This is a genomic window from Pseudomonas sp. xss_2 (genome assembly GCF_043104195.1).
In the GTDB taxonomy this organism is placed as follows: Bacteria; Pseudomonadota; Gammaproteobacteria; order Pseudomonadales; family Pseudomonadaceae; genus Aquipseudomonas; species Aquipseudomonas urmiensis.
Genome location: NZ_JBICKL010000070.1, coordinates 1 through 56,072, shown reverse-complemented (window position 1 = coordinate 56,072; position 56,072 = coordinate 1). Strand labels below are relative to the sequence as shown.

At 63.1% G+C, this 56,072-nt stretch carries 51 protein-coding genes and 2 pseudogenes (1 of these 53 running past the window's edge); 31 read left to right on the top strand and 22 right to left on the bottom strand.

The genetic code is table 11. The features are described from left to right. From ACF8K2_RS17520 to ACF8K2_RS17480, 9 genes are all read left to right on the top strand, one after another. Nucleotides 1-1,316, top strand: partial view of a sigma-54-dependent Fis family transcriptional regulator gene (locus ACF8K2_RS17520; protein ID WP_392466391.1) — the 3' portion only. 469 nt of this gene lie to the left of the window's left edge; 1,316 of the gene's 1,785 nt are visible here — the last part of the coding sequence; the start codon falls outside the window, past its left edge; the stop codon is at nt 1,314-1,316. A 91-nt stretch (nt 1,317-1,407) separates the two neighbouring features. Next, nucleotides 1,408-6,249, top strand: a complete 4,842-nt coding sequence (locus ACF8K2_RS17515; protein WP_392466388.1) for a dermonecrotic toxin domain-containing protein — start codon at nt 1,408-1,410, stop codon at nt 6,247-6,249. Nucleotides 6,250-6,398: 149 nt separating this feature from the next. Next, on the top strand, nt 6,399-7,316 hold the full coding sequence (gene ctlX / locus ACF8K2_RS17510; RefSeq protein WP_264235481.1) for a citrulline utilization hydrolase CtlX: 918 nt from the start codon (nt 6,399-6,401) through the stop codon (nt 7,314-7,316). A gap of 18 nt (nt 7,317-7,334) precedes the next feature. After that, the gene (locus ACF8K2_RS17505; RefSeq protein ID WP_392466386.1) at nt 7,335-8,378 is read left to right on the top strand and encodes an ornithine cyclodeaminase; all 1,044 of its coding nucleotides are present in this window, start codon (nt 7,335-7,337) and stop codon (nt 8,376-8,378) included. Nucleotides 8,379-8,649: 271 nt separating this feature from the next. Continuing rightward, nucleotides 8,650-9,429, top strand: a complete 780-nt coding sequence (locus ACF8K2_RS17500; RefSeq protein ID WP_392466383.1) for an ABC transporter substrate-binding protein — start codon at nt 8,650-8,652, stop codon at nt 9,427-9,429. 85 nt (nt 9,430-9,514) lie between these two features. After that, complete coding sequence (locus ACF8K2_RS17495; RefSeq protein WP_392466381.1) at nt 9,515-10,222, top strand: ABC transporter permease; 708 nt, start codon at nt 9,515-9,517, stop codon at nt 10,220-10,222. Continuing rightward, nucleotides 10,219-10,932, top strand: coding sequence for an ABC transporter permease (locus ACF8K2_RS17490; protein ID WP_392466379.1), 714 nt, complete (start codon nt 10,219-10,221; stop codon nt 10,930-10,932). Before ACF8K2_RS17495 ends, ACF8K2_RS17490 begins: the two co-directional genes overlap by 4 nt. 4 nt (nt 10,933-10,936) lie before the next feature. Then, nucleotides 10,937-11,755, top strand: a complete 819-nt coding sequence (locus ACF8K2_RS17485; RefSeq protein WP_368971370.1) for an ABC transporter ATP-binding protein — start codon at nt 10,937-10,939, stop codon at nt 11,753-11,755. A gap of 13 nt (nt 11,756-11,768) precedes the next feature. Next, entirely contained in the window at nt 11,769-12,263 is a 495-nt protein-coding gene (locus tag ACF8K2_RS17480; RefSeq protein WP_186555026.1) for an Lrp/AsnC family transcriptional regulator, read from the top strand. Here ACF8K2_RS17480 and ACF8K2_RS17475 read toward each other — a convergent pair. From ACF8K2_RS17475 to ACF8K2_RS17465, 3 genes and pseudogenes are all read right to left on the bottom strand, one after another. Next, nucleotides 12,238-13,941 (bottom strand): putative bifunctional diguanylate cyclase/phosphodiesterase, encoded by a 1,704-nt coding sequence (locus tag ACF8K2_RS17475; protein WP_392466374.1) that lies wholly within the window; start codon nt 13,939-13,941, stop codon nt 12,238-12,240. The genes ACF8K2_RS17480 and ACF8K2_RS17475 overlap by 26 nt on opposite strands. A 12-nt stretch (nt 13,942-13,953) precedes the next feature. Further along, nucleotides 13,954-15,063, bottom strand: coding sequence for a methyl-accepting chemotaxis protein (locus ACF8K2_RS17470; protein ID WP_392466476.1), 1,110 nt, complete (start codon nt 15,061-15,063; stop codon nt 13,954-13,956). A gap of 174 nt (nt 15,064-15,237) precedes the next feature. Then, a pseudogene (locus tag ACF8K2_RS17465) lies at nt 15,238-15,519 on the bottom strand (PAS domain-containing protein); the annotation flags it as partial. Nucleotides 15,520-15,792: 273 nt separating this feature from the next. On the opposite strand from ACF8K2_RS17465, the gene ACF8K2_RS17460 reads away from it, so the two are divergent. The 5 genes from ACF8K2_RS17460 (at nt 15,793) to ACF8K2_RS17440 (ending at nt 20,329) form a co-directional block, all read left to right on the top strand. Then, a complete protein-coding gene (locus ACF8K2_RS17460; RefSeq protein ID WP_186555029.1) occupies nt 15,793-16,107 on the top strand; it encodes a helix-turn-helix domain-containing protein in 315 nt (104 codons plus the stop codon). Between the two features lie 206 nt (nt 16,108-16,313). Further along, nucleotides 16,314-17,624, top strand: coding sequence for a C4-dicarboxylate transporter DctA (locus ACF8K2_RS17455; RefSeq protein ID WP_186555030.1), 1,311 nt, complete (start codon nt 16,314-16,316; stop codon nt 17,622-17,624). A gap of 70 nt (nt 17,625-17,694) precedes the next feature. Beyond that, nucleotides 17,695-18,399: a FadR/GntR family transcriptional regulator gene (locus tag ACF8K2_RS17450; RefSeq protein ID WP_368971364.1), complete on the top strand. Its 705-nt coding sequence runs from the start codon at nt 17,695-17,697 to the stop codon at nt 18,397-18,399. A gap of 16 nt (nt 18,400-18,415) precedes the next feature. Next, complete coding sequence (locus ACF8K2_RS17445) at nt 18,416-19,111, top strand: GntR family transcriptional regulator (protein WP_264235471.1); 696 nt, start codon at nt 18,416-18,418, stop codon at nt 19,109-19,111. A 120-nt stretch (nt 19,112-19,231) separates the two neighbouring features. Next, nucleotides 19,232-20,329 (top strand): hypothetical protein, encoded by a 1,098-nt coding sequence (locus tag ACF8K2_RS17440; protein WP_392466369.1) that lies wholly within the window; start codon nt 19,232-19,234, stop codon nt 20,327-20,329. On the opposite strand, the gene ACF8K2_RS17435 is transcribed toward ACF8K2_RS17440, so the two are convergent. Then, on the bottom strand, nt 20,313-20,741 hold the full coding sequence (locus tag ACF8K2_RS17435; protein ID WP_264235469.1) for a PACE efflux transporter: 429 nt from the start codon (nt 20,739-20,741) through the stop codon (nt 20,313-20,315). The genes ACF8K2_RS17440 and ACF8K2_RS17435 overlap by 17 nt on opposite strands. Before the next feature lie 104 nt (nt 20,742-20,845). Between ACF8K2_RS17435 and ACF8K2_RS17430 the strand changes: the two genes are divergently transcribed. The 3 genes and pseudogenes from ACF8K2_RS17430 to ACF8K2_RS17420 all read left to right on the top strand — a co-directional run bounded on the left by ACF8K2_RS17430 (nt 20,846) and on the right by ACF8K2_RS17420 (nt 23,748). Continuing rightward, the gene (locus ACF8K2_RS17430) at nt 20,846-21,718 is read left to right on the top strand and encodes a LysR family transcriptional regulator (RefSeq protein WP_392466365.1); all 873 of its coding nucleotides are present in this window, start codon (nt 20,846-20,848) and stop codon (nt 21,716-21,718) included. A 143-nt stretch (nt 21,719-21,861) separates the two neighbouring features. Then, nucleotides 21,862-22,893 (top strand): annotated as a pseudogene (gene mcpA, locus ACF8K2_RS17425) (methyl-accepting chemotaxis protein McpA); the annotation flags it as partial. Nucleotides 22,894-23,007: 114 nt separating this feature from the next. Then, nucleotides 23,008-23,748: a methyl-accepting chemotaxis protein gene (locus tag ACF8K2_RS17420; protein WP_372353318.1), complete on the top strand. Its 741-nt coding sequence runs from the start codon at nt 23,008-23,010 to the stop codon at nt 23,746-23,748. A 71-nt stretch (nt 23,749-23,819) separates the two neighbouring features. Here the strand turns inward: ACF8K2_RS17420 and ACF8K2_RS17415 are convergent, their stop codons facing one another. The 3 genes from ACF8K2_RS17415 to ACF8K2_RS17405 form a co-directional block, all read right to left on the bottom strand. Further along, nucleotides 23,820-24,884 carry a hypothetical protein gene (locus ACF8K2_RS17415; RefSeq protein ID WP_392466364.1) on the bottom strand — a complete coding sequence of 355 codons (1,065 nt, stop codon included), beginning with the start codon at nt 24,882-24,884 and terminating at the stop codon, nt 23,820-23,822. A 66-nt stretch (nt 24,885-24,950) separates the two neighbouring features. After that, nucleotides 24,951-25,328, bottom strand: a complete 378-nt coding sequence (locus ACF8K2_RS17410) for a RidA family protein (RefSeq protein WP_186555036.1) — start codon at nt 25,326-25,328, stop codon at nt 24,951-24,953. Between the two features lie 13 nt (nt 25,329-25,341). Continuing rightward, nucleotides 25,342-26,478: an NAD(P)/FAD-dependent oxidoreductase gene (locus ACF8K2_RS17405; RefSeq protein ID WP_392466362.1), complete on the bottom strand. Its 1,137-nt coding sequence runs from the start codon at nt 26,476-26,478 to the stop codon at nt 25,342-25,344. A gap of 113 nt (nt 26,479-26,591) precedes the next feature. On the opposite strand from ACF8K2_RS17405, the gene ACF8K2_RS17400 reads away from it, so the two are divergent. Beyond that, nucleotides 26,592-27,215, top strand: a complete 624-nt coding sequence (locus ACF8K2_RS17400) for a helix-turn-helix domain-containing protein (RefSeq protein ID WP_392466359.1) — start codon at nt 26,592-26,594, stop codon at nt 27,213-27,215. Nucleotides 27,216-27,326: 111 nt separating this feature from the next. Continuing rightward, nucleotides 27,327-28,112 (top strand): sulfite exporter TauE/SafE family protein, encoded by a 786-nt coding sequence (locus tag ACF8K2_RS17395; protein WP_186555039.1) that lies wholly within the window; start codon nt 27,327-27,329, stop codon nt 28,110-28,112. A gap of 12 nt (nt 28,113-28,124) precedes the next feature. Here the strand turns inward: ACF8K2_RS17395 and ACF8K2_RS17390 are convergent, their stop codons facing one another. Next, on the bottom strand, nt 28,125-28,664 hold the full coding sequence (locus tag ACF8K2_RS17390; protein ID WP_392466355.1) for a histidine phosphatase family protein: 540 nt from the start codon (nt 28,662-28,664) through the stop codon (nt 28,125-28,127). A 129-nt stretch (nt 28,665-28,793) separates the two neighbouring features. On the opposite strand from ACF8K2_RS17390, the gene ACF8K2_RS17385 reads away from it, so the two are divergent. Continuing rightward, nucleotides 28,794-29,384, top strand: coding sequence for a biliverdin-producing heme oxygenase (locus ACF8K2_RS17385; protein WP_392466352.1), 591 nt, complete (start codon nt 28,794-28,796; stop codon nt 29,382-29,384). An 84-nt stretch (nt 29,385-29,468) separates the two neighbouring features. Then, nucleotides 29,469-30,560, top strand: a complete 1,092-nt coding sequence (locus ACF8K2_RS17380) for a pyridoxal phosphate-dependent aminotransferase (protein ID WP_392466349.1) — start codon at nt 29,469-29,471, stop codon at nt 30,558-30,560. Between the two features lie 114 nt (nt 30,561-30,674). On the opposite strand, the gene ACF8K2_RS17375 is transcribed toward ACF8K2_RS17380, so the two are convergent. The 4 genes from ACF8K2_RS17375 to ACF8K2_RS17360 all read right to left on the bottom strand — a co-directional run bounded on the left by ACF8K2_RS17375 (nt 30,675) and on the right by ACF8K2_RS17360 (nt 35,195). Beyond that, nucleotides 30,675-31,004, bottom strand: a complete 330-nt coding sequence (locus ACF8K2_RS17375; protein WP_392466347.1) for a DUF3325 domain-containing protein — start codon at nt 31,002-31,004, stop codon at nt 30,675-30,677. Further along, nucleotides 31,001-32,524: a PepSY-associated TM helix domain-containing protein gene (locus tag ACF8K2_RS17370; RefSeq protein WP_392466344.1), complete on the bottom strand. Its 1,524-nt coding sequence runs from the start codon at nt 32,522-32,524 to the stop codon at nt 31,001-31,003. Before ACF8K2_RS17370 ends, ACF8K2_RS17375 begins: the two co-directional genes overlap by 4 nt. Next, nucleotides 32,521-32,808 (bottom strand): iron transporter, encoded by a 288-nt coding sequence (locus ACF8K2_RS17365; protein WP_392466341.1) that lies wholly within the window; start codon nt 32,806-32,808, stop codon nt 32,521-32,523. Before ACF8K2_RS17365 ends, ACF8K2_RS17370 begins: the two co-directional genes overlap by 4 nt. Before the next feature lie 146 nt (nt 32,809-32,954). Continuing rightward, on the bottom strand, nt 32,955-35,195 hold the full coding sequence (locus tag ACF8K2_RS17360) for a TonB-dependent siderophore receptor (protein ID WP_392466339.1): 2,241 nt from the start codon (nt 35,193-35,195) through the stop codon (nt 32,955-32,957). 276 nt (nt 35,196-35,471) lie between these two features. Here ACF8K2_RS17360 and ACF8K2_RS17355 point away from each other — a divergent pair, with 276 nt between their 5' ends. From ACF8K2_RS17355 to arsH, 4 genes are read left to right on the top strand one after another with little or no spacing between them, the layout of a single operon-like run. Continuing rightward, on the top strand, nt 35,472-35,822 hold the full coding sequence (locus ACF8K2_RS17355; RefSeq protein ID WP_392466471.1) for a metalloregulator ArsR/SmtB family transcription factor: 351 nt from the start codon (nt 35,472-35,474) through the stop codon (nt 35,820-35,822). Nucleotides 35,823-35,843: 21 nt separating this feature from the next. Continuing rightward, on the top strand, nt 35,844-37,127 hold the full coding sequence (locus ACF8K2_RS17350) for an arsenic transporter (protein WP_392466338.1): 1,284 nt from the start codon (nt 35,844-35,846) through the stop codon (nt 37,125-37,127). Between the two features lie 15 nt (nt 37,128-37,142). Continuing rightward, a complete protein-coding gene (locus ACF8K2_RS17345) occupies nt 37,143-37,613 on the top strand; it encodes an arsenate reductase ArsC (RefSeq protein WP_392466335.1) in 471 nt (156 codons plus the stop codon). A gap of 12 nt (nt 37,614-37,625) precedes the next feature. Continuing rightward, on the top strand, nt 37,626-38,327 hold the full coding sequence (gene arsH, locus ACF8K2_RS17340; protein WP_392466333.1) for an arsenical resistance protein ArsH: 702 nt from the start codon (nt 37,626-37,628) through the stop codon (nt 38,325-38,327). Between the two features lie 143 nt (nt 38,328-38,470). Here the strand turns inward: arsH and ACF8K2_RS17335 are convergent, their stop codons facing one another. Together ACF8K2_RS17335 and ACF8K2_RS17330 are read right to left on the bottom strand one after the other, a co-directional pair. After that, nucleotides 38,471-39,748, bottom strand: coding sequence for a Y-family DNA polymerase (locus ACF8K2_RS17335; RefSeq protein ID WP_392466330.1), 1,278 nt, complete (start codon nt 39,746-39,748; stop codon nt 38,471-38,473). Then, nucleotides 39,732-40,163, bottom strand: a complete 432-nt coding sequence (locus ACF8K2_RS17330) for a LexA family protein (protein WP_392466326.1) — start codon at nt 40,161-40,163, stop codon at nt 39,732-39,734. The genes ACF8K2_RS17335 and ACF8K2_RS17330 overlap by 17 nt, the downstream gene beginning before the upstream one ends. A gap of 101 nt (nt 40,164-40,264) precedes the next feature. Here ACF8K2_RS17330 and ACF8K2_RS17325 point away from each other — a divergent pair, with 101 nt between their 5' ends. After that, nucleotides 40,265-40,972, top strand: coding sequence for an SOS response-associated peptidase family protein (locus ACF8K2_RS17325; RefSeq protein WP_392466324.1), 708 nt, complete (start codon nt 40,265-40,267; stop codon nt 40,970-40,972). Nucleotides 40,973-41,038: 66 nt separating this feature from the next. Here ACF8K2_RS17325 and ACF8K2_RS17320 read toward each other — a convergent pair whose 3' ends face one another. From ACF8K2_RS17320 to ACF8K2_RS17295, 6 genes are all read right to left on the bottom strand, one after another. Beyond that, nucleotides 41,039-41,260: a formate dehydrogenase subunit delta gene (locus tag ACF8K2_RS17320; protein ID WP_186555053.1), complete on the bottom strand. Its 222-nt coding sequence runs from the start codon at nt 41,258-41,260 to the stop codon at nt 41,039-41,041. Then, a complete protein-coding gene (fdhF, locus tag ACF8K2_RS17315; RefSeq protein ID WP_392466320.1) occupies nt 41,257-44,142 on the bottom strand; it encodes a formate dehydrogenase subunit alpha in 2,886 nt (961 codons plus the stop codon). The genes ACF8K2_RS17320 and fdhF overlap by 4 nt, the downstream gene beginning before the upstream one ends. Continuing rightward, nucleotides 44,139-45,692: a formate dehydrogenase beta subunit gene (locus ACF8K2_RS17310; protein ID WP_392466318.1), complete on the bottom strand. Its 1,554-nt coding sequence runs from the start codon at nt 45,690-45,692 to the stop codon at nt 44,139-44,141. The genes fdhF and ACF8K2_RS17310 overlap by 4 nt, the downstream gene beginning before the upstream one ends. Continuing rightward, on the bottom strand, nt 45,686-46,171 hold the full coding sequence (locus tag ACF8K2_RS17305; RefSeq protein ID WP_392466469.1) for a formate dehydrogenase subunit gamma: 486 nt from the start codon (nt 46,169-46,171) through the stop codon (nt 45,686-45,688). The genes ACF8K2_RS17310 and ACF8K2_RS17305 overlap by 7 nt, the downstream gene beginning before the upstream one ends. A gap of 268 nt (nt 46,172-46,439) precedes the next feature. Next, nucleotides 46,440-47,072 carry a hypothetical protein gene (locus tag ACF8K2_RS17300; protein WP_392466316.1) on the bottom strand — a complete coding sequence of 211 codons (633 nt, stop codon included), beginning with the start codon at nt 47,070-47,072 and terminating at the stop codon, nt 46,440-46,442. A gap of 10 nt (nt 47,073-47,082) precedes the next feature. Beyond that, nucleotides 47,083-47,373, bottom strand: a complete 291-nt coding sequence (locus tag ACF8K2_RS17295) for a hypothetical protein (protein ID WP_392466314.1) — start codon at nt 47,371-47,373, stop codon at nt 47,083-47,085. Between the two features lie 342 nt (nt 47,374-47,715). On the opposite strand from ACF8K2_RS17295, the gene ACF8K2_RS17290 reads away from it, so the two are divergent. From ACF8K2_RS17290 to ACF8K2_RS17275, 4 genes are all read left to right on the top strand, one after another. Beyond that, nucleotides 47,716-49,182, top strand: a complete 1,467-nt coding sequence (locus tag ACF8K2_RS17290) for a sensor histidine kinase (protein WP_392466313.1) — start codon at nt 47,716-47,718, stop codon at nt 49,180-49,182. A gap of 223 nt (nt 49,183-49,405) precedes the next feature. Then, a complete protein-coding gene (dusA, locus tag ACF8K2_RS17285) occupies nt 49,406-50,383 on the top strand; it encodes a tRNA dihydrouridine(20/20a) synthase DusA (protein ID WP_186555075.1) in 978 nt (325 codons plus the stop codon). 304 nt (nt 50,384-50,687) lie between these two features. Next, nucleotides 50,688-51,614, top strand: coding sequence for a transaldolase (tal, locus tag ACF8K2_RS17280; RefSeq protein ID WP_392466311.1), 927 nt, complete (start codon nt 50,688-50,690; stop codon nt 51,612-51,614). 175 nt (nt 51,615-51,789) lie between these two features. Continuing rightward, on the top strand, nt 51,790-53,679 hold the full coding sequence (locus ACF8K2_RS17275) for an alkaline phosphatase D family protein (RefSeq protein WP_392466308.1): 1,890 nt from the start codon (nt 51,790-51,792) through the stop codon (nt 53,677-53,679). Nucleotides 53,680-53,795: 116 nt separating this feature from the next. Here the strand turns inward: ACF8K2_RS17275 and rssC are convergent, their stop codons facing one another. Both rssC and rssB read right to left on the bottom strand, forming a co-directional pair. Next, entirely contained in the window at nt 53,796-54,278 is a 483-nt protein-coding gene (rssC, locus tag ACF8K2_RS17270; protein ID WP_186555062.1) for an anti-sigma factor antagonist RssC, read from the bottom strand. Beyond that, nucleotides 54,275-55,459, bottom strand: a complete 1,185-nt coding sequence (rssB, locus tag ACF8K2_RS17265) for a two-component system response regulator RssB (protein WP_186555076.1) — start codon at nt 55,457-55,459, stop codon at nt 54,275-54,277. Before rssB ends, rssC begins: the two co-directional genes overlap by 4 nt. Nucleotides 55,460-55,728: 269 nt before the next feature. On the opposite strand from rssB, the gene ACF8K2_RS17260 reads away from it, so the two are divergent. After that, nucleotides 55,729-56,028: a PilZ domain-containing protein gene (locus tag ACF8K2_RS17260; protein WP_186555063.1), complete on the top strand. Its 300-nt coding sequence runs from the start codon at nt 55,729-55,731 to the stop codon at nt 56,026-56,028. Nucleotides 56,029-56,072 lie beyond the last annotated feature (44 nt).

Sequence of the window (56,072 nt, the reverse complement as noted above, 5' to 3'; positions counted from 1 at the left end):
GCGTGCTCGATGTGGCCAGCGATGGTTATCTGCCCGCCGCTCAAACCCTAGGCCTGGTGCGCATGATGAGCCAGAGCCTGGAGAACCGGCTGATCCTCGCCCAGCATGCCGATCAATTGCACCAGCTGCTGTTCAACAGTGGTCCGGATAACCTCGACAGTTCATGGGCCGGCTTGCTGCTGTTCGACGAACACGGCCGGGTACTGGCCGCCAACCACCGGGCCGATAGCCTACTGGGACGGGTGCCGCTGCAGCACAATCTGGAACAACTCTTTCAGATCCCACTACGCCAGATACTGGCGCAAGCCGAAGGTCAGCCGTTTGCCCTGCAAGCGACCGGGCGCAACCGCTTGCATTGCCAATGGCACGCCCCACGCAAGCCGCGCACTCATCAGCGCAGCGGCAACTGCGACCCGCGAGTGGAGAAGGCCCTGGCCCAGGCTGGGCTACTGCTGGAAAAGGACATCCCGGTGCTGGTTCAGGGCGAAACGGGCGTCGGCAAAGAAGTCTTCGTGCAAGCCCTGCACCGCGCCAGCAGCCGTGCCCAGCAACCACTGGTGGCGGTCAACTGTGCAGCGATCCCGGCCGATCTGGTGGAGTCGGAACTGTTCGGTTATGACAAAGGCGCCTTTACCGGTGCCCACCACAAAGGCAACCCTGGGCTGATCCGCAAGGCCCACCTGGGCATCCTGTTTCTCGATGAGATCGGCGACATGCCACTGGCCACCCAAGCTCGTCTTCTGCGGGTGCTGCAATCGCGCAGCATTCAACCGCTGGGCAGCGCTGAGCCAGTGGCGGTGGACATCAGGGTGGTTTCGGCGAGTAATCGCGACCTGGCCGCGCAAGTGCGCGACGGCTCATTTCGCCAAGACCTTTACTACCGCATCGCCGGGCTGAGCCTAACCCTGCCAGCGCTGCGCGAGCGCAGCGACCGCCGCCAGTTGATCGAACAACTGCATGCCCGCTATCGCGAGCCTGGACAACCCCAGCAACTGAGCGACGAGGTCCTGCAACTGCTGCTCAGTCATCCCTGGCCGGGCAATCTGCGCCAATTGAGCAGCGTGCTGCAGGTTGCGCTTGCCCTGGCCGGTTGCGCGGCGATCGGCCTGGAACACCTGCCGCAAGACATGCTTGGGCAAGGCTCGACGCCCTCGGCGCAGTGCGCCTCGTTACCCACTGAGCGCAACTCTGCCAACGACCTCGCCGGCCTGCTGAAGGCGTGCAACGGCAACCTGTCATCGCTGGCGCGCAGCTTGGGCATCAGTCGCACGACCTTGTACAAACGCCTGCGGGCGCAGGGTATGGATCCTACCTAGGACGGCTCCCCCAAAAAAGGTGTTAGCCGAATACACACCCCAGGCCAGGCGTGCTGATTAGCCTCGCTGCTCCACCTACCAGGAGCAGCACATGCCCCCTCCACTGCCGCATCATCTCACCTCGATCCATCAGCGCATGCCCTACTGGCTGCGCCAGGCCACCGCCGAGCAACGCCACACGCTCAAGTGCCGTGTGCAACGCAGTCACGCCGCTACCGGCAAGCTTGCAAAGGCCATGGCAGCCATACAATCAGTAGAACGTTTTTGCCGCCCACTGCTGCAAGACGCACTCAAACACTGGTACCCCAGCCTCAATGCGCCCCAGGTGGACGTCGCCCAGTTTCAGGACAGAACGGCGGGGCACTATCGTTCGATGTCCTGGCTGGAAGCTGCCCTGCAGAACCTGGAAGCGAATACGCCGATTCGGCTCTATGCATCGCTGCACGCTGCGCAGACCTGGACCGATGACAGCGCCAGGTTCGTCAGCGGGGTGCGTAACCTTGATCTGGGGGAGCGCTACCTGAATCATCTGCGCGAGCATGTCGACTCCGATGACTTTCTTGGCTTGCTGCGCGCCCAGGACCACGCCGCCTTTGCCGCTGAACTGAGCGCAGCACACTTGCAAGGGCGCATCGACAGCCGCGGGCTGGCCTTGGGCGAAGCGGCGCTGGCAGGTGCGAACCAAGTACCGACGCTACAAGGTTCGACGAAATTGCAGTGTGGCTACCTGAGCGTGCTCGGTACTCCACTCAACGGCCCGCTGCTGGTGCGGCGACGCCCACAGGGCCAGAGCGAACCGTGCCTGCTCTATTTGCCAGGCGATCGCGACGGCGCGATACGCCAGTATCCATCGCTGCAGGCAGCTGGAATCGCCCTGACCCGGCGACTGTGGAACGATGACTTTCGCCTGTTTTTCCAGCATTTCGTCAGCCACGCGCAGCAACCCGCCTTCGTCGCACGCTTGCGCCAGACTCTCTACCCGCGCTACCCCTACTCAACGCTCCATCCAACAGCACCAGTGCTTGAACCGGGCCAATCGTTCAGCTGGATCAAACGCGCGTTTCCTTCCCCGCGTGATCTGTGGCACGAAACCCTGGACAAGAATGCCCGCCTGCCCCTGGAATTTACCCAATGGTCAGGCAACTGCTTCACTGCCCGGGCCAGCAACCAGGTTCAAGTCACACTTGCCGATGCCGTGACGTTAGCCGTGCCTACCGCGCAAGTAGACGCAAACAGGCAACGCGAACGAATCCTGGGCTGGCTCGGCGTGGGTCTGGGTGTGCTGAACGTGGCGAGTTTGTTCATCCCGGCCCTTGGCCAAGTAATGCTGGTAATCGGTGGAGCTCAAATCGTCGATGAGTTCCTCGAAGGGGTGCACGCACTCAACGACAGCGACACCGAGGCAGCCATCGGCCATCTGTTCGAGCTGTTCGATAACCTGCTGCAGGTGAGCGTGCTGGGGGCGGCACATGCCGCAATCGAGCTGGCCGGCCCTCTGGATGCCTGGCTTAGCATTCCCGGAAAGGCCGGCCCACGCTTGTGGCATGGTGATCTCGCGCCATTCACACGTGAAGCGCCGTGGCCGGCGGCCACCCCTATCAATGGCGATGGCCTGCACCGATGGCAGGGGAAACAATGGCTCAATCTCGAGGGCAAGGCCCTGGCGCTGGAGCAAAGCGGTGACGGTCAGTGGCAATTGGCGCCGGCCAAGGGGCAACAGCACCAACCGCGCCTGCTCGGCAATGGCCAGATCCCGTGGCAACTTGAACATGAACAACCGTTGAACTGGGATACCGTGAAACTGCTTAGGCGCATCGCCAACAGCGACCCTACGGTGAGCAACCAGTCCCTGCTGCGCGCACTGCGCTGCACAGGCTACAGCGAAGCGGCCGTTCGCCGCGTAATGGCTGACCAGCAAGCCGCGCCCGCCCTGCTGCTCGACAGCTTGCAGGCGCTGGACGCCACCACCCTCCCTGCTAGCGCGACCTGGGCTGATGACAGCGTGCTCGCTCGGCAGTTTCCTTCGCTCAGCGCCAGGGCTCGCGCTGAGATTCTTGCCAAAGCCAGCCCCAAGGACGTTGCACAAATGCGCCAGAGCGGCCGGCTCCCCCTTGCACTTGGCGAAACGGCCCGCGTCTACCTGCGCGAAGCGCGCATCAACCATGCCCTGCAGCGCTTCTATCAACAGATCGGCCCGGTCCAGGACCGTGATGCGCTGATCGTCGGAACACTCGATCGATTGCCTGGCTGGACTGCACAGGTTCGTATCGAACTGCGCCAAGGCAGCATGCGCGGCGCGCTGCTCAAAGCGTCCGGTGCAGCCGGGCGTCCGGTCAAAACGTTGGTGCGTAACGAGCAGGGCTACCAGCCACATGATGAACAAGGTCAGCCTTTAGCCAGCCACATGGATGTCTACCAGGCCATCCTCAATGCCCTTCCCGATAGCGAGCGCAATGCCCTGGGCTTGGACATTCACCAACCCTTGCAGCTGCGCGATGCGCTCTTCGAGAAAGCCGCCAGCGACCGCCCCCACAGCGCCAGGCAGCTGGGCATGGCGCCGCTGCGCGTGCTCTATCGCCTGCCAACCCGCGTTGGGCAGGACGGTCGCATCGGTTACCCGCTCAGTGGACGTGGCCAAGGCTGGGCCGGTGATGATGAAGTGTTCGACGCGCTGTTTCCCAGCCGCGAACCTGGAGATCGTGAATGGTTACGCCAACGCTTGCGCCAGCAAGCAGGCAGTACCCCTGGCGCCTTCGGCAGATTGCTCGAGGGCCTGCGCGCCGATCTGCAAAGCCTCAACCGTACCCTAGACATCTGGGTCAACGATCCGGATGGCATCGCCATGGAGGCCATCGAGCAACGACGGGGCGCGCGCACCGAGGCCGCGCAAAGAATACGCCAGGCGTGGCGCAGAGAAGGCCAGCCAGGGGATGTCGGACTGACCTTACAGGCAGAGCATCTGGGCCCCCTACCCAGCCTGCCAACCCCGCTCGAGCACGTAAGGATGCTCATGGTCACCGGCTCACGCAGCGGCGAGGCAACTAACCTGGAGGGATTCCTGCAAGCCTTCCCAGGCGTTCAATTGCTGGATATTTCCTCCAACATGCTGCGCTGGCTGCCTGAGCCCATCGCCCAGATGCGCGAATTGCAAGCATTGGATGTCGCGGAAAACTTCCTCCCGCTCGATGGCGAACAAAACCTCAATGTGCTGACTCGCCTGACGCGGCTACAGCGCCTGAACCTGACCGATGCTGCTGAAAATCTTCCGGTTGCAGCGCTGCAACGCCTGGCGCAGTTGCCACACCTGGAAGCGCTGCAACTCGACCTCAACAACCTGACCCTGCAAACCGGGCATTTCCAAGCCTTGCACGACTGGCCTGCACTGACCGAACTCAGCCTCGGCTCCAACTACATCACCTTGACCGCCGAGAGCCGCGCAGCACTCGCTCAACTCACTCGCCTGCGCTCGCTGCGCTTGGGTGAAAACCCATTGCAGCTGGCACCCGATGTCAGCGCCTGGCAACACCTGGAGTCGTTGGACCTGGGTCAGTGCGAACTCACCCAGTGGCCCCAGGGCCTGGCTGACCTGATGAACCAGCGGCCACTGGTGTTACGCTCACTGGACCTGAGCGACAACAGCCTGGTCGATGCACCGGCGTTACACAACACTGCATTCGCCGAAGCGATCCGTGCCGAAGAAGACGCAACCTTCTACGACTTCGACGGCAATCCATTCGCCGAACCCGCCCAACGTGCCCTGCGTGATGCTGGCTTGGCAGCGATTCCCGACATGGACGCGCTCGAGGCGCCCGCCCAAGTGTGGAATATCGAGCTTCCCGCCGACCTCCAAGCGCAACGTCAAGCCAACGCCGAGGACCCCATGTGGGCCCCGCTGTACCAGCTGTTCGAGCGCATGGTCGATACCCCGCAATACATTGCCAGTCCATCCCGGATGCGCCAACGGATCGTCCACATCCTGCGTGCGCTAACCTCGCAAGCCATTGCCGACGATGACGGCGGTTGGGGCTTGGCGCAGTTGCATCAGCAGTTGATCACCCAGATAGAAGCCGCCGCCCAAGCGTGCGTCGACCAAGCCAGCTTGTTGTTCCAACAGGTCGAGACAGATGTCTCGATTTGGCGCGCGGTCGCTACCGCCCAAGCGGATGCTGGCGACGAGGTCGTTGCGGTATCCGTGGCCACCGCCATGGCGCGTCAGAGCCGACTGGATGCCCAAGTGACCGCCGTGTACGACGCCCGCGTCGCTCGGCGTAACGCATTGGCAGCCGCAGAAGACGACGCAGCGCGCCAGGCGGCTCCCGCCTTGCACCCTGATGACGATCTGAGCGACGCGCTGTTGAGCAACCCGCAAAGCCCGCTGGATGAAATCGAAATGGCGCTGGTTGCGCGGATCTACCTCGCTGACCGGCTGGGCTTGCCCGAGCAGCCCGGACAGATCGCCTTTGGCTATTTGGCCAACCTCAGCGAGGCGACGCTAGAACGCCTGGCAGTAGCGGTTGAGCGCGAGACAGATGCTCGTTACCTGGCGCACTGGGCCAGCGAGCAACGCTTCTGGCAGGCCTGGACCCGGCGCTTGCGTCCGGCCTCGTTCGAGGCGTTGGCGCGAGACTGGGAAGCGGCTTCGGAATACTTCAATGAACTCAGCGAGGCAACTTCCAGCCCCGGCCCCTACAGTGGTCCCGCTGTGCCCGAACGCTTTGTCGCTGCACTAGAGCGACAAACCCAGGCGGTGCCTGGCCTGATCTGGCGGATCGACGGCGTGTTGCAACGCATCGATCTGGTTTCCAATCGCTACCCTGGCGAGAGTGCCTTGTATGAGCTGGCAGGCAGGTTGCTGCTAAGCACCCGTCGCCAAGCAGAACAAGCGCTTTATGCTCAGCTGGCTGAAGAATTGTTCCACGTCAGCCAAGCCTGATCAGGGCGGCTTTGACAACGTGCAGCCGATTCGGCTGCACACCCCACCTTTTCAGCTGGACCTGCTGAACTCCAGCCGCGCTTCAGCCGGGATTTCATCACCCTTGAGCGGACAATGGACACACAGCCCACCTGTGGATGCGTGCCCTAATGCAAACAACAAATACCGTCCTCATGATTCGCCCGGCGCGGTTCGCCTTCAACCCCGATACCGCCAGCAACAACCGTTTCCAGCAGGCCCCGCTGGATCCAGAAAGCGCCAGCCGCAAAGCACTGGAAGAGTTCGATGGCTACGTCGACACCTTGCGCCAGCACGGGGTCGAGGTACTGGTGGTGCAAGACACCCCTGAGCCGCACACCCCAGACTCGATCTTTCCCAACAACTGGTGGAGCAGCCATGCCGACGGCAGCCTGGTGCTCTACCCCATGGAGGGCCACAACCGCCGCCTGGAGCGCGACAAGGGCGTTTTGCAGGTTATCCGCGAGCGTTTCAGCATCGGCCAGACCATCGATCTGAGCCCGCTGGAGCAGCAGAATCTGTTCCTCGAGGGCACTGGCAGCATGGTTTTGGACCGCGAACACCGGATCAGCTACGCCTGCCACTCCGACCGCACCCATGAGACCGCGCTGCGCCAATTCGCCGAACAGCTGGACTATCGCCTGTGCCTGTTCCATGCCGTTGATCGCCAGCAGGCGCCGATCTACCACAGCAACGTAATGATGAATGTAGGCCGCCAGCTCGCCGTCGCCTGTCTCGATGCCCTGCCCCACGCCCATGAACGCAAGGCCTTGGAACACTCGCTGCGCGATACCGGCAAAGACATCCTTGCCCTGGGTTTCGAGCAGCTGGAGAACTTCGCCGGCAACATGCTCGAAGTCCACGACAAACAAGGCCAACCACTGCTGGTGATGTCGCGCAGTGCCTGGCGCTCGCTCGACAGCCGCCAGCGCAGCCAGGTCGAGCGGCACAACCGGCCGGTGGTGGTGAACATCGACCATATCGAACGCATCGGCGGCGGCAGCGCCCGCTGCATGCTCGCCGAAGTGCACCTGCCCGTGCGCCATTGACCCTTGAAGGAGACCATCATGACCCGCTACATCGACGTGCAAGACCTCGCCCGCCTGGTCAATCGCAAGGGCCTGCCCAGCTGCCTTGGCGAAATGGCCGAGTACATCCGCCAGGACTATCTGCGCTGGCACGACTTCGAGAAATGCCCACGCCTGGCCAACCACTCGCCTGACGGGGTGATCGAGTTGATGCCGGTATCGGACGCCAACCTGTATGCCTTCAAGTACGTCAACGGCCATCCGAAGAACACCCACAATGGCCTGCTCACGGTCATGGCCTTTGGCGCCCTGGGCGACGTCGACACCGGCGCACCGGTGCTGCTCAGCGAAATGACCCTGACCACTGCCATCCGTACTGCCGCCACATCAGCCCTGGCCGCCCGCTACCTGGCCCGCTCTGGCAGCCGCAGCATGGCACTGATCGGCAATGGCTCGCAGAGCGAATTCCAAGCCATTGCCTTCCATACGATGCTGGGGATCGAGGAGATCCGTCTGTATGACATCGACCCCGACGCATCGGCCAAGCTGCTGGCCAACCTGGCCGGCTACCCTGGCTTGAAATTGACTATTGCAGGCTCCGTGGCCGAGGCGGTACGCGGCGCCGACATCGTCACCACGGTGACTGCCGACAAGGCTTACGCGACCATTCTCACCCCGCAGATGATTGAACCGGGCATGCATCTGAATGCCGTGGGCGGCGACTGCCCCGGCAAGACCGAGTTACACCGGGAGATCGTCGAGCGAGCGCGGGTGATCGTCGAGTACGAGCCGCAGAGCCGCATCGAGGGGGAGATTCAGCAGATGCCGGCGGACTCGCCGACCACTGAATTCTGGCAGGTGGTCCAGGGGCTGGTCGCCGGGCGCGAGAGTGAGGTGCAGGTCACCCTGTTCGACTCGGTCGGGTTTGCCATCGAGGATTACTCGGCGCTGCGTTATGTGCTGGATGAGGCCAAGGCGTTGGAGATTGGCAGTGACATCGCGCTGGTGCCGACGCTTGAGAATCCGAAGGATCTGTACGCGCTGTTGCAGCCGAAGGTGGCCAGCGTCAAACGCATTGCCTGAACGGTTTTTGGGGTCTGCATTGCAGGCCCCAAAACGCCAAAACCCACGCTAAAACCGCTGTCGCACTTCTATAAACCTGTGTCGCCACAGCCGATTCTGCTGCCAACACGAACCTAACAACCGAATCGGTCAGCCCAGCACACACCAAACGACACAAAAAAACCCTCTAGCTCGCGCATCCTGAGCCCTGACCGATGAGTCACCCATAACAACAGCAACCGACCGTTCTGAACTGCCCCTACTTCAAATAACAACACCCAGGGACCTTCATATGATCCGCATGCGAAAACGCCTCGGCGTCCTTCTGCTTTCCTTGTGCGCCAGCGCCGTCCAGGCCAAGGAGTGGACTGAAATCCGCTTCGGCGTGTTCCCCGAATACCCCCCGTTTGAATCAGTCGCCGCAGACGGCAGCCTGCAAGGCTTCGACATCGAGCTGGGCAATGCCATCTGCGCCAAGCTGCAAGTCAAATGCACCTGGGTGCACAACGAGTTCGACGGCATGATCCCGGCTCTGCGCGCACGCAAGTTCGACGCCATCATGTCGTCGATGGCCGTCACCCCGGCGCGGCTCAAGCAGATCGCTTTCACCGAGCGCCTGTTCCTCAGCCCCACCTCAGTCATCGTGCGCAACGGGGCTGACTTCGGCGAAACCGCAGAATCGCTCGAGGGCAAACTGGTCGGCGTGCTGCAAGGCTCGCTGCAAGAAGCCTATGCCCGCGCCAAGCTGGCGCCGTTGGGTGCCCAGGTCAAGGCTTACCAGTCCCAAGACCAGAACTACGCCGACCTGATCAACGGCCGCCTCGACGCCACCGTCACCGACAAGCTCGAAGCCCAGCTCAATTTCCTCTCCAAGCCCGAAGGGGCAGGCTTCAAGTCAGGCCCGGCGATCAAGGATCCGACCTTGCCGCTGGACATCGCCATGGGCCTGCGCAAGACCGATCCCGAGCTCAAGGCCCTGCTCGACAGGGGCATTGCCGCGATCCATGCCGATGGCACCTATGCCGCGATCCAGAAGAAGTACGTCGGCGAACTGGATATCTACAACGAATGACCTGACCGGTAGCTCACCTCGCTGTCCACACCATTGTGTGGCAGCGGGCTTGCCGGCGAAGTGGCCTCCACGAGATCCCTACCCCATGAACGACTTGCTCACGAGCGGCCTGCAAGGCTTCGGCCCGTTGCTGGCCGAAGGCACCTGGATGACGGTCAAACTGGCCCTGCTGGCGCTGGCCCTGAGCCTGCTGCTGGGCCTGATCGGCGCCTGCGCCAAGCTTTCGCGCTCAGCCCTGCTGCGCATCCCCGCCACCCTCTACACCACCTTGATCCGCAGCGTGCCTGACCTGGTGCTGATCCTGCTGCTGTTCTACAGCCTGCAGATCTGGCTCAACGACCTGACCGAAGCGCTGGGCTGGGACTACGTTGAAATCGACCCGTTCAGCGCCGGCGTGCTGACCTTGGGCTTCATCTACGGCGCCTACTTCACCGAGAACTTTCGCGGCGCCATCCTCAGCGTGCCCGCAGGCCAATTGGAAGCGGCCACCGCCTATGGCCTGAGCCGGGCACAACGATTTGCGTTGGTGCTGTTCCCGCAACTGATGCGCTTCGCCCTACCGGGCCTGGGCAATAACTGGCTGGTGCTGCTCAAGTCCACCGCGCTGGTCTCGATCATCGGCCTGGCCGACCTGGTCAAGGCCGCGCAGAACGCCGGCAAGACCACCAACGACATGCTGTTCTTCCTGTGCATCGCAGGCTTGGTCTATCTGTTGATCACCACCCTCTCCAATCGCCTGCTCAACTACCTGCAGCGGCGTTACAACACCGGGATCAAGGAGCTGGCGCGATGATCGAACTGCTTCAGGAATACGGCCTGGCCTACCTTTATAGCGACGGCAGTGGGTTGTCCGGCCTGGCCATGACCCTCTGGTTGTTCGTGGTCAGCATGCTCCTGGGCTTGCTGCTCTCGTTGCCGCTGGCCCTGGCCCGGGTCTCACGCCGCGCCTGGCTGCGCCTGCCGGTGCAGTTGTACACCTTCGTGTTTCGCGGCACCCCCCTGTATATCCAGCTGCTGATTTGCTACACCGGCTTGTACAGCCTGGAGGTGGTGCGCGATTACGCCCTGCTCGACCAGTTCTTTCGCAACGCCTTGAACTGCACCCTGCTGGCCTTGGTGCTCAACACCTGCGCCTACACCGTGGAGATCTTCGCCGGGGCTATCCGCAACATCCCCCACGGCGAGATGGAAGCGGCCCAAGCCTATGGCCTGAGCGGCTGGAGGCTGAACCTGTTCCTGGTGCTGCCAGCAGCCTTGCGCCGTTCGCTACCGGCCTACAGCAACGAACTGATCCTGATGCTGCACGCCACTTCGCTGGCTTTCACCGCCACTGTCGCCGACATCCTCAAGGTGGCCCGCGACGCCAATGCCGCGACCTTCCTGACCTTCCAGGCCTTCGGCGTCGCGGCGATCTTGTACATGCTGTTGTCCTTCGCCCTGGTCGGCTTGTTCCGACTGGCCGAGCGCCGTTGGATGCGTTTTCTGAACCCTACCCGAGGCTGAACCGATGCCCCTGTCTGCCCTGTCCCTGCCCATCACCGAACTCGCCCCTGGCGCCCACAGCCTCAGCGGCACCCGCAAACTCAGCGTCGACGGCCTGCACAAGCATTACGGCGAGCACCAGGTGCTCAAGGGTGTTTCGCTACAAGCGCGCAAGGGCGATGTGATCAGCCTGATCGGCGCCAGCGGCTCGGGCAAGAGCACCTTCCTGCGTTGCATCAACTTCCTTGAACAACCCGACGCCGGCAGTATCACCCTGGACGGCCAGACCCTTGAGATCCGCCCCGGCACCCGCACCCCGCCGCCGGCTCAATTGCAGAACCTGCGCACGCGCCTGGCGATGGTATTCCAGCACTTCAACCTGTGGAGCCACCTGACCGTGCTGGAGAACATTTGCCTGGCGCCACGCAAGGTGCTGGGCATCAGTGCCAGCGAAGCCGAGGCCCGCGCCCGCACCTACCTGGACAAGGTCGGCCTGCCCGCGCGCGCAGCCGAGCAGTACCCAGCGTTTCTCTCTGGCGGCCAACAGCAGCGGGTGGCCATCGCCCGCGCGCTGGCGATGGAGCCGGAGATCATTTTGTTCGACGAGCCGACCTCAGCCCTCGACCCCGAACTGGTCGGGGAAGTGCTCAAGGTGATACAGACGCTCGCCGAGGAAGGACGTACCATGCTGATGGTTACCCACGAGATGGGATTCGCCCGCCAGGTGTCGAGCCAGGTGCTGTTCCTGCACCAGGGCCTGGTCGAGGAGCACGGCAGCGCCGAGATCCTCGATCGCCCCCAGAGCGATCGCCTGCGGCAGTTCCTTTCCAACCGTCTTAAGTGAAGTCACGCCGCATATGGATACCAAGGCCAACACCGCTCACGCCCCTGCCGCACTGGACCGCATCGATGAAGCCATCATCGATGTGCTGCGGCACAACGGGCGCATCACCTATGAGAAGCTTTCGACCCTCGTGCACCTGACTCCCAGGCCTTGCCTGGAGCGGGTGCGCAAGCTGGAGCGACGCGGTGTGATCCGCGGCTATGGCGCAATCATCGACCTGCAAACGGTCTCGCCGGGCTTGTCATTGCTGGTGCTGGTGGCCTTGTCCAACCAGAGCGGGCGCGCCGCGCAGAAAGCCTTCGAGGCCACCGTGCGTGCCTGCCCGCAGGTGTATGAATGCCAGCTGATCAGCGGCCACTTCGACTACAGCTTGCGCATGCGCTGCCGCGACATGGAGCACTACCGGGTGCTGACCGAGACCTGGATGAACAACGACGAGTTGCACATCGACAAACTGGTCGCGCACCCGGAACTGGCCTCGGTCAAGAGCACGGCGCCACAGGTGTGAGCCACTGCGCCGGCTGCAGGTAGTCGGCCACCCAACCCACCACTTCGCCCGCCGGCATGGGCCGGGCGATGCAATAGCCCTGGGCCAGTTCACAACCCAGCTCCATCAGCAGCCGGCCATGCTCGACACTCTCCACGCCCTCGGCGATCACCTCACGATCGAACGCACGGGCCAGGCCGATGACCGCGCCGGTCAAGGCCAGGTCGTCGTGGTCATGGAGGATGTCGCGCACAAATGATTTGTCGATCTTGATGGTCTGGGTCGGTAGGCGCTTGAGGTAATTGAGCGACGAATAGCCAGTGCCAAAGTCATCCAGCGAGAAGCGCACACCCAGGGCTTGGCAAGCCTCCAGGCAACGGCTGACATGGTGGATGTTCTCGATGGCGACGGACTCGACGATTTCCAGGTCCAGCTGCTTGGGGTAGACCTCGGCGTGGCGGGAAAGTGCGTCTTGCAGGCGTTGGACGAAGTCGCTGCGTTGCAGGTGGCGGGCGGCGATGTTGACGCTGACTGACCAGCGATGGCCCTGGCGTTGCCAGCCTTGCAGTTGGGCCAAGGCCTGGTCGATGACCCATTCGCCGATCTCGACGATCAGGTCGGTTTGCTCCACTAAAGGCAAGAATGCTCCGGGTGGCACCGGCCCCTTGGCCGGGTGCATCCAGCGCAGCAACGCCTCGAACCCCAACACCTGGCCCGTACGCATGTTGACCTTCGGCTGATAGTGCAGGCACAGCTCGCCCTGATGCAGGGCCTGGCGCACCCGCGCCACGGTCTGGTGGGTGGCCTTCTGCTCCTGCTCCTGGGACACATCGAACAGGTGATACCGGTTGCGCCCTCGCTGCTTGGCCACATACATGGCCTGGTCGGCATGGCGCACCAGGGTATCGGCGTCCTCGTCGTCCTGTGGGAACAGGGTGACGCCGATGCTGGCGCTCAGCGACAGGCTGCGCTCACGAATCAGATACGGCGCGGCCAACGTGTGGAGGATGCGCTGCAACGCCGCATGCAGCGGCGCACTGCCATCGATGTGACGCAAGATCAGCACGAACTCATCGCCCGATAGCCGCGCCACCGAGTCACCTGCGCGCAAAATGCCCTGCAAGCGCTGGGCGACCTCCATCAGCAGCAGGTCACCGGCGGCATGCCCGTAGCCATCGTTAACCGCCTTGAAGCCATCCAAGTCGAGCATGCATACCGCCAGCGGGATTTCCTCGCGGCGGGAAAAGGCCAAGGCCTGGTTGAGCAGGTCGGAGAGATAAGCGCGGTTGGGCAGGCCGGTCAGCACATCGTGGCCGACCCGCCACTGCAAGGTGTGCAGCAACTGACGCTTCTCGGTGACGTCGAAGCGGATCGACACATATTTGTGCACCTTGCCCGACTGCGGATCGATCAGCGGCACCATGGTGCTGTCGACCCAATACAACGAGCCGTCCTTGGCGCGGTTGCAGATTTCGCCTTTCCACACCCGGCCAGCGACCAGCGCTCGCCACATTTCGAGGAAGAACTCCGGTTCGTGCAAGCCCGAGTTGAGGATGCGGTGGTTGGCGCCCAGCAGCTCCTCGCGGCTATAGCCGGAGATGCTGCAGAACTGCTCGTTGACGTAGGTAATCCGCCCGCGCAGGTCGGTTTCGGAAAAGATCGCGGCCGCGTCCACAGCCGCGCGATAGATATCATCCATGTACATCATGCCTTAGCGGTTGAAGCGCTCAACCAGGGCGCGCAGCCCGGCACACACCTGTTCCAGTTCGGCGCCGCGCGACGCCGCGGCATTGGCACTGAGCGCGCTCTGCTGGGCAATGCCCGCCACGCCGTTGATCTGCCGCGAGACATCCTCGGCCACCGCCGATTGCTGTTGCGAAGCCGTGGCCATTTGCTGGCCCATGTCGCTGATGCGCTGCACCGCCTGGCGAATGCCGTCGAGGGCATGTTGCGCCTCGAGCACCCGCGCCACGCCCTGCTCAGCACCGGCGATACCGCGACTGGCAATGGCCACGGCCTGCTCGGCACCGCCGCGCAAACCGTCGATGATGGTCTGGATATGCAAGGTGGACTGGCGGGTTTTATCGGCCAGCGCCCGCACCTCGTCGGCGACCACGGCAAAGCCTCGGCCCTGTTCACCCGCACGCGCCGCCTCGATGGCGGCGTTGAGCGCCAGTAGGTTGGTCTGTTCGGCAATGGCGCGGATCATCCCCGCCGCTTCGGCGATGTTATCGGTCTGCCCGGCAAGCTCGGTGACCGCCTGGTTGATCTGATCGACCGTGCCGGCCAAGTCACGGATCGCCGTGCCACTGGCATCGGCCACCTGGCTGCCCTGCTCCGCTAACTGATGCGCGGTGTGCGCCTCGCCTGCGGTCAGTTGCACATGATTGGCCACTTCAGCGATGGAGGCGGCCATCTGGGTCATGGCCGTGGCACTCAGGTCGGTTTCGGCGCGCTGTTCGAGCAGCGCCTCTTCGGTGCTGCGCGACAGCCGACCGGCATCACCGGCGGCCACGGCCATTTGTCCGGCCAGATCGCTCAAGCGCGTCAGCGCGGTTTTCAGCCGCGCCTCTTCGCCGATCAGAATCAGCTCGAGCTGCCCAGCGGCGCCGGGCAAATCGCTGTAGGTCAGCGCCACTATCGGGTCGGCGAACGTGCCTTCGGCGCCGTTGACGATCCGCCGCAGTTGCCGGCCAACACCGCCATTGGCCCATACCCCATATGAGACGAACAACGCTAGCGTCAGCCCCTGCCCCGGCAGACCCGGCCACAGCTGGTTAGCCGCAACCGCCAGCGCCCCAGCCGCCACAGGCAAAGCCATAGCCTGACCAAGACCTGCCAGGCGCCGGCCGAATGACAAGGCGGGCTTGCCTGCGCGCAAGCGAGCATACAACGCCTGAGCGCGCTGCACTTGCTCGCGGGTTGGGCAGACGCGCACCGACTCATAGCCAACCAGCCGCCCGTCTTCAAGAATCGGCGTCACATAGGCATTGACCCAATAGAAGTCGCCATTCTTGCAACGGTTCTTGACGATGCCCATCCAGCTTTTGCCAGCCTTGAGGTAGCGCCACATGTCCTCGAACACCGCTTCGGGCATATCGGGATGGCGCACCAGATTGTGCGGCTGGCCGATCAGCTCAGCTTGGCTGAAGCCACTGATGGCGGCAAATTCGGCATTGCAGTAGGTGATCAGGCTGGCCGTATCGGTGGCCGAGATGAGCCGTTGCTCTGGCGGGAAACGTTGTTCGACCGGCGAAACCGGCAGGTTGAGGCGCACGATGAGACTCCATTCGCAGACGAAACGGCGCCCTGCCTTGATGGCAGCGGCTTACCGGAACCGTTCATCCTTGACCAGCTCCAATGTCCAACAACGGCTAGCGCGACCTTACAGGCGGTCGAATCACCTTGGACATTAACTTGAATGACTGATCAGTCAAAGAAGCCGATTCTACGAAATTCATCACATTTTGCCAATAAATGTGATGAATCATGGCGTTGCGCTATGACGATATATATCGTTAAGTTCTTGATTCCAAATGGGAATTAAGAGATGACGATGTCAGGTCTAGGATCTGCCCTGCGTCGCTACCGCAAGCTCGCCGGATTGACACAGGCTCAGCTTGGCGAGCAAAGCGGCTTCGACCCCAAGACCATCAGTCGTTTTGAAACCGGCACCTACACCCCCAGCATTGACGCGTTGCAGGTGTTTGCCAGGGTGCTAGGGATCAAGCTCAAGGCCTTCTTCGCCGAACCGGACGACGAAGAGGATCAGCGCGCCTACCTGTTCGGTGTCGTTCACAACGCAGCGCCCAAGGACCTCGCCAAGCTGATCACCGCCGTCAATCAGGCGCTGGCCAAGGCCTGAAAACTACGCGTGCACCAGACCAGAGCGGTCGAGACATAACTGCACCACAACTGGTCAGACCGGTAAGGCCAAAATCGCTTGCTTTGTGTGATTTTTCGCGCTTTTATGGGGGCGCACTGAACAAACCGGTAAGACCACAATAATTAAGTCCTGCGCTCTTTGACCCTGCGCCATCGAAGCAAGGACACCGATCAGAGACCCCTCCCATGCTTAAATGGTGCTCGCGTTCGATCTTCCTCCAAGTGGTGCTAGGGCTTGCCCTGGGCATTGCCTGCGGCCTCAGTTTTCCCGAAGTCTCCCTACAGCTAAAACCCCTCGGCGACGGCTTTATCAAGCTGATCAAGATGCTCATCGGCCTGATCGTGTTCTGCGTGGTGGTCAGCGGCATCTCCGGTGCTGGCGACCTGAAGAAGGTCGGTCGGATTGGCCTGAAGTCGGTGATCTACTTCGAAGTGCTGACCACCCTCGCCCTGGTCATCGGCCTGGTGTTCGCCTTCACCTCCGGCATTGGCAGCGGTGCCAACATCCACCTCGATCAGCTGTCCACGGCCGACGCCAATGGCCTGGCCGAGCGCGGCCAGCACATCCATGGCACCGCCACCTTCCTGATGGACTTGATCCCCACCTCGGTGGTGGGCGCCTTCGCTGACAACAACATTCTGCAAGTGCTGCTGTTCTCGGTGCTGTTCGGCAGCGCGTTGAACCTGGTGGGCGAGTCGGCCTCGGGTATCTCGCGGCTGATCAACGAACTCAGCCACGTGATCTTCCGCATCATGGGCATGATCGTGCGCCTGGCGCCGCTGGGCGTGTTCGGCGCCATCGCCTTCACCACCAGCAAATATGGCCTGGAGTCGCTGCAGCACCTGGGCGGTTTGGTGGCGCTGTTCTACCTGACCTGCGCAGGCTTCGTGCTGATCGTGCTGGGCACGGTGATGCGCCTTTCCGGCCTGAAGCTGTTGCCACTGATCAAGTACCTGCGTGAAGAACTGACCATCGTCATGGGCACCGCCTCGTCCGACGCCGTGCTGCCGCAGATCATGCGCAAGCTTGAGCATCTGGGTATCGGCAGCTCGACGGTCGGCCTGGTCATCCCTACCGGGTACTCGTTCAACCTCGACGGTTTCTCCATCTACCTGACCTTGGCTATCGTGTTCATCGCCAATGCCACCGGCACGCCGCTGGCCATGACTGACCTGCTGACCATCCTGTTGGTGTCGCTGGTAACGTCCAAGGGCGCGCATGGCATCCCAGGCTCGGCGCTGGTGATTCTCGCCGCGACCCTGACCGCCGTGCCGGCGATCCCGGTGGTTGGCCTGGTGCTGGTGCTGGCGGTGGACTGGTTCATGGGTATCGGCCGGGCGCTGACCAACCTGATCGGCAACTGCGTCGCCACCGTGGCCATCGCGCGCTGGGAGAAAGACATCGATCTTGAGCGGGCCAACAACGTGCTTAGCGGCAAGCCGGGCTTCGCGCCGCTGCCGCGCAAGCAGCCCAACGCCCATCAACAGGAATTCTGATTGACCCAGGCCGGCCACCGCGCCGGCCTGTTCAAGGAGCTTTGATGCAACCTTCGACAGGGAGCAAACCATGATCAGCTCATCGACCGTGGTCACCTCAGTGGTGGAAAAACTGCGCCAGGCGCTGGCTCGTGGCCAGTGGCGCACTGGCGAGATGCTGCCGGGCCAGCGCGAGTTGGCCGAACAACTGGGCATCAGCCGGCCCAGCCTGCGTGAAGCGGTAACCGTGCTGGAAACTCTCGGCCTGGTGCGTTCGCTGCCCGGCAAGGGCGTGCTGGTACTCGAGGCCGAAGCCGCCCAGCCCGAGCACCTCAGCGATGGCGTGGGCACAGCCAGCCTGGCCGATGTACTGGAGCTGCGCTACACGCTTGAGCCGTTCATCGTCGGCCTGGTCGCGCAGTCGGCCAACAGCCAGGACATCGGCCAATTGCGCCTGACCCTGATGGACATGCGCGAAGCGCTGGATGCCGGTGACAGTGAAGCCGGCGTTGGCGCCTACATCGCCTTTCACCAGGCGCTGTTCGCCCTGACCACCAACCCGATCTTCCAGAGCGTGGTGCAGCAGACCGGCAATGCCCTCAAGCAGAGCGCCGACATGCTGCGCAACTCGCCAGAACACCTGGCCGCGCGGCTAAGCGAGAACGAAGCGGTGGTGCGCGCCATCCGTGACAAGAACAGCGCCCAGGCCAGCGCTCAGATGCGTCGGCACATTCTTCAGGAAGGCCAGCGCATGGGCATCGAACTGAATATCCCGGACGAACATCCCGGGCCCTGAATCTAGGAGAGCGACCATGACCGCCTGCGCCCACGCCGCCTCGCACTTGCCCGCCCTGCTCAGCGCTGGCGAGACTCGCCTGTCGGCCGAGCAGATCTACCCGCGCCTGTTCGACGCCATCCTCGAACAGCGCCTGCCACCCGGCAGCGCCCTACCCGAACAGGCCTTGGGCAACGCCTTTGGGGTAAGCCGCACGGTGATCCGGCGGGTGCTCGGGCGCTTGTCGGACCAGCAAGTGGTGGTCCAGCGCCCCAGCCACACGGCGCACTTGGCAGCACCCGATCCAGAGCAAGCGCGCCAGGTACTGAGCGCCCGGCGCCTGGCCGAGACCACGTTGATCACCCTGGCCACCCAGCGTGCGCGGCCCACGCAGATCCGCCAGCTACGCCAGTTGGTCGAACGCGAACGCCAGCACCATGAAAGCGGTGAACGCTGCACGGCGATCCGCCTGGGCGGCGAGTTTCACCTCAAGCTCGCGCAGATGGCCGCCAACGCGCCGCTGGCGCGCTTTCTCAACGGCCTGGTGCCGATGACCTCGCTGATCATCGCCCGCTACGAATCGCCTTGCTGCGAACACTGCGCCTGGCAGGAACACGCGGCGATTATCGATGCGGTGGAGAGCGGCGACGGCCAGGCGGCCCTGGCGCTGATGCATGAGCACCTGGACCGCTTGGAAGCCAAGTTGGACCTCGGCCCGCACGCAATGTGCTGAACTGGCGATAAGCGCGGGCAGGCATGCCGTTTGCCGCAAAAGGGGCCGCCTTCCGGCCCCACTGCCTGCCCTTACCTATAATCAGGTAACCACCCAGCCTCTATCCAGGGGGCTATTTGCGTGAACCCGCGTGTTGCATTGGTCGTGCTCTGCCTATTGCTGGCCCTCTCCGGTTGCGCCAGCAAGCGCCCGCCTGCCCCGCCGCCGCCTGCCGTGCTGAGCGCAGCGATGTGGCAACAGATCGACCAGGAGCTGATCGAGGCTTCGGTCGGCGCCACAGGTTCAGCCAATGACTATGCCCGGCGCTCGATGCGGGTGTGGAAGGAGCAGGTTCAGCAGCGCACCGAAAGCGACTTCATTCCATGGTTCACCGGCTATTGGACCCAGCAATGGCTGACCATGAAAGTGGCCTGGTACAAGATGAACAGCGGCAATGGCGCTGATCCACCGGAGAAACGCTTGGCGTTATATCTGCAAGAGCAGTATCACGACCGGGTGATTGAACCGGTGGCCGAACAGATCAATCCCGAGGCTATCCGTGATCGCGCCAGCGAATTGTACTTGCAGCTGTTCGGCCAACAGTTGCCAGCGATTATCCAGCGCTATAACGCCCCGCCCGATCAGATCAGCCAACGCCTCAACCGTGTCCCGGCAATCGCCCTGGGCCCGCCGGATGCGCGTAACGCCACGCTGTACCAGTTGCTCAGGGCCAAGCCGCTGAATGAGCAACCGGCCTGGCTTGCTTTACGCCAGCACCTCAATCAGCAGGCGGCGAAGCTGGCCAGCAAGACCCAGGTTGGGCTGTCATCGGTGGCCACCCGCGCCAGTGAAAAACTTGGCGCGACCCTGGCCCCGCGCGGTATCGCCAGTGCGGTCGCCGCTGCGGTGGGCAAGGCGGCGGGGGCGTTGATTTCGGTGGCGGCGACCGGCATCGGCATGATGACCCACGATCGTGAACATCCACAGATGGTCGAGCAGTTGCGGGTGATTCTGAATGTGGCGCTAAACGAGGAATGGAAAGAGCTGATGGAGAATCGCCAGAGTGGCGCGATGGCTGGGGTGTATTACTTGTCGGGGCAGGTGGAGGACAGCCTTTTGAGCAAGGATGCACAATCACAGGCGCCTGCACCGGCCTCATCGCGGGGCGAGCCCGCTTCTACAGGGTTGTCGCTGATCCGCGATGAGGCCGGGGCAGCTAACCTCAAGCCGTGGCCATAGCCGAAGTCGGCAAGCCAAAGATCCGATCGAACGCCCAGTTGTAGGCAAAGGTGTAGCACGGCACCAGCACGATGAACGCCAGGTCCACCAACAATGCTTCCATCAGGGTCATGTCCAGCCACCAGGCAATCAGCGGAATCAAATACACCACCAGCGTCAGCTGAAAGCCTATGGCATGGCCAATCCGCCGCGCCACGCTGCGCCCGCGCTTGACCTGGCGGCTCTCCCACCACTCGAACAGGCTGTTGTAGATCAGGTTCCAGAGCATGGCGATGGTGGTGATCATCACCGCCAAGGGCCCGGTGTGCGACGCCTGGGTATCCGACAGGTAGGCAAGCCCAAGGGTCGACATGCACAGGCCGATCAGTTCATAGAAGGTCACGTAGACCAGTTTGCGTTTAAGTCCTTGCACCGGGTTACCTCGGGTGATGCGGTTACGAAAGCGGTGCAGGATGCTTCAATCAACTTGACAGAGAAAGTCAGCAGCTTTCAAATTAATTGAAAGGAGCTGACCCTATGAATTTTTCCAGCGATACCATCCAGGTGTTTCTCGCGGTACTCGACCACGGCTCGTTCTCGGCAGCGGCGCGGGCGCTCAAGCGGGTGCCTTCGGCGGTGAGCATGGCCATCGGCAACCTCGAAGCGGAGCTTGGCTATGCGCTGTTCGAGCGCGGTTCGCGCGAGGCCCGGCCCACTGCCCAGGCCAAGGCTCTGGAGCCGCATGCCCGGCTGATCGCCGAGCAGCTGGGGTTGCTGCAAGTGCATGCCTTGGAGTTGTCCCAGGGATTGGAAAGCAGCCTGGCCATTGCCGTGGTGCCAGACATCGATCACCGCCCCCTGTTACGCGCCATTGCCAGCCTGGCCGAGCGCTACCCATTGCTCGACATCGAGCTGCTCAGCGCCCCGCAAGAGGAGGCCTTGCAACTGCTCGACAGCGGTCGGGTCAGCCTGTGCCTGGCCTTTGCCGGGCTGCAGGTCGATCCACGCCGCAGTTTTCAGCACATCGCCAGCGAGTCGTTGGTCGCAACACTTTCACCTCACCATCCGACGCTACTTAGCGGACGCATCCGCTACCTGGAGGATCTGGTCAACGTGCGGCAGATCCTGGTCTGTAGCAGCGAGCTCCCTCTGGCCGACCCGCGCTCGCTGATCGGCGCCAGTCATTGGCGCAGCAACAGCCTGGACCTGGCCTTGCAGATGGTCGAAGCCGGGCTTGGCTGGGGCGATTTTCCCGTGTCACGGGTAGCGCCATTGATAGCTGCCGGGCGGTTGGTGCGGCTGGATTTTCATAACACGCACAATGCCCTGGAGCTGCCTGTGCATGCGTTCTGGGGCAAGCAGCAGCCGTTGCGCCAAGGCGCGCGGACATTGGTTGAGTTGTTGGCATAGCCGTCCGTCGACATCGCATGAAGAACAGCCGGTAACTGTTTCAACATTTTTCACCCTGAGCCGATAAAACCTTTGAAAGGTCCCGCCATCGCGCCACGAGCGCACGGCGCCCTCCCCCAAGAAATGGCTCAAGGTCTCGAAACATGAACCTGAAGTTCCGCCACAAGATTCTCCTCAGCGCCTGCGGTGTCGTCGTCCTGGCATTCGCACTGTTCACCCTCTACAACGACTACCTGCAACGCAGCACGATTCGCCAGAATATCGAATCGACGGTCCAGCAGTCCGGCGCGCTCACAGCGAGCAGCGTGCAGAACTGGATGAGCGGACGCATCCTGGTCCTGGAAAACCTCGCCCAGGACATCGGCCAGCAAGGCGCTGGCGACAACTTGGCGGGGCTGGTCGATCAGCCTTCCTACACGCGCAACTTCCTGTTTACCTACCTTGGCCAGGCCAACGGCGTGTTCACCCAGCGCCCCGACACGCAGATGCCGGCAGGTTACGACCCACGCCAGCGCCCCTGGTACGGCGCCGCTGCCAGCGCCGGACAAACAGTGCTGACCGCCCCCTACCAAGGCGCAGTGGGCGGCCTGATGGTGACCATCGCCACCCCGGTCAAAGCCAAGGCCGATGGCCAGCTGATCGGCGTGGTCGGCGGTGACCTGACCCTCGATACCCTGGTGGAGATCATCAACTCGGTGGACTTCGGCGGCATCGGCCACGCGTTCCTCGCCGATCGCGATGGCCAAGTGATCGTCAGCCCCGACAAAAGCCAGCTGATGAAGAACCTCAAGGACATCTACCCCGCCAGCAACCTGCGGGTCGAGTCGGGCATGCAGGATGTGACCCTCAACGGTGAAGAGCGACTGATCTCGTTCGCACCCGTGACCGGCCTGCCTTCGGCGCAGTGGTACATCGGCCTGTCGATCGACAAAGACAAGGCCTTCGCAGCGCTGAGCCAATTCCGCACCTCGGCGATCATCGCCATGCTCATCGCCGTGGCGGCCATCGCAGGCCTGTTGGGGTTGTTGATTCCAGTGCTGATGCGCCCGCTGACCACCATGGGCCGGGCCATGCGCGATATCGCTGAAGGTGAAGGCGACCTAACCCGCCGCCTGGATGTGCAGAACAAAGACGAGTTCGGCGAGCTGGCCAGCTCCTTCAACCGCTTCGTCGAGCGTATCCACGCCTCGATCAGCGAAGTGTCTTCGGCCACCCGCCTGGTACATGACCTGTCGGAAAAAGTGGTGAGCGCCTCCAACGCCTCGATCACTGGCTCCGAAGAGCAAAGCATGCGCACCAACAGCGTGGCGGCGGCAATCAACCAGCTCGGCGCCGCCACCCAGGAAATCGCCCGCAACGCCGCCGATGCCTCGCAGCACGCCAGCGGCGCCAGCGAGCAGGCGCATGACGGCCGCCAGGTGGTCGACGATGCCATCAACGCCATGACCGCGCTGTCGCTGAAGATCAGCGAGTCGTGCGAGCAGATCGAAACCCTCAATGCCAGCACCGACGACATCGGCAAGATCCTCGACGTGATCAAGGGCATCTCGCAGCAGACCAACCTGCTGGCCCTCAACGCTGCCATCGAGGCCGCGCGGGCCGGTGAAGCCGGGCGTGGCTTTGCCGTGGTGGCCGACGAAGTGCGTAACCTGGCGCACCGCACCCAGGAGTCGGCCGAAGAGATCCACCGCATGATCACCAGCCTGCAAGTGGGCTCGCGTGAAGCGGTGCACACCATGAACGCCAGCCAGGTGTCCAGCGAACAGACCGTGCAAGTCGCCAACCAAGCCGGTGAGCGCCTGGCCAGCGTCACCCAGCGCATCGGTGAGATCGACGGCATGAACCAATCGGTGGCGACCGCGACCGAGGAGCAGACGGCGGTGGTCGAAAGCCTCAACCTGGACATCACCCAGATCAACGCGCTGAACCAGCAAGGGGTGCAGAACCTCAACGAGACCCTGGTGCACTGCGATGCCCTCAGCCAGCAGGCCGGGCGTTTGAAGCAGTTGGTGGGTAGTTTCCGAATCTAACCAGCCAAGGACAAGCCCGTTGCTACCGGTCGATACCGATCCTGTAGCAGCGGGCTTGCCTCGCGATGCATCTAGACCGCCAGCGCCTTACTCACCCGCCCACGCCGCACCCACGCCAGCAACACCGCCGCCATCAGCACGAAGCCCAGGTAGCCGAAGAACGGATACACCTCGCCCACCAGGCTGATGAACCCCACCAGGCTGCAGCCGAACGCCGCCACGCCCGTCACCAGCGAGCCCCAGCGAAACTGCGCAGTCCCCGCCGGCAACAGCCGCGACAAGAACGAAAACATCGTCCCCACCGCCGTGTTGACGATCATGCCGAAGATGATCAGGCACATCACCACGCCCAGCAGTGGCGACACCTCGTTGGCAATCGACAACATCGGCATCGGCAGCTCAGCCACGCTGTCCAAGCGTGACAACAGCCCGGCGCTCATCACCAGCATCAGCAAACCCAGCGCCGCCCCGCCAATCAGCCCACCCCAGATTGCCGTCTTCTCGCCCTTGGCCGAGCCACCGAGAATCGCCAGGATCGGCGCACCGGCAACGATGTTGTAGGACACATACAAGAACGCCCCCAGCAACCAGTGCCGAGTGCCTGCCTGCTGCTGGCTGGCCAGCACATCCAGCTCGGCAAAACTCTGCTCGCGGGTGAACACGGCGTACAAGGCAATCGCCGAGGCGACCAGAATCAGCAGCGGCGTGATGGCGCCGATGGCCAGAATCACCTTCTGCACATCCAGGCACACGATCGCCACCACCACCAGCGTCACCAGTACGCTGCCGGCCAGGGCCGGTATGCCGAACTGCTGTTCGAGCAACGCCCCGCCACCGGCGAGCATCACCACGGTCACGGCGAACATGAAGAAGGTGATAAGCCAATCGACGAACAGCCCCAGATGACGGCCACAGATGGCCTGGATCACGTCCTTGTGCGAGGTGGCCTGTTGACGGTTGCCCAACCCCGCCAGGGCCATGCCCAGGAAGGTGAACAAGGCAGCACTGACCGCCGCGCCGACCAAGCCCCAGACTCCGAAGTCGACGAAGAACAACAACAATTCCCGTCCGGACGCGAACCCCGCGCCCACGATCACACCGATGAAGGCACCGGCGATCTTCAGCTGCTCTTGCATGTGAACCTCTGGCTGTTAGTTGTTGTTCTTGTTGGTTTTTGCACGGGTTGGCAGGCCCAGCCCCACTCAGCTCTGCCCGACAAACGCCTGCACTTCAATCTCCACATCCACCCCCAGCGCCAACGCCGAAGCCACGGTAGAACGCACCGGCAAGGCCGCGCCGAAGAACGCCTTGTACACCTCGTTGAAGCCGGCGAAGTGGCTCATGTCCGACAGCCACACGGTCACCTTCACCACTTGGTCGAAGCGCGCCCCCGTCGCGGCCAGGCTCTCGCCAATACGCTCGCACACCGCGCGGGTCTGGGCCTGGATATCGCCGCGTACTACCTCACCGCCCGGGGTCATCGGCACTTGGCCCGAGAGGAACACAAAGCCTCCAGCCTTGACTGCACGGGAGAAGGGAAACGGCAAACTGCTCGGAAAACGCTGGATTTCATTGCTCATGACAAGCTCCTGATTACGGTTGCTGAAAACGTGCAGGGGACAGCAGCTCAGGCACTACCCCCTGGGTGGTCAAGCGGGTGCAGATCGGCTGGCCCAGCAGCAGGTCCGCCGCCAGGCGTGAGGCGCCCGCCGCCGACTGGATGCCGTAGCCACCTTGTGCCGCCAGCCAGAAAAACCTCGGCATGCCTGGATCAAAGCCAAGCACCAGATCGCCATCGGCCACGAATGAACGCAGCCCCGCCCAGCTGTGGCTGGGGCGACGAATCTCAAGGGTGGTGATGGCTTCGATGTTGTAGATGCCCAGCGCCAGGTCCAGCTCTTCTGGCGCAGCGTCCTGCGGCTGGACCGGGTCGGCGTTGGCCGGCGAGCCGAGCAACTGGCCGGCATCGGGCTTGAAGTAGAAGCTTTCGTCGACGCCGATCACCGCGGGCCAACGGGCGAAGTCTTGCGCCGCAGGCCCGGGGAAGGTGAAGGCAGTACGCCGGCAAGGCTGCAAGCCGACCTTGGCCACGCCACATTGCTCAGCAACCTGATCGGCCCAAGCACCAGCGGCGTTGACCAATTGCCGCGCCTTGATACAACTGCCATCGGCCAGCTCGACCTGCCATAGATCATCCAGGAAGTGCGCCTGGACCAACTCAGCGTTGCAGCGCAGCTCACCGCCTGCTTGGCGCAAACCACGCAGAAAGCCCTGGTGCAAGGCATGTACATCGAGGTCCATCGCGCCGGGCTCAAGTACCGCGCCTGCGAGAATCTCGCCACGCAGGCTCGGCACCAGGGCCAGGGCGCCGTCGCGATCAAGCAAGCTGACCTGGGTGCCATTGGCCAGGTTCTGTGCGTAGGTCGCCTTGAGCAGGTCGCGCTGTTCCACGCTGGCGACATACAGGCAGCCGCGAGGTTCGAGCAGCGGATGCTCGCAGAAGCCCTCCGGCGGCGCCTCATAGAACGCCCGGCTGGCGCGGGTCAGGGCCTGGATTTGCGGGGTGCCGTAGGCCTCCATGAACATCGCCGCCGAGCGCCCGGTGGAATGATAGCCAGGCTGCGCCTCACGCTCGAGCAGCAGGACTTTGCGCTGGCCAGCCAAGCGGTAGCCAACAGAGGCGCCGGCAATACCGGCGCCGATGATCAGGGTGTCGTAGATCTGGGTCATGCAGGCTCTCGTCACGATAATTATCATTTATGAGAATTCTAATATATGAGAATTTACGATCCCGCAAGTGTCCAAGGTAAGATGTTCGACCAACGCCGCCGATGAGAGCCCCAATGCCCGCCGACCAAACGCCTGCCCCAGAGCGCTCCCGCGCCCTACCCCTGCTTGATCGCGGCGAAGTCGGCGCACGCTTGCGGCAAGTGCGCAAATCCCGCCAGCTAACCCTCAAGCAACTGGCTGAACTCAGCGGCGTACCGGTCTCGACGTTATCGAAGATGGAACTGGCACAGGTCTCGGTCAGCTACGAAAAACTGGCTGCTGCGGCGCGCGCGTTGAATGTCGATATCGCCCAGCTGTTTCGCGCCAGCGGTCAGGTCAATGCGCCGTCGCCGGCGACCGTAGTAGTCGACTCGATCCCAGACGCCGCAGGCTACTCCACCGGCACCTACGACTATTACCCGATCGCCGGGGCCTTCCCGGAACGGCGCATGACCCCGGCCTATGCCCGAATCATCGCCCGCGAACGCGGCGAGTTCGACGATTTTATCCGCCACCCCGGGCAGGAATTCGCAGTGGTGCTGAGCGGCCGCGTGCGGATTGAATTCGAGACCGGCGAGGCGGTGAGTATCGGTCCGCAGCAGACCGCTTATTTCGACAGCCAGGTAGGCCACATCTACCTGTCCGAGAGCGAGGATGGCGGCGATGCGCATGTCATGGTGGTGATGACCGATCGCTGACTGCCTGGGCCAACAGTTATAACCTAATAACGAACAAGTCTATTTGGCTATAAAAAAATCTATATGCTGGCACCCATCCGATCACGGGCAAGTTGGGCAGTCGAGTAGCGTATGGATGTAGGTTCTTTCGGTTTCACCATTGCGGGACTGGTTGTGGGTTTCATCGTTGGCATGACCGGCGTCGGCGGAGGTTCGCTGATGACCCCGATCCTGCTCTGGTTTGGCGTCAACCCCGCTACCGCCGTGGGTACCGACCTGCTCTACGCCGCCATCACCAAGGCCAGTGGCGTCTGGGTGCATGGGCGCAACAAGAACATCGACTGGAAGATCACCGGCTGGCTGAGCCTGGGCAGCGTACCTGCGGCGGCCCTGACCCTGTGGTTCCTCAGCACCCTGCATGCCGACACCTCGGCGCTCAACGCGGTGATCAAGCAAGGCCTGGCGGTGGTGTTGATCCTCACTGCGCTGGCGATTCTGTTCAAGTCGCGCCTGCAAGCCTTTGCCAACCGCCACGCCGGTGACCACTACCACCTCAGCGACCGCAACCTGAACATCCTCACCGTGCTCACCGGCGTGGTGCTGGGCGTGATGGTCACCCTCACCTCGATTGGTGCCGGTGCCCTGGGCACCGTGGCGTTGTTCCTGCTGTATCCGTTCCTGGTCACCCGCCGCCTGGTCGGCACCGAGATCGCCCACGCCGTGCCGCTGACCCTGGTCGCAGGCCTTGGCCACGCCGGCATGGGCAACATGGACTGGTCGCTGCTGGGCTACCTGCTGCTCGGTTCGCTGCCTGGCATCTACCTGGGCAGCCACCTCACCGGACGTATTTCCGACAGCGTATTGCGCCCGTGCCTGGCGGCCATGCTGCTGATGATCGGCTACAAGCTGGCGTTCTGAGCCAACTGCCGTTCAGTTCAGACGCAGCCGCCACTGCCCGGTGAAGCTCAACTCCAGGCGTGACAGCGGCAACACATCGATGCGCTGGAACGACGCCAACGGGCAACCGAGCAGCTGCACCAGCACCGCGCGAATGACCATTGGGTGGGTCACCGCTAGCCACTGTCCTGGCACATCGAAGCCGGCCAACCAGGCGCCGACCCGCTCCACCAGCTGCGCGATCGACTCGCCGCCATGCGGGGCGCTATACGGGTCTTGCAGCCACTGAGCGAGGGCCTCGGGCTGCTCAAGCTGCAACTGCTTTAGCGCCAGGCCCTGCCAACTGCCCAGATCGCAGTCAGCCAACGCAGATTCGATAGAGGCCTGGGCGGCCAGCCAAGCTGCCGTTTCACTTGCCCTGCGTTCAGGCGCGCGCAGCACCTGCACCCCTGCAGCGGCCATCTCCAGCGGTTCGGCTAACGCCAGCACGGCATCCTCAGGGTGGGCCAAGCGCCCGCTCTTCTGGGCCTCGGTCAGGCCATGGCATATCAGGGTCAGGCGGACGGCTTTCACCGGTATCCTCTTCGAAAGAAAACGCGCAGATGCGTTAGCATGCCTGTTTTTCGCCAACCCTGTCGCGTAGCAGGAACGCCGCGCCAGGTTCGCCAGTCCAACCCTGGCACCTCATCGCAAGAGCCCAAGATGTCCGCCACTGCCAGCCATTACTCCAGCCCTCTGCTGCTCGCCCTGCGCGAGGGCACGCAAACCTGCCACAGGCGCCTGGAAGCCCGCCTGCCGTTTTTTTCCGCTGACTTCGACCAGGCGGCCTATCGGCGCCTGATGCAGGCTTATTTCGGCTTTCATGCGCCGCTGGAAGCACTGCTCGGCGCTTATCAAGAATGCGAGCGGGTCAAGACCCCAACACTGGTCACCGACCTGCTGGCACTGGCGATGACCCGCGCCGAGATCGACACCCTGCCGCTGTGTCGAGCGCTACCGCAAATCAGCGATCAAGCCAGTGCCATGGGGGTGATGTATGTGGTTGAAGGCTCGACCCTCGGCGGCCAGGTACTCAAGCGGGCGATGACCGAACGCCTGGCCCTTGGCGCAGACAGCGGCGCAGGCTTTCTCGATGTCTACGGCCCACTGACGGGCGCGCGCTGGCGCAGCTTCCTCGAACGGCTCGAGCAGGCGCCAAGTGGCGCCGAGGATCAAACGCGCACAGTGCAGGCGGCAATCGCCACCTTCGAGTGCTTCGAACAGTGGCTGGCGCAGCAAGGGGTGCTGCGCTAGCGCCTGCAAAGCCAAGTGCCACCATTAATCAGCGGCCCCTGCTCTCGTCCCTCATGTAACCAATGACAACAGGGAAGACGAAGCATGACCGATATGACGCGTCGCTCGTTGGTGGGCCTGGGCATGGCCCTACCGCTGCTCGGCCAGATGAGTTGGGCAGCACCACGTTCGCCAGGCACCCCTGCCGCCACCGGCCCGGTGCGCATCAACTTCAACGAAAGCCCATGGGGCCCGAGCAGCGCCGCGCGCCAGGCGATGCGCGAGGGCATCGAGCAATGCGGCCGCTATCCCTACGACGCGCAGTACCGCCTGATCGACGAATTTGCCGCGCAGAACGCTCTGCAGGCGGATCAGGTGCAAGTGTTCTGTGGCTCGAAGCTGGCGTTGCAACATGCGGTGATGGCCTTCACTGGCGCCAGCAGCCTGGTGGTGCCCGAGCCCTCTTACGAAGCCCCGGTCGAAGCGGCTTTGAGCCGCGGCACCGAGGTGCATCGGGTTGCCCTGGATCGGCATCATGCGCATGACATCCAAGCCATGCTGGCCGCCGACCAGGCGCCCGGGCTGATCTACCTATGCAACCCCAACAACCCCACCGGAACCCTCACCCCGCGTCGCGACATCGAGCGCTTGCTGGCAAACAAGGCCAAGGGCAGCGTGGTGCTGGTCGATGAGGCGTACATTCACTTCAGCGATGCCCAAAGCTGCATCGACCTGGTCAAGGAGCACCCCGAGTTATTGGTCCTGCAGACGTTCTCCAAACTCTACGGCATGGCCGGTGCACGCCTGGGGCTGGCCATCGGCCAGGCGTCTTTGTTGCAGCGCCTGGAAGTCTATGATGGCGAGAACGTCGCTGCGGCGCCTACCCTGCTCGGCGCGCTGGCCAGTTTGCACGACCGCCAACTGGTGCCTGAGCGCAAGGCCGAAAATGCCCGCCTGCGCGATGCCACCATCGCCTGGCTCAACCAGCGCGGCTGGCGCTGCACCGCTTCGCAGACCAACTGCTTCATGATCGACCTGCGGGGGCCGGGCAAGCCGGTGGTCGAGCGCCTGGCCAAGGAGGGGGTATTGATTGGCAGGGTCTGGCCGAGTTGGCCGAACTGGGTGCGGGTCAGTGTCGGGAATGAGCAGGAGATGCTCAGGTTCCGCGAGGCGTTTGCCAAGGTGACCGTCAGTTAAGACTCTGGCACTGGCGCTGCCCGCTGCGGCCCGCTCCCACAAGAACCACCGCTGAGATCTCGTGGGAGTGGGTTTACCCGCGCAGAGGCCGCCTCTGAGCTGAAAAAACGTGGCTCATATCAACATCTGCAACCCCCCCCACACCGGCACCGCCACCACCAGCCCCACCGCCAGCTTGGGCCAATAGGGCAACAGCATCACCAGCACCATCGCCGCCAGCGAAATCACCCCAAACCACGCCACCGGCCCCATCGCCCAGCCCCAGGCCTGGGCGCACAACAGCAAGCTGATCGCCAAACCCAACCAGCCCGCTGCGCGCAGGGCCAGGCGCAGGCTGCGCGGGCAGGGTCGGTTCCACACCTGCTTGAAATGTCGCTCCAGCCCCTGGCACAGCCCGAGCATACCGGCATAGGCGAACAGCAAACTGCCGATAATCATCGTCATGCCTGAGCCTCCACCTGGCGCCTGACCCTGACCGGCGCAGGCTTGGGATGAGCGACTCGCCAGGCTGCCAGGGCCAGGCCTAGGCCGAGCACCAGCCCGGTCACTTCGACGCCGATGCGCAGGTTATCCGCGGCGCCCGCCAGCATACCCAGCACGCCCAGTCCGGCGCACAGCAGCGCGCTCAGCGCCAGTTGCTCGATCCAGGCGCGTTTGGCCGGACGCACGCCGGCATGCAACAACGCCAGCAACCATAGGCCGAAGAAGCTGCGCACTTCCCATGCTTCACGGTGCGCCAGCTCCGCCGGCAACAGGCGGCTGGCCCACAACAGGCCCACGCACGCCAGCAACAGCCCGGCGATGAAGCCGACGTTGCACACTTCAGCCACGCGATACCAGCGGCGCGCCGAGGCATCGGCATTGGCATTGGCGTACTTGCGCCCGCGTTTGACGCAGAACAGCACCAATCCGCTGGCAATCATCGCGCAGCTAACCAGCCCGCAGATGAAGTACAACCAGCGCATCGGGTAGCCGCCGAACTGGGCGAAATGCAGGCCGGCCATCACCCGCTGGGTCAGCGCTGCCGGGCGTAGCTCAGGGACATCACTGAGCAGCTTGCCGCTGACACCATCGAATACCAGTGCGTTGCCCTTGGTCAGGGCGATGCGATTACCCAGCACCGGACGGATCTCGACGCGAGCACCTGCAGTATTGGGATTGCGAATGTTCAGCCCACCAATCGGCCCCAGGCGCGCTTCGGCCTGGGCCAGCAACGGCGCGACATCGACCAGCTCACCCGGTTGCTTGGCCAGCCGGCGTGGTTGTTCCATGCGCGCATTGCCCTGGGCTTGGAAGTACGCCCGAGTATCACCCTCGAACAGCGCGTCCACGCCAGCCGGGATGTAGATCAGCATGAAAATCACCAGGCCGGTGTAGGTGATCATCAAATGAAACGGCAGCAACAACACGGCGCTGGCATTGTGAAAGTCCAGCCACGAGCGCTGGCCCTTGTCCGGGCGGAAGGTAAAGAACTCCTTGAAGATCTTCTTGTGGATGACGATGCCGGTGATCAACCCGGCGAGCATCACCAGGGCCAATGCACCGACGACGAAGATGCCCCAGTTGCGCGGCAAATCCAGGGTGAAGTGAAAGCGGAAGAAGAAGTTGCCGCCGACGCTGTCGCGTACCGCAATCGGCTCGCCCGTCTGCGGATCGAGCTGCACGCCCACGCCATGGCGACGATCGCCAGTAGACACCCTCAGCCCCGGAGCACGCTCGGTAGGCAGGCTGATGCCCCAGTTGCCGGCGTTCGGTTCATGGGTCTGCAGGTAGGCGATGGCGCGCGTGGCGGCATCGGCCTGGGACACCTCGGTGGCCGGGATTTCCGGCTGCATCCAGTGGTTGAGCTCCTTGTCGAACACCGCCAGGGTGCCGGTGACGAAGATGGCGAACAACAGCCAGCCGAGGATCAGCCCGGCCCAGGTGTGCAGCCAGGACATCGATTGGGTGAAGGTGTTTTTCATGCCAGCCACCCTAATGCCTGTGGCCAGAAGCCGATCAGCATCAACGGCGCGGCCAGCGCCAATGGCGCCCAGGCACGCAGCGCGTCACGGCTGGCGAAGGCCCAGAGGATTGCCAGGGTGTAGAAAATGAAGGCCGGGAGTGTGGCGACCAATACCGCGTCGGCAGGCGACAGCGGCAGGATCCGCGCCAGGCAGGCAGTAGCGGCGTAGCTGAAGGCATAGCCGCCAAACAGGGCTGCGGCGCTGCGCGAGAGGATGCGCAACCAGGCGGGGGATTCACTCATCAGAGGTTCCTCTTAAGCATGAGAGGGGCTGCCGTGCAGCCCAATCGCGAGACAAGCCCGCTCCCACGCCAGCCCGGTAGTTGCGGCTGGCGTGGGAGCGGGCTTGTCCCGCGATTGGGCCGCAAGGCGGCCCCCGTTAGCGATGATCAGAACGAGATGTTCAGCGAAGCAAACACCGCACGCCCCGGCTGGTTGTAAGTATTGGCCCCCGAGCTGCTGGCATTGCCGCCGCGCAGGATCTGCTTGTCGAAGACGTTGTTCACCCCAACCCGCACGTCATAGTTCTGGTTGAACTTGTAACCGGTGCTGATATCCACCAGGCCGTAGGCTTCGACGTCCTGCTGGGCGTCCTGGTCGTAGCTCTGCTGGGTGCGGTAGTTGTAGGTCGGCGACTTCTGCTTGCCGAAGTAGGTGCCGGCGACCTGGAACGACAGCTTGTCGGTTGCACGCCAGTCCAGGGTGGTGTTGACGGTGTACTCAGGAATCACCGACAGCGGCTCACCGGTTTCGCGGTTGTCGTTGTCGAGCATCCAGGTCAGGTTGGTGTTCCAGTCCAGGCTTGGGGTCAACTCCATGAAGAAGTTGCCTTCGATGCCTTCGACCCGCGCTTCACCGGCGTTTTCGAACTGGGTCACGCGGCGGCCGTTGTTGATGGCGTAAAGCACATCGGTGCCGCCGATGATCTTGTTCTTGTAATCGTTGCGGAAGTAGGTCGCGCTGGTACGCCAGGTGCCGCGGTCGTAGAGCAGGCCGATTTCCTTGTTGACGCTGATCTCCGGCTCGAGGTCGGCGTTACCCTGCAGGTAGCAACCTCCGGAGTTGGTCTGCTGCACGCTGCACCCTTGACCACGGCTGTAGAGCAGGTAGTTGGGGTTGTACTGGTACAGGTTCGGCGTCTTGTAGGCCCGGGCGATGCCGCCTTTGACGGTCAGGTGATCGGTCAACTTGTGCGACAGGTTCAGGCTTGGGCTCAGGTTGTCACCGAACTCCTCGTGGTGATCCAGACGCAGGCCGGGGGTGACGGTGGTGTCGCCGACGATGATGTTGTCCTCGACAAACAGCGCATAGCTCTTGGCCGACATCTTCGAGTCGCTACGGTCAAAGCCATTGATGACGTTGTTGCCGTTACCGCTCGGATCGAAGCTCTGCGGCCGGAACGAGCCCTGGTCATTGAGGGTTTCGTAGAGGTATTCGCCGCCCAGGGTCAGCACGTGCTCGGTGCTGCCCATGGCAAACGGCAGGTTCACTTCGCTGCTCAGGCGGGTGTTGCGCAGTCGCGACATGGCAGCGCCGCTGTCATTGATCGCACCTTCCGGGCCGCCGGCCAGGCCTTCGTTCAGGCGCCAGTTACGGACGTACTCGTAGGCCAGCACGGTCTTGCTGGTACCCCAACTGAAGTCGCCCAGGTGGGTCAGGTCGTAGGTATTGCGCTGCATCACGTTGGTCTCATGACCATACAAGTCGGCGATCAGTTCAGGGTTGCCACCACCGTTGCTGTTCATGGTGTCGCCAGCGTAGATGTTGCCCTGGCGGCTGTAGCCGGCGCTCATTTCCACGCGGTGCTCATCGTTGAGCTTCCAGCTCAGCAGGCCATTGATGTCCTTGTTGCGCACGCCTTCGCGGCCGGCAACCGTCGAACTGCCAGCATGATCGGCGTTGATGTCCAGGTCATCGGCATCGGTCTTGGCCAAGCCCCCGTAGACCCGGAAGCCGAGGTTATCGGTCAGCCCGCCACTGAGGTTGAAGTTGGTCCGGCGGCTAACGCCCTCGGCGCTGTCTTCAGGCATCTGGGTGTAGAAGTTGACGCTGCCCTTGAGCTCGTCGGTGGGACGCTTGGTGATGATGTTGACCACCCCGCCCATGGCCCCCGAACCATAACGCGCCGCTGCCGGCCCCCGCAGGATCTCGATGCGCTCGACCGCCTCGGCCGGTACCCAATTGGTTTCACCGCGGGTGTCACGATCGCCGTTCCAGCCGTAGCGCACTGCGTTGCGGGCATTGGAGGGCTTGCCGTCGATCAGGATCAGGGTGTTTTCCGGGCCCATGCCGCGCAGGTCGATCTGGCGGTTGTTACCGCGCGCACCGCTGGCGCTGTTGCCGGTCAGGTTGACCCCAGGCTCGCGGCGAATGATGTCGGACAGGTCATTGGCGGGCGGGCGACGCTTGATGTCTTCTTCAGTGATGATCGACGACCCCAGGGCCTGGCGGGCCTCACGCTCGGCGGTTACCAGAGTGTCCTGGATCACCAGCGCATTGCTGTCGACCGGCACTTCCAGCACCTCGGCAGACTGCTGCTCCTGGGCGTTGGCCGCAGTCGCAAGCATGGCCGGCGAGGCCAGCGCTACGAAGGCTAGGGCCAGGCCGTTGGGTGAGGTTCTGGATTGCATCGACACATCTCCTGATTCATGGACGAAGGCCACGCCCAGCACCAGGAAACCGGAAGACTCACGCCCACCGGCCTCACAAGCAAGCTTGGGGGCCAATGGGACGGTGAATATAATGATTCTCAAATAGGTTTAAATCTTATTTACGAAATTTACAGATTGCGCGGGGAACTTTGCTTGCCTCCCCCGCGCGGCGTAGCCAGCACAAGACCCTTGCTGATAGCAGCAAGGCCTGACTAATATACGCAAATCCGTATATTCGAATTTACATATATGTCTATGACTACCCTCACGCCTCCCGAGCTCTTCAAGTCCCTCGCCGACGAGACCCGCACTCGCGCCACCCTGCTGATTGTCGAGCAAGGCGAGCTGTGCGTCTGCGAGCTGATGTGCGCGCTGAACGACAGCCAGCCCAAGATCAGCCGCCACCTGGCGCAGCTGCGCAGTGCCGGTATCTTGCTCGACCGTCGCCAAGGGCAATGGGTGTACTACCGCCTTAACCCTGCGCTGCCGGCCTGGGTCCATACCGTGCTGAGCACCACCTTGCACGCCAACAGCGCCTGGCTCGAAGCCGACAGCGCCCGCCTGCAGACCATGGCTGGCCGCCCCGCGCGCGCCACCTGCTGCTAATGCCACGCCGAGCCTAATGCCATGCTGATAGCCGCCGCCGTCTTCGTGTTCACCCTGATCCTGGTCATCTGGCAGCCCAAAGGCCTGGGCGTTGGCTGGAGCGCCAGCATCGGCGCCCTGCTCGCCTTGCTTGTGGGGGCAGTGTCGCTGCACGACATCCCCGCCGTGTGGGCGATCATCTGGAACGCCACCGCTACCTTTATCGCCATCATCATCGTCAGCCTGCTGCTGGATGAGGCTGGCTTCTTCGAATGGGCGGCGCTGCATGTGGCCCGCTGGGCTCGCGGAGATGGCCGGCGCTTGTTCGCCTTCATTGTGCTGCTCGGCGCGGCGGTCTCGGCGCTGTTCGCCAACGATGGCGCGGCGTTGATCCTCACGCCAATCGTGATGTCGATGCTGATCGCCCTGCGCTTCTCGCCTGCTGCGACCCTGGCCTTCGTCATGGCCGCAGGCTTTATCGCCGACACTGCCAGCCTGCCGCTGGTGGTGTCGAACCTGGTCAACATCGTCTCGGCGGATTACTTCAACATCGGTTTCAACCAGTACGCAGCAGTGATGCTGCCGGTGAACCTGGCGGCGGTAGCGGCAACCTTGCTGGTGCTGCTCTGGTACTTTCGCCACGACATTCCGGCGCGCTACGCACTGGACGAATTGAAAGACCCTGCCCTGGCCATCCGCGACCGAGCGACCTTCCGGGTGGGCTGGGTGGTACTGGTCGGCCTGCTCGCGGGTCTGTTCATCCTTGAGCCGCTGGGCATCCCGGTCAGCGTCGTGGCCGGGGTCTGCGCGGCGGTGCTGTTCGCCGTCGCCGCCCGCGGCCATGTGATCTCAACTCGCCGGGTACTGCGCGAAGCACCCTGGCAGATCGTGGTGTTCTCGCTGGGCATGTACCTGGTGGTCTATGGCCTGAGGAATGCCGGGCTGACCGACGCCTTGGCCCGCGTCCTCGATGCTCTGGCCGGACATGGCCTGTGGGCCGCAACCCTGGGCACCGGGCTGATTTCGGCGGTGCTCTCGTCGGTGATGAACAACCTGCCCAGCGTGCTGATCGGCGCCCTGTCGATTCATGCCAGCGACGCCCACGGGGTGGTGCGCGAGGCGATGATCTACGCCAACGTCATCGGCTGCGACCTGGGACCGAAGATCACCCCCATCGGCAGCCTGGCCACCCTGCTCTGGCTACACGTGCTGGCCCGTAAAGGCGTGCGTATCACCTGGGGTTACTACTTCAAGGTCGGCCTGTTGCTGACCCTGCCCGTCCTGCTTATCACCCTTTCGGCCCTGGCCTTGCGCCTGAGCGTCTGATCACTGGAGTCCCGCATGCGTATCTTGTTCATGTGCACGGCCAACAGCTGCCGCAGCATTCTTTCCGAAGCCCTGTTCAATCACCTGGCGCCACAGGGTTTTAGCGCCGTGAGCGCCGGCAGTTTTCCCAAGGGCGAGGTGCTGCCACGTAGCCTGTTCACCCTACAGCAGGCCGGTATCGCCACTGCCGGCCTGGCCAGCAAAGGCAACGAGGCGTTTGCCGACAACCCACCGGATATCGTCATCACCGTCTGCGACAAGGCCGCCGGTGAAACCTGCCCGGTGTACTTCGGCCCCGCCATCAAAGCGCATTGGGGGTTGCAAGATCCTTCCGAGGTGCAAGGCGACGAGGCGACCATCGACGCCGCCTTCCGCGCCACCCTGGCACGCATCGAGACGCGCTGCCGCGCCTTCTTCGCCCTGCCTTTCGCCCAGCTCGACCCTGCTGCGCTCAAGGCTGAACTGCAACGCATTGGCACACTTTGATCTGGAGGCCCGATGAACCCTGACTTGCCCAATCTCGACCTGAGCCTATTCGATACCCCGCCGCAGTTGAGCCAATCGAGCAGCCACAAGCCGCGCATCCTGCTGCTGTACGGCTCGACCCGCGAACGCTCGTTCAGTCGCCTGCTGACCGAGGAAGCTGCGCGTCTGCTGGAGCACTTCGGTGCCGAAACGCGCATCTTCGACCCTAGCGGCCTGCCGTTGCCCGACGACGCTCCGCTCGACCACCCCAAGGTGCAAGCGCTGCGCGATCTGGTGCTGTGGTCCGAAGGGCAGGTCTGGTGCTCGCCCGAGCGTCACGGCGCGCTGTCGGCGGTGTTCAAGGCGCAGATCGACTGGATCCCGCTCAGCCTTGGCGCCGTTCGCCCGACCCAGGGCAAGACCCTGGCGGTGATGCAGGTGTGCGGCGGCTCGCAGTCGTTCAACGTAGTCAACCAATTGCGCGTGCTCGGCCGCTGGATGCGCATGTTCACCGTCCCCAACCAGTCCTCGGTGCCCAAGGCTTACCTGGAATTCGACGAGCACGACCGGATGAAGCCCTCGCCGTACTACGACCGGGTGGTGGATGTGATGGAGGAGCTGGTCAAGTTCACCCGCTTGCTGCGCGATCATGCGCCGGAGTTGGTGGACCGCTATTCGGAGCGCAAGGAAAGTGCCGAGCAGTTGTCGGCGCGGGTGAATCAGCGGGCGATTTGAAGTCGGTAAGTTCGTGCCTGCCTCTTCGCGGGCAAGCCCGCTCCCACAGGCTTGGCGTGTTGCTAAAGATCGCCCCTGCACCTGTAATGGGCGAGAGGCCGGCACCAACCCAGCAAAGCTCTATGCGCTAACTCAAACGTCCATCATCTCACCTGCCAAAGCCCAGAAACCTGCGTGGTGAAGCTGTTGCTCATCAACTCCCGGCGCATCCCCCAGTCGGGCAGCGCCGGCACTGCAGCGGGCCGCAAGGTCCCACTGCCCCAGCGCCCATTCACCCCATCGAGCACGCTCATCAGCCGCCCGCTCTTGAGCGGTTGCGAGGCGGCGAACAGGTCATCGGTGTACTCCCCGCGCTGGCACAGCTCCAGCAGCAACACCTCGGCCTTGCTGTACTTGAAGCCCTCGCGAAACACCCTGTCCAGCGCCTCGATGGCCATGCCGGTGAGCAGGCGCACGTCATCGGTGGGGTATGGCAACTGCACCACCACGCCATTGGCATACTTGGCTTCGTCGGGGTTGAACATGCCCGTACGAATGCTCACCCGCAGCTTGCGCGCCAGGGACTGTTGCGCACGCAGTTTTTCGCTGGCACGCATGACATAACTGGCCACCGCCTGCCTGATTGGCGCACGTTCAGTCAGGCGTTTGCCGAACATGCGGCTGCAGCAGATTTCCTGGCGTGGCGGCTCCACCTCCTCCAGCGCCAGGCATGGCGTACCGGCAAGCTCGCGGACGGTCTTTTCAATGACCACGCTAAATTGCTGGCCCAGGCTGCGCGGGTCGGCCTGGGCCAGATCCCAGGCGCTGCGGATATCCAGGCCGCGCAGATGAGCGGCCATGCGCGGGCCGATGCCCCAGACATCTGCGGCGTCACACCTTTTCAGTACCCAGTCACGGTGGCTCGGGTCACGCAAATCCACCACCCCGCCGCTTTGCTCCTGCCAGCGCTTGGCCGCATGGTTGGCCAACTTGGCCAAGGTCTTGGTACCAGCGATACCCACGCCGACCGGAATACCGGTGTATTGCAGCACCCGCTCGCGGATGTCGCGGCCCAGGCGCTTGAGGTCACCAGGCACGCCGCTGAGGTCGGCGAACGCTTCATCGATGGAGTACACCTCCAGCGCCGGGACCATGCCTTCGATCACGGTCATCACCCGCTGGCTCATGTCGCCGTACAGTGCGTAATTGGAGGAGAACGCCACCACCCCATGGCGGCGCAGCACGTCCTTGACCTGAAAATACGGCTGGCCCATCTTCACCCACTGCTTGGCCTCGGCGCTGCGGGCGATGACACAACCGTCGTTGTTGCTCAGCACCACAATCGGGGTGCGCCGCAGGTCTGGGCGGAACACCCGCTCGCAACTGGCGTAGAAGCTGTTGCAGTCGATCAGGGCGAACACCGCTTCAGGCTTTTGGGTCATGGCTACGCACACTGAAGGTCACCACGCCCCAGATCGTCAACTCGTCGCCCTCAAGGATGTAACGCGGCGCGAAACGGGGATTCTCCGAATGCAGCGACACCTGCCGAGCAACCTTGTGCAAGCGCTTGCACAGCGGCTCGCCATTGACGGCAGCGATGACTATGTGGCCGTGGTGGGCCTCGATCGAGCGATCGACCAGCACCAGGTCGCCGTCGAAGATCCCAGCGCCTTGCATGCTGTCGCCGTCTATCCTGACCAGATACATGTGCGGTGCGCGCAGGTTGAACAGCTCATCCAATGAGATCGGTTGCTCCATGTGGTCCGCAGCGGGCGAGGGAAACCCCGCCGGCACGCGAAACAGATAGCGCGGCAGCGCACTGCTGCCTGAAGCGATCGGGCCAAGAATGGAAGTCATGAGCCAGCCTTGCAAATAAACTGTATGGATATACAGTTAATCGATCGCCGGGCCTTCGGTCAATTTCGGCGTAGGAAATTTCGACAAGTGGGAGACCTGCAATGTGCGGACGCTTCGTCCAGTACCAAGGCTTGGCCGACTATCTGCGCGAGCTGGACGCCGAGCAAGACGTGGTCAGTGGCTATGACAATAGCCCAGTGGGCCGTTACAACGTCGCCCCCGGTAGCCGCGTACTGATCCTGCACACGGCCGAAGATGGCCTGCGCATCGACCCCTGCCACTGGAGCTGGGCGCCGTTCTGGGCCACTGGCAAACGGCCGGCGCCGATCAATGCGCGGGTCGAAACAGTCACCACCGGCACGTTTTTCCAGGCCCTGTGGCCGCAGGGTCGGGCGCTGGTAATGGCCGATGGCTGGTACGAGTGGGTAACCGACCCGCACGACCCCAAGCGCAAGCAACCCTATTTCATTCGCCTGAAAAGCCAGGCACCGATGTTCATGGCGGCGCTGGCCCAGGTGCGGCTGGGGCTGGAGCCGAGTGAAGGCGATGGCTTTGTGATCATCACTGCCGCCAGCGATCAGGGCATGCTGGATATCCATGATCGCCGGCCACTGGTACTGGCGCCGGAACACGCCCGGGCTTGGTTGGACCTGGAACTACCCGCAGAACGTGCGCAGCAGTTAGCCCGTGAGCAATGCCTGCCGGTGGAGGCGTTCGAGTGGTTTGCGGTGAGCAAGGCCGTGGGTAATGTGCGCAACGAGGGGGCGCAATTGATCGTGCTGGAGACGCCGCAGGCGACGCTGTTCTAGTTCGGATCGAGCGCGGCCCTTGGCAGGTAAGCCTGCGAAGGGCCGCCAATGACACCCTGCAAACACCTAGGCCGCCACCGTCTCTGAAGCCAGCGCCTCGCGCACCAACGGATCGATCCCCTCCCCCGGATTGGCCTGCATCCACTCGACCAGTTGCCGGCGCATCGCCGGGGCCCAGAAGCTGTGCAGATGCTGCCTCACCCCTTGCACCGCCAGGGCGCGGTCTGGCTCGCTGTCGAAGTAATGGGCGATCTGGTTGGCCATCTTGATCAGATTGTCGACGCTCATCGGCGCACCTCGGCAGTCTCCGGTTGGTCGCTGTGGCGGCGCTCCTTGAGCAAGCGCCGTTGTTCGTCACTGAACGCCTGATAGCGCTGCTGCCAGGCCGAAGGCTGCGACACGCGCACCACTTCCACCGCCGTGACTTTGTACTCGGGGCAGTTGGTGGCCCAGTCGGAGTTGTCGGTGGTGATCACGTTGGCGCCCGACTCGGGGAAGTGGAAGGTGGTGTACACCACCCCCGGCGCGACCCGGCTAGTGACCTGCGCACGCAGCACGGTTTGCCCGGCGCGGCTACCGATGCCGACCCAATCACCCTCGACGATGCCGCGGCTTTCAGCATCGCTTGGGTGGATCTCAAGGCGGTCCTGGGCGTGCCAGGCGACGTTACCGGTGCGCCGGGTCTGGGCGCCGACGTTGTACTGGCTGAGGATGCGCCCGGTGGTCAGCAACAGCGGATAGCGGCTGTTGACCTTCTCGTCGGTGGGCACGTAACCGGTGAGCATGAAGCGTCCCTTGCCACGCACGAACTGGCCGATGTGCATGGTCGGGGTGCCGTCGGGCGCGGCGTCGTTGCACGGCCATTGCAGGCTGCCGTGGCGATCGATCTCGGCGTAGCTGACGCGGTGGAAGGTCGGCGTCAGGCGGGCGATTTCATCCATGATCTCTGACGGGTGGCGGTAGTCCATCGGGTAGCCCAAGGCGTTGGCCAGGGCCACGGTTGCTTCCCAATCCGCCTTGCCAGCCAGCGGCTCCATAACTTTGCGCACCCGTGAGATACGCCGTTCGGCGTTGGTGAAGGTGCCGTCTTTTTCCAGGAACGAGCTGCCCGGCAGGAACACATGGGCGAACTTGGCCGTCTCGTTGAGGAAGATATCCTGCACCACCACGCATTCCATGGCGCGCAAGGCGGCAGTGACGTGCTGGGTGTTGGGGTCGCTCTGGGCGATGTCCTCGCCCTGGCAGTACAGGGCCTTGAAGCTGCCATCCAAGGCCGCTTCGAACATGTTGGGAATACGCAGGCCCGGATCGGGCTGCAAGGTCACGCCCCAGGCCTGCTCGAACTCAGCCCTCACGCCCTCGTTGGAAATGTGCCGGTAGCCCGGCAGCTCATGCGGGAACGAGCCCATGTCGCAGGAGCCCTGGACGTTGTTCTGGCCACGCAGCGGGTTGACCCCTACCCCTTCGCGACCAATGTTGCCGGTGGCCATGGCCAGGTTGGCGATGCCCATCACCGCGGTGCTGCCCTGGCTGTGCTCGGTAACGCCCAGCCCGTAGTAGATGGCCGCATTGGCGCCGTTGGCATACAGCCGGGCAGCAGCGCGGATCTGTTCGGCGGGGACGCCGCAGATCGGCCCGAGCGCTTCAGGGGCGTTATCCGCCAGGCTGACGAAGTCGCGCCAGCGGGCAAATTCCGCCGCTTCGCAGCGACTATCGACGAAGCCCTGATCGAGCAGCCCTTCCGTGACGATCACATGGGCCAAGGCGTTGAGCATGGCCACGTTGGTACCTGGGCGCAATTGCAGGTGCAGTTCGGCGCGTGCATGCGGCGAGTCGACCAGATCGATACGCCGTGGGTCGATGACGATCAGTTTGGCGCCTTGGCGCAGGCGCCGCTTGAGTTGCGAGCCGAACACCGGATGGGCATCGGTGGGGTTGGCGCCGATCACCAGGATCACGTCGGCCAGCATCACCGAGTCGAAGCTTTGCGTGCCAGCCGACTCGCCCAAGGTCTGCTTGAGGCCGTAACCGGTGGGCGAATGACAGACCCGCGCACAGGTATCGACGTTGTTGTTGCCAAAGGCGGTACGCACCAACTTTTGTACCAGGTAGGCCTCTTCGTTGGTACAGCGGCTGGAGGTGATCCCGCCAATCGAATCGCGCCCGTACTTGAGCTGGATGCGGCGCAGCTCGCTGGCCGCATAGCTGACGGCCTCGTCCCAGTTGACCTCTTGCCAAGGGTCGTCGATGTGCTTGCGGATCATTGGCGTTGTGATGCGATCGGGGTGGGTCGCATAGCCCCAGGCGAAGCGGCCCTTGACGCAGGCATGGCCATGGTTGGCGCCGCCGTTCTTGTCCGGCACCATGCGCACCAGCTGATCGCCCTTCATCTCGGCACGGAACGAGCAGCCCACGCCGCAATAGGCGCACGTGGTGATCACTGCCCGCTCCGGCTGGCCGAGCTGCACCAGGCTCTTCTCGGTCAGGGTCGCGGTCGGACAGGCCTGCACACACGCCCCACAAGACACGCACTCGGAATTGAGGAAGTTGTCGCCACCCGCCGCTGCCACCCGCGAGTCGAAGCCGCGTCCGGTGATAGTCAGGGCGAACGTGCCCTGGATGTCTTCGCAAGCGCGCACGCAGCGGCTGCAGACGATGCACTTGCTTGGCTCGTAGTCGAAGTAGGGGTTGGAAACATCCTTGGCTTCGGCCAGGTGATTGTCACCGGCATAGCCATAACGCACCTCGCGCAAGCCGACCTGGCCGGCCACGCTCTGCAGCTCGCAGTTGCCGTTGGCCGAGCAGGTCAGGCAGTCCAGCGGGTGGTCGGAGATGTACAGTTCCATGACGTTGCGCCGCAGGTCGGCCAGGCGCGCGGTTTGCGTGCGCACCACCATGCCTTCGCTGACCGGCGTGGTGCACGAGGCGGGATAGCCGCGCATGCCGTCGATTTCCACCATGCACATGCGGCACGAGCCAAACGCTTCCAGGCTGTCGGTGGCGCACAGTTTGGGGATGCTGGTACCCAGTAGCGCCGCAGCGCGCATCACCGAGGTGCCGGCAGGCACGCTGATCGCGCGGCCATCGATATTCAGGCTGACCTGTACCTCGCTGTCACGCGCAGGGGTGCCCAGGTCGATGTCACTGGCGGGGTCGAAGAAATTGATCATTGCGCGGCCTCCGGGCTGGCCAGACCGAAGTCGGCAGGGAAATGCTTGAGAGCGCTGGCCACAGGATACGAAGTCATCCCGCCCATGGCGCACAGCGAGCCGTACTGCAGGGTGTCGCACAGGTCACGCAGCAGGTCGGCCTGCTCTTGGCGATAGGCCGGGTCGCTGCTGGCGATCAAGCGCTCGACCACCTCCACGCCCCGGGTCGAGCCGATCCGACACGGGGTGCATTTGCCGCACGATTCCTCGGCGCAGAACTGCATGGCAAAACGCGCCATGCCGGCCATGTTCAGGGTGTCGTCGGCGACCACGACTCCGCCATGGCCAATCATCGCGCCGAGGGCGGCGAAGGCCTCGTAGTCCAGCGGTGTGTCGAACTGGCTTGGCGGCACCCAGGCGCCCAATGGGCCACCGACCTGCGCAGCCTTCAGTGGCCGGCCACTGGCCGTGCCGCCGCCATAGCCCTCGACCAGCTCGCGCAGGGTCAGGCCGAACGCGCGCTCGACCAGCCCACCCTGGCGGACGTTCCCCGCCAGCTGAAACGGCAAGGTGCCCAGCGAACGGCCCATGCCAAAGTCGCGGTAGAACGGAGCACCCTTGGCCAGAATGATCGGCACCGAGGCCAGGGTGAGCACGTTATGCACCAGGGTCGGCTGGCCGAACAGGCCTTCGAGCGCCGGCAGTGGCGGCTTGGCGCGGACGATCCCGCGCTTGCCTTCGAGCGATTCGAGCAGCGCGGTTTCCTCACCGCAAATGTAGGCGCCAGCCCCCACCCGCACCTCCAGGTCGAAGGCCACGCCGCTGCCAGTGGCGTCCAGATAACCCGCTTCACGGGCGAGCAGCACTGCCTCGTTCAGCGCCCGAACCGAGTCAGGGTATTCCGAGCGCACATAGATGTAGCCCTTGCTCGCCCCCACCGCCAGGCCAGCGATGATCATGCCTTCGATCAACAGGAACGGGTCGCCCTCCATCAGCATGCGGTCGGCGAAAGTGCCGGAGTCGCCCTCGTCGGCGTTGCACACCACATACTTCTGCCCTGCCGGGGCATCGCGTACGGTGCGCCACTTGATCCCCGCCGGGAACGCCGCGCCGCCGCGCCCGCGCAAGCCGGAGTCGAGCACCGCAGCGACCACGTCCGCGCCATCCATCAGCGCCGCCTTGGCTAGCCCGTCAAAACCGCCATGGCTGCGGTAGTCATCCAATGACAGTGGCCGAGTGATGCCGGCACGGGCGAACAACAGGCGCTGTTGCGTCTCTAAATATGGAATCTGCTCGACCAAACCCAGTGCCAGCGGATGGCTGGCGGGATCTGCAACCAGGGCATCGAGCAGTGAGGCCGCATCCTCGACCATCACCGGGCCGAAGCCCAAGCGGCCAGCGGCGCTGTCCAGTTCGACCAGCGGCTCCAGCCAGTACAGGCCACGCGAGCTGGTGCGCAGGATCTGCAGCGGAATTTGCCGACGCTCGGCCTCAGCGGCCAGGGCAGCGGCCAACTGATCGGCGCCGACCGCACGGGCGACCGAGTCGCAGGGGATGAACAGCTTCAGCATGGCTTGGCCTCCTGCAGGCAGCCGTCGACCAGCGTACGCAGGCGCTCAGGGGTAAGCCGGGCATGCACCTGGCCATCAAGCTCCAGCGCTGGCGAGCAAGCGCAAGCGCCCAGGCAATAGACCGGGCGCAGGCCGACGGCGCCATCGGCGCTGGTGCCGTGATCATCAAGCCCCAGCTGTTCACGCAGTTGCGCGGCCAGCGCCTCGGCGCCCCGGCTCTGGCAGGATTCGGCCCGGCACAGACGCAAGGTGTGGCGCGCTGGCGGCGAAGTGCGGAAGTCGTGGTAGAAGCTGATCACCCCGCGCACTTCGGCCTGGCTCAGGTTGAGGGCATGGGCGATCTCAGGTACGGCGGCGTCGGGGATGTAGCCGGTGCCAGCCTGGATAGCATGGAGTATCGGCAACAGCGCACCAGGGGTGTCGCGGTGGTGATCCAGCACACGCTGGATCACGGGCAGTTCAAGGGTCGGATCAGGCATACAGCGGACCTCGGCATCACGGATCAGGCTGCACGTGGGCAGGCCTGGCTCCGGCGTGTTCTGCTGCGGTGCACCGGCCACGTCACGGGCGCGTGGTCTGCGGGCACCTCCTTGCCCGTGGCCGTGCATCTGCGGGCACTGGTCCGAGGGCATCTTCACAGCATGGCACTCCTGTCGCCTGGGGGTTGCGTGCGAACGACCAGGCGTATCCTGAAACCGACCTAGCCACCAGCCAAGGCCGATTTGCAAAGCCAGCCGCTGGGTAACTTCAAATGGCTAAGTGCACCAGACGCTGCAAGTCGCCGATCACCGCAGGGTCGCGCGCTTCGAGTACATCGGCCTGAATACGCGCGATCACGGCCTTGAGCAGCTCCGTCTGGCTCATCTGGGTCGCCTGCAGCAACGCCAGATAATCCTGGGCAACATGGGCGTTGACCTTCATCGACAGCCGCCGCGTGGCCGCTGGTGTTGCGAGCGCACGCATGTGCAGTTGCTGCTCCAGCGCACCACTGAACGACGCATGCGCCGCCGGCAGTCCCGCCGCGCCATGCGCCTGAGCCAGTGCATGAAAATAGTAGCCAAGGAACAGCTTGCGCAGGCGGGCCCCCGCATCATTGCTCACGGCATGCATAGCCGCGTCCAGTACATCCAGATAGACCGCCGGCAGGCGCGCCTCGATCGACTTGAGCTGCTGCTTGCGCGCCTCGCGAATCGCCGGCGTGGACTGCGGCGGGATTGCGACCACGCTATCGCAGCCCAGGCATACCCCCACCAGCACGTCCTTGGCCTGACCTTGGCTATCGCTGAACGGCACGTCGCGACGCACATAGCGCATCTGCACCAGTGCCTGGCACTGCTCACAGAGCGCCTTGCCGGTGTCGCCTTCGAAGAAGATCTTCATGATCTGTTACTCACTGATGAACACTGACGAACCAGGTATCTGGCTCGATGAAATAGAACTTGATGTACCACCCCAGGCGCTTGAGCACGTGCACATCGATGGCCGGCACGGCGTGGTGAGGGCTGCAGTGGTGATGGACGCCGCTGCAGGAGCGAATAACGCGAATGAGCACCTCAGCCGTAACCTCGCCCATCGCTAGCAGGTTTTTCACCTCGATATCGCCACGCGCAACATGCAGGTAGTTACCGGACTCCAGCGCAGCGATCACATCGTGGCGGGCCTTCCTGAACCCATTTTTCATAGCCATCCCTGCCAATACGAAAATCATCGTACAAAATAGAAAGCGAATCCACCTTCCAGCGGATTCGAGCGACCAACGGCAGCCTGCTTGTGCATGCACGCAACCAGCACCACCCTTGAATAACTATGGCAGCGCTCAAATCGGCGCAGCGCCGAACAATGTGTCGGGCGTTGTCCTGGTTTTTCACGATGTTGCAGCGAGGTGGTTAAACCGGCTGATCTACCCCGCAAGCAATCCCCTCACTGCGCCGGTATGCACCTAGACTAGGTACTAAATGCCATCAGTCCCGCGCGCCCCTGCCGTCGGGCCTGCACCACCCAACTCTCGACCTGGGGTCTCCCGATGCCATCCTTGTCAGCCTGGCTCGTGCCCATCCGCCGACGGTTCTCCCAGCCCGGACCGGTCGAGCCGTTCAACCTCATGCGGCGCTTCTCGCTGATCAGCTTCGTCATCATCAGCGCCGTGGCGATCGGCCTGGCTTCGCTGTCGACGCGGTTTCTGGTCAATGAAAGCCTGGAGCGCGATGCCTTGCTGTCGGCGCAGTTCATCCAGTCGATGGCCTTCGGCGAGATCCGCCACCACGACCTGGATGGCATGAAGATGGGCGACGTGCTGGCCTCGACCCAGTACGGCATGCTCACCGGCGAAACCGGCAAGAACCGCGAACGCGCCCGCTCGGAGTTCCTCGACCACCTGGCGCACCTGCCCGACGTACTGCTGGCCAGCATCTTCTCCCCCGAGCGCAAGGTGATCTGGTCGACCAACCCGGCGCTGATCGGCCGCCAGGTGCATGAAGATTCAGCCCTGGAACAAGCCTTCGCCTCGCATGGCCAGGTCAGCGCGCGCTACAACGAGGTCGAGCCCGGCCGCACCGAGCAGCAATTCGTACGTGCGCCGAAGATGTTCTTCGTCGAGAACTACATCCCGCTGGTCGACGACCAAGGCAAGGTGCTGGCCATGGTCGAGATCTACAAAGAGCCGGTCGATCTGATCGAGCGGATCGACCGCGGCCACAAGTTGATCTGGGCCGCCACTGCGCTCGGCGGGCTGACTATCTACTTCGGCCTGTTCTGGATCGTCTGGCGCGCCTCGCGCTTGCTCGCCTCGCAGCAGGATCAACTGGTGGCGAACAAGACCTACGGCGGCCTGGTAGAGATGTCCACCGCCGTCGCCCACAGCCTGCGCAACCCCCTGGCAAGCATTCGCAGCAGCGCCGAGCTGGCCCAGGTGGTGCCCGGCCAACCCGCGACCGGCAACATCACCGACATCATCAGCCAGGTCGACCGCATGTCGGGGTGGTTGCATGATCTGCTGCTGTGTTTACGCCCCCTGCGCGGCGAACCCGAGACGGTGGACCTGGTTAGCGCCGTGCGCACGGCCCTGGGCACGTTCGAATCGCAGCTGCGCCAAGCGCGAATCGAAGCCGTCTTCAATCCAGACAGCGCGCCGCCAGTGTTGAGCAACGCACTGCTGCTTGGGCAATTGCTCAACAGCGTGCTGGCCAATGCCATCGAAGCCATGCCAGAGGGCGGCAAGCTGGTGTTGACCCTTGCTCGGCTGGATGAAGGCCAGTTGCTGCTGTGCATCGACGACTCGGGGCAAGGCCTGAGCCGCCAGCAAGAGATGATGGCGTTCAAGCCGTTCTACAGCACCAAGCAAGGCCGTCTGGGGATTGGCTTGGTGATGGTCCGGCAGATCATGGAGCGGTTTGGTGGCGAGGCCAGCTTGCACAACCTCACGACCCAGGGCACGCGGATCTGCTTGCGGTTCAGGAGCGGTCTGGACGGGGTCCAGGCCAAGGCTGGCTAGTGCCCATGCGCCCAGGCTGTGATTGGCGATTCCCACAATCCTGTAGGCAATCAACCTGCACCTGGGGCGTGGACATCGTGTTCTGCGGGTCAACGCCGTCACTCTGGTACAATCTGAGGCCTCAATTTCCAAGGCTGATTTGGACCGCGCCCTCAAGCGCTCCGAAGCAGCACATTACGCGTACCTAAAAATGCCTCTCGAAGCCTCCACAACGCCGCTGACCATGCGCCCCGAGCCGTCCCGCCGCTTCAGCGTTGCGCCTATGATGGACTGGACCGACCGCCACTGTCGGTTCTTCCTGCGTCTGCTCTCCAAGCACACCCTGCTCTACACCGAAATGGTCACCACCGGCGCCCTGCTGCACAACGACGCCGACCGTTTCCTGCGCCATGACGTCTCCGAACACCCGCTGGCCCTGCAACTGGGCGGTAGCGTGCCGGCTGACTTGGCGGCCTGCGCGCGGCTGGCCGAGCAGGCGGGCTACGATGAGGTCAACCTCAATGTCGGCTGCCCTAGCGACCGGGTGCAGAACAACATGATCGGTGCCTGCCTGATGGCCCACCCGGCACTGGTGGCCGATTGCGTCAAGGCCATGCGTGATGCGGTGGCGACGCCGATTACGGTCAAGCATCGCATCGGTATCAACGGGCGTGACAGCTATGCCGAACTGTGCGATTTCGTCGGTCAGGTGCGCGAGGCGGGCTGCCGTAGTTTCACCGTGCATGCGCGGATTGCGATTCTTGAGGGCTTGTCGCCCAAGGAGAACCGGGAGATTCCGCCGCTGCGCTATGACGTCGCGGCGCAGTTGAAGGCGGACTTCCCGGATCTGGAAATCGTGCTCAACGGTGGGATCAAGACGCTCGATGAGTGCCGCACGCACCTGACGACCTTCGATGGGGTGATGCTGGGGCGCGAGGCGTACCACAATCCGTATGTGCTGGCCGAAGTGGATCAGCAGCTGTTTGGCAGTGACGCGCCGGTGGTTAGCCGCAGTGAGGCGATGGAGCGGCTGCGGCCCTACATCGTTGCACATATCGACAGCGGTGGCGCCATGCACCATGTGACGCGGCATATTCTCGGCCTTGGCCAGGGCTTCCCGGGGGCGCGGCGGTTCCGCCAGTTGCTGTCGGCGGATATTCACAAGACTGACGCGCCGTTGGCGGTGCTGGATCAGGCTGCTGAGTTGTTGCAAGGTCGCTGAGCTAGGGTATTGCCATAGATGAGCGGGGGCTGGGCTGCCTCTTCGCGGCTCGCGCAATGAGCGCATCAAGCAAGCGGACGGAACCCTGGGCGGGGTTTTGACTCGAAGCTTCACCTTTCGTATAGCCTGGGGATCTCGGTACGGCCGTCGATCCCAAGGCTGCTACTCAGCCCATCGCGGGGCACGCCCGCTGCTACAGGGTTTCGCGTGAATTCGCGATGGTTGTGCCTGACACTCTGACGGCCCTTGAGCGGCCGTCGGCGGTCGGGTAATGTCGAGTCATTGCACAGGACAGAGCACGCCCATGACCTCCAAGCTGGAACAACTCAAGCAGTTCACCACCGTGGTCGCCGACACCGGGGACCTGGACGCCATCACTCGGCTCAAGCCGGTCGATGCCACAACCAACCCGTCGCTGCTACTCAAGGCCGCAGCCATCCCTGGCTATGCCGATCTGCTCAAGCAAGTGAAGGCCGACAGCAAGGGCAATGTCGACCTGGCCTGCGACAAGTTCGCCGTGGCCGTGGGCGCGGGGATTCTCAATGTCATTCCGGGGCGGATCTCGACTGAAGTCGACGCACGGCTGTCGTTCGATGAGCCTGCGCTGCTGGCCAAGGCCCGTCAGTTGATCGAGCTGTACGATGGCGCTGGCATCGGCCGCGATCGCGTGCTGATCAAGCTGGCCTCGACCTGGGAAGGCATTCGCGCCGCCGAGAAGCTGGAGAAGGAAGGCATCCAGACCAACCTGACCTTGCTGTTCTCCTTCGCCCAGGCCCAGGCCTGCGCCGATGCCGGGGTGTTCCTGATCTCACCGTTCGTAGGACGGATCTACGACTGGTACAAGAAAAGTACCGGCAAGGAGTACGTCGGTGCCGAGGATCCAGGCGTGCAGTCGGTCACGCGCATCTACGACTACTACAAGACCAACGGTTACAAGACCGTGGTGATGGGCGCGAGCTTCCGCAACATCGGCCAGATCGAGCAGCTGGCGGGCTGCGATCGCCTGACCATCAGCCCTGAACTGCTGCAACAGCTGAGCGATGATCAGGGCGAGCTGCCGCGCATCCTCAAGCCTGGCAATCAAGGCGAGGCCAAACAGCAACTGAGCGAGAGCCAGTTCCGCTGGGCGATGAACGAAGATGCAATGGGTACCGAGAAGCTGGCCGAGGGGATTCGCCAGTTCGCCCGGGACCAGGAAAAGCTGGAAGCACTGCTGGCAGAAAAAGCCTGATACAAATCGGGTTTGCCTGACGGGCGCAAAGTGCCGAGCATCTTGCGCCCATTGCTTACAAGTCTGGATGTTGTGTTGAATTTGCTGACCTCTTCGCGGGCAAGCCCGCTCCTACAGGGACTGCGCGTTTCCTGTGGGGGCGGGCTTGGCTTGCTGCTACCCATTTGAGCTGTCGATGACACCCTCTGCCGATCTCCTCCCCCACGTCTTGGCCGGGCCTGTGCTGCGCCGCCTGGAACCCCAGCGCCTGGCCATCTGGCTGGTCGGTTCGCAACCGCTTGATCCGCGCTTTATTCTCGACTGCCCAGGCATCCAGGCGAGCGTTGACTGCCAAGTGATTGCAATGGGTACGCACGCATTCGTACACCTGCTGGATGTCCACTTCGACACCCCGTTGCCGTGCAACGTGGCGATTGAATACGACCTGCAGTTGAGCACCGGTGAAGGCATTGCCGCCTGGGCGCCGCACCTGCTGTATCCCGGCGCCAGCCGGCCAAGCGTGGTCTTGCGCGAGCGGATCGAACAGCTGCTCCACGGCTCGTGCCGTAAGCCTCATCATCCAGCTGCCGATGGCCTGCTCTGCGCCGACCGGCTGCTGCAAGACTGCGCCAGCCCCGAGCAGCGCCCTGCCCTGCTACTGATGAGCGGCGACCAGGTCTATGCCGACGATGTCGCCGGCCCGATGCTGCGCGCCATCCATCGTTTGATCGAGCGCCTGGGCCTGTTCGATGAAGCGCTGGACGGCGCCTTGGTCGACGACAGCACAGCGCTGTATCGCCATCCAGCTTGCTATTACCACCGCGCCGACCTGCTGCCGGCACAGCAGAGCAGCGAGAGCCTGCGCGAACGCTTCTTCGGCGGCAAGCGCAAGCCGATTTTCTCTTCGAGCAACGCCGACAACCACCTGGTGACCTTCGCTGAGGTGATGGCGATGTATCTGTTGGTCTGGTCGCCGACGCCGTGGGCACTGGTAGACATGAACATGCCCGAGGGTCTCACCAAACAGCGGCAGGCGCGCTACCACGCAGAGCTGCCGCTGATCGAAGCCTTCGCTGCTGGCCTTGGCCAAGTAGCACGGGTAATGGCGCACCTGCCCTGCCTGATGATCTTCGACGACCACGATATTACCGACGACTGGAACCTTTCCGCGCAATGGGAAGAAACGGCCTACGGCCATCCCTTCTCGCGACGGATCATCGGTAATGCCTTGCTCGGCTACTTGCTCTGCCAGGGTTGGGGCAACGATCCAGATAGCTGCAAAGAACTGGTCCAACACTGCGCGACGCTGGGCGATAACAGTGTCGAGCGGCATCTGAACAAACAGGCTCAGGACGCCCTGATTGGCGAGCTGCTGCGCTTTCAGGGCTGGCAGTACGATCTGCCGAGCAATCCGCCGCTGTTGGTGCTCGACACCCGCACCCGGCGCTGGCGCAGTGAAAGCAGCCTGAAAAAGCCTTCCGGCTTGCTCGACTGGGAGGCGCTGAGTGAACTGCAGCAGTCGCTGCTCGATCACCCGTCGGCGATTATTGTCTCACCGGCGCCGATCTTCGGGGTAAAGCTGATCGAAACCGTGCAGCGGGTATTCAGCTGGTGCGGTTATCCGCTACTGGTGGATGCGGAAAACTGGATGGCCCACCGCGGTGCTGCGCAGGTGATCCTGAATATCTTCCGCCATTCGCGCACACCGGGGCATTACGTGGTGCTGTCGGGGGATGTGCATTATTCGTTCGTCTATGAGGTGATGATCCGCCATCGCCAGCGCAATCCGCACCTGTGGCAGATCACCAGCAGCGGGATCAAGAACGAGTTTCCCAAGCGTTTGCTGGATGTGCTCGACAGGCTTAATCGCTGGCTGTATTCGCCACGCTCGCCGCTGAACTGGTTTACCAAGCGGCGCTTGATGGAGGTTGCGCCGCGCTTGCCGAGCCGCAGTGAGGCTGGCGAGCGCTTGTGGAATAGCGCCGGCCTAGGGCAGGTGTTTTTCAATGCGCAAGGGCAGCCGGAGCGGGTGTTTCAGTTGAATGCCGATGGCTCGACGGCGAATGAGTTTGTCCGGGATCAGTGAGCCTGGCGGACTGGGCGATGATTGAGCTGATGCTTTCGCAGGGCAAGCCCGCGCCTACAGGGGCGCGGTGATCACAGGATGTGTGATTGCCGCGATGATGTGCGCGCGGCTTTGAATCATGAACGCTCCAGCGCGCTCACCAGGTCATGGAACGCTTCACGGTTGGAATCGTTCAGGCCCATGAGAATCTTGTGCGCCTCGAGCACCTTGGACCGCACTACGTCTTCGTTCTGGTCCTGCGATGGCAGGTCGGTCAGGCACTCTGGGCAGGGTACTGGACGATCGACGATGTTGAACACCTGATCGAACCCCATCGACTGCAACAAGCGCGAGATATCCGGGTTGGTGGTGACCACGGTCGGCAACAGGCCGACCTTCTGCCGGGACAGAATGGACAGCTTGGCCAACAGGCCCAGCGTGGTGCTGTCGATACTTTCGGTCTCGGTCAAGTCGATGACGATGGCCGAGAAGTTCAGCGCAGTGAAGATCTTCTCGATCGTCGCATCCAAGGCCGAACACAGGGTCAGGCGCACTTCACCGACGAATTTCAGTACGAAGGTACCGCTCTGCTCGGCGAACTGGATTCTACCGGTACTCATTGAAGGTTCCTGCTCAACACCAATAGGGCGATATCATCCGGCATCTCCCCAAGCGTAGCCAATCCGAAACGTTGGCGCAGCCCATCCAGGCTGCCACCCGCTGCTTTGACGATATCCGGCAAGGCAGCTTCTTTATCTTTGAGCGTGTCCCCCGGCAAAAGGTCCAGTATGCCGTCCGACATCAAGCTGAGGCTGAACTGCTCGGGCAGCTCGATGACCACATCCTGATAGGTCGCCTCTTCGAACAAGCCAACCGGTAGACCGCGGCCCTCAAGGTAGCGGGCCTGACCTGGGGTGTACAGCACCGGCAGCGGCAGGTGGCCACCGACGGCGTAGGTCAGTAGACCCGTATCCTGGTCGATCACGCCACCGACCATGGTCACATGCTTGCCCAGCTTGCAGTTGATCAGCCCACGGTTGATGTGGCTGAGCACTTCCGAGGGTTTGAAATCACGCATCTTGCCGCCGCGCTTGAATTCGAACAGCAGGCGGGTGGTCATGAATTTCAGCAGGACCGTGACAAACGCCGACGAAGCGCCATGGCCGGAGACATCTGCCAGGTAAAACGCAATGCGCCGATCATCCACGCGGAAGTAATCGGAAAAATCACCCGACAGGTACAGCGAAGGGATGATCTGGTGCTCGAAGGCGAAGTCATCCACCACCCACGGGCTCTCGGGCAGCATGTTCATCTGCACCTGGCGCCCGGCGGTCTGGTCTTCCTGCAACAGGTGCAGGCTGGCCTCAAGCTCGCGGTTGGCCGCTTCCAGCTTGTCGCGGTAGCGTTGGTTTTCCAACACCAGGCGTGAGCGATCGAGGGCGCGGCGCACCGAGTGCTCGAGGACGGCGAGGTCTTCGAGCGGCTTGATCAGGTAATCGGCAGCGCCCAGGCGCAAGGCCTCGACGGCGTCGCTCATGACACCGGCACCGGACACCACGATCACCGGCAACTGAGGGGCCAACTCGCTGATCCGACGGATCAGTTCGAGGCCGCCCATCTGCGGCATGCGCAGATCGCAGATCACGAGATCGGGCTGGTGTTCTTCGAAGACCTGAAGCCCCTGCTGGCCATTGCCGGCCTGAAGGACGCTGAAGCCACTGTCTTCCAGATAGGCGGCGAGGCTCGCACGGACCACGTCGTCGTCATCGATGATCAGCAGCGTTGCACTGGTTTTCTGCATGTGGGCGAACGGCGCCGGATTGGGTTGGCGTAGGATCGTCATGAAAAGCGACGAGCACTACTGGAATACTCTTTGGCTGCTCTACTCTTTGAGTTGTAGGACAAGAACCCTTGTCCGGCAACCAGCAGAGGTGCCCTGTAAGGCGCAGACGGTACTCCCATCCGCCAGGCGTTTCAAGCATGCGAGGGTCGGGTGCAGTGCACTTTACCGGGCAAATTGCTGAGAGTTATAAGAAACCCGTAGAACGCAACCCGATGAAAGGATCATGCATGCACCAGACACCCAGTAATCACAGCGAAAAGCGCGATTTCATCCGCATGCGAATCGATGCCCAGGTCAGCCTGCTGCATGCTGGCCAGGTGATTGCTGCGGTATGCGTGGACCTGTCCAGCAGCGGCATGCAGATCAAGGCCCCGCAACGCTACCAGGTAGGCGACCAGATCGAGGTGAGCATTGACTCCGACCACCCGGCGCTCAAGGGTTTGCACGCCAGTACCGAGGTGGTGTGGATCGCCGATCAGCCTGGCGGCCAGCAAAAGTTCGGCCTGCGGATTCTGGCGATGCATTGATCTGTTACGAAAAAACTGGGGCCGCTTCGCCGCCCTTCGCGGGC

Coding starts and splice junctions, on each gene's coding strand:
- ctlX (WP_264235481.1), top strand. CDS start 6,399: ATGCAAACAACAAATACCGTCCTCATGATTCGCCCGGCGCGGTTCGCC.
- ACF8K2_RS17320 (WP_186555053.1), bottom strand. CDS start 41,260: ATGAGCGTCGACAATCTGATCAAGATGGCCAACCAGATCGCCCATTAC.
- tal (WP_392466311.1), top strand. CDS start 50,688: ATGACCTCCAAGCTGGAACAACTCAAGCAGTTCACCACCGTGGTCGCC.
- ACF8K2_RS17375 (WP_392466347.1), bottom strand. CDS start 31,004: ATGACGATGATTATCGGCAGTTTGCTGTTCGCCTATGCCGGTATGCTC.
- ACF8K2_RS17410 (WP_186555036.1), bottom strand. CDS start 25,328: ATGAGCAATGAAATCCAGCGTTTTCCGAGCAGTTTGCCGTTTCCCTTC.
- ACF8K2_RS17325 (WP_392466324.1), top strand. CDS start 40,265: ATGTGCGGACGCTTCGTCCAGTACCAAGGCTTGGCCGACTATCTGCGC.
- ACF8K2_RS17300 (WP_392466316.1), bottom strand. CDS start 47,072: ATGAAGATCTTCTTCGAAGGCGACACCGGCAAGGCGCTCTGTGAGCAG.
- ACF8K2_RS17500 (WP_392466383.1), top strand. CDS start 8,650: ATGATCCGCATGCGAAAACGCCTCGGCGTCCTTCTGCTTTCCTTGTGC.
- ACF8K2_RS17470 (WP_392466476.1), bottom strand. CDS start 15,063: ATGGCTTTGCCTGTGGCGGCTGGGGCGCTGGCGGTTGCGGCTAACCAG.
- ACF8K2_RS17385 (WP_392466352.1), top strand. CDS start 28,794: ATGTCCGCCACTGCCAGCCATTACTCCAGCCCTCTGCTGCTCGCCCTG.
- ACF8K2_RS17360 (WP_392466339.1), bottom strand. CDS start 35,195: ATGCAATCCAGAACCTCACCCAACGGCCTGGCCCTAGCCTTCGTAGCG.
- ACF8K2_RS17460 (WP_186555029.1), top strand. CDS start 15,793: ATGACGATGTCAGGTCTAGGATCTGCCCTGCGTCGCTACCGCAAGCTC.
- ACF8K2_RS17480 (WP_186555026.1), top strand. CDS start 11,769: ATGGATACCAAGGCCAACACCGCTCACGCCCCTGCCGCACTGGACCGC.
- ACF8K2_RS17365 (WP_392466341.1), bottom strand. CDS start 32,808: ATGAGTGAATCCCCCGCCTGGTTGCGCATCCTCTCGCGCAGCGCCGCA.
- ACF8K2_RS17420 (WP_372353318.1), top strand. CDS start 23,008: ATGCGCACCAACAGCGTGGCGGCGGCAATCAACCAGCTCGGCGCCGCC.
- fdhF (WP_392466320.1), bottom strand. CDS start 44,142: ATGATCAATTTCTTCGACCCCGCCAGTGACATCGACCTGGGCACCCCT.
- ACF8K2_RS17305 (WP_392466469.1), bottom strand. CDS start 46,171: ATGCCTGATCCGACCCTTGAACTGCCCGTGATCCAGCGTGTGCTGGAT.
- ACF8K2_RS17260 (WP_186555063.1), top strand. CDS start 55,729: ATGCACCAGACACCCAGTAATCACAGCGAAAAGCGCGATTTCATCCGC.
- ACF8K2_RS17430 (WP_392466365.1), top strand. CDS start 20,846: ATGAATTTTTCCAGCGATACCATCCAGGTGTTTCTCGCGGTACTCGAC.
- ACF8K2_RS17345 (WP_392466335.1), top strand. CDS start 37,143: ATGCGTATCTTGTTCATGTGCACGGCCAACAGCTGCCGCAGCATTCTT.
- ACF8K2_RS17330 (WP_392466326.1), bottom strand. CDS start 40,163: ATGACTTCCATTCTTGGCCCGATCGCTTCAGGCAGCAGTGCGCTGCCG.
- ACF8K2_RS17455 (WP_186555030.1), top strand. CDS start 16,314: ATGCTTAAATGGTGCTCGCGTTCGATCTTCCTCCAAGTGGTGCTAGGG.
- ACF8K2_RS17335 (WP_392466330.1), bottom strand. CDS start 39,748: ATGACCCAAAAGCCTGAAGCGGTGTTCGCCCTGATCGACTGCAACAGC.
- ACF8K2_RS17395 (WP_186555039.1), top strand. CDS start 27,327: ATGGATGTAGGTTCTTTCGGTTTCACCATTGCGGGACTGGTTGTGGGT.
- ACF8K2_RS17400 (WP_392466359.1), top strand. CDS start 26,592: ATGCCCGCCGACCAAACGCCTGCCCCAGAGCGCTCCCGCGCCCTACCC.
- ACF8K2_RS17490 (WP_392466379.1), top strand. CDS start 10,219: ATGATCGAACTGCTTCAGGAATACGGCCTGGCCTACCTTTATAGCGAC.
- ACF8K2_RS17415 (WP_392466364.1), bottom strand. CDS start 24,884: ATGCAAGAGCAGCTGAAGATCGCCGGTGCCTTCATCGGTGTGATCGTG.
- ACF8K2_RS17445 (WP_264235471.1), top strand. CDS start 18,416: ATGACCGCCTGCGCCCACGCCGCCTCGCACTTGCCCGCCCTGCTCAGC.
- ACF8K2_RS17310 (WP_392466318.1), bottom strand. CDS start 45,692: ATGCTGAAGCTGTTCATCCCCTGCGACTCGGTCGCCCGTGCGGTCGGC.
- rssB (WP_186555076.1), bottom strand. CDS start 55,459: ATGCAGAAAACCAGTGCAACGCTGCTGATCATCGATGACGACGACGTG.
- ACF8K2_RS17495 (WP_392466381.1), top strand. CDS start 9,515: ATGAACGACTTGCTCACGAGCGGCCTGCAAGGCTTCGGCCCGTTGCTG.
- ACF8K2_RS17515 (WP_392466388.1), top strand. CDS start 1,408: ATGCCCCCTCCACTGCCGCATCATCTCACCTCGATCCATCAGCGCATG.
- ACF8K2_RS17355 (WP_392466471.1), top strand. CDS start 35,472: ATGACTACCCTCACGCCTCCCGAGCTCTTCAAGTCCCTCGCCGACGAG.
- ACF8K2_RS17275 (WP_392466308.1), top strand. CDS start 51,790: ATGACACCCTCTGCCGATCTCCTCCCCCACGTCTTGGCCGGGCCTGTG.
- ACF8K2_RS17485 (WP_368971370.1), top strand. CDS start 10,937: ATGCCCCTGTCTGCCCTGTCCCTGCCCATCACCGAACTCGCCCCTGGC.
- ACF8K2_RS17350 (WP_392466338.1), top strand. CDS start 35,844: ATGCTGATAGCCGCCGCCGTCTTCGTGTTCACCCTGATCCTGGTCATC.
- ACF8K2_RS17370 (WP_392466344.1), bottom strand. CDS start 32,524: ATGAAAAACACCTTCACCCAATCGATGTCCTGGCTGCACACCTGGGCC.
- ACF8K2_RS17475 (WP_392466374.1), bottom strand. CDS start 13,941: ATGGATGATATCTATCGCGCGGCTGTGGACGCGGCCGCGATCTTTTCC.
- ACF8K2_RS17295 (WP_392466314.1), bottom strand. CDS start 47,373: ATGAAAAATGGGTTCAGGAAGGCCCGCCACGATGTGATCGCTGCGCTG.
- ACF8K2_RS17380 (WP_392466349.1), top strand. CDS start 29,469: ATGACCGATATGACGCGTCGCTCGTTGGTGGGCCTGGGCATGGCCCTA.
- ACF8K2_RS17450 (WP_368971364.1), top strand. CDS start 17,695: ATGATCAGCTCATCGACCGTGGTCACCTCAGTGGTGGAAAAACTGCGC.
- rssC (WP_186555062.1), bottom strand. CDS start 54,278: ATGAGTACCGGTAGAATCCAGTTCGCCGAGCAGAGCGGTACCTTCGTA.
- dusA (WP_186555075.1), top strand. CDS start 49,406: ATGCGCCCCGAGCCGTCCCGCCGCTTCAGCGTTGCGCCTATGATGGAC.
- ACF8K2_RS17505 (WP_392466386.1), top strand. CDS start 7,335: ATGACCCGCTACATCGACGTGCAAGACCTCGCCCGCCTGGTCAATCGC.
- ACF8K2_RS17290 (WP_392466313.1), top strand. CDS start 47,716: ATGCCATCCTTGTCAGCCTGGCTCGTGCCCATCCGCCGACGGTTCTCC.
- ACF8K2_RS17405 (WP_392466362.1), bottom strand. CDS start 26,478: ATGACCCAGATCTACGACACCCTGATCATCGGCGCCGGTATTGCCGGC.
- arsH (WP_392466333.1), top strand. CDS start 37,626: ATGAACCCTGACTTGCCCAATCTCGACCTGAGCCTATTCGATACCCCG.